This window comes from Amphritea sp. (genome assembly GCF_048266285.1).
GTDB lineage: Bacteria > Pseudomonadota > Gammaproteobacteria > Pseudomonadales > Balneatricaceae > Amphritea.
Map to the genome: position 1 here is coordinate 1 of NZ_JBLWZV010000022.1, position 57,671 is coordinate 57,671.

Consider the following 57,671-nt stretch of genomic DNA (forward strand, 5'->3'; position numbering starts at 1 on the left):
GAGCCGGATGCGGTAGTTCCGCACGTCCGGATCTGTGTGGGGGCGGTACGGGTAACTGGCCGTCCTACCACGACTACACCTTAGGGAGAGTAATATGGGTTGGAATGAGACTGATGAATACTCTGCGATGATAGGTGGAATTTTATATAGAAATGTTCATACACCATTTCTTGTAAATAGTAAGTCATTGATGCAGTTTTCTAGAAATGTAGACTCCGGAGAGTTGGGGGTTTCATTTGAATTGAAAGACGAAAACGGTAATGTTTTTTCAAAAGTAGTAAATAATACAATTGAGGAGGTTGATGATGACTTTACGGTTTTAGAAGGTCAGAAAAGGAAATCTATTATTCATAAAGAACGAGGTCAAGTAATCTTTGATCTGCAATATGGAATAGAAAACAATGAATTTGAAATTGAAATATCAGCACTTTTTTTAGTCGGGGGCTATCCTATTATTCTACACCCAGAAAGAACAAAGTTGGGTTGTCTTAATGATAATGGGGCACCGAATATATCTAGGTTGACTTTGAGTACTGTGGAAAAGAGTGCAGCAACAGGTATAGGTATAGATAATGGAAAAATCTATTTATTAGGTATGTGTATTGAAAACTTTCGTAATGGTGTTGATTTAAAATTGGGAGCTAAAGATGGAGCTGCCTGAAAATTATAGCCAGACGTTGTCAACTATTACTGACACATTTAATGGTACATGGAATCAACTACATTCTCCCTTTCCGAATAAACTGTTTCACTATACTTCTGCTGGAGGTCTTATAGGGATCTTGTCGTCTAAAGCAATATGGTTAACCGACCTGAAGTATATGAATGATATGTCAGAGCTACAATATGCATCAAAGCTCATAGAAAGCTGCATATCTGATATCAAGACAAAACCAGACATGACAGAGATTCAACTTGAGTTTTTGTCTAGAATTTCGAAGTCATACAACCCTTTCGAAAGTGGTGCGTCTGTCTATTCCGCATCTTTTTGTGAAAACGGCAATTTGCTAAGTCAATGGCGCGCTTATCGAGGACAAGGTGGGGGGTATGCAATTGGGTTTGACTTCTTTCATACTCTTCGCCTTTTAGATAAGCAATGCGCGCTGAGAAGAGTCATTTATGATCTAGAGCAGCAAAAAGAATTGATTAATGAAGTAATTAATCTTTTTATTAGTAATATAGGGATTGCAACTGCGAGTACTGATCTAGCTAGTGTTACCGATAATTTTCTACCCGCAGCTTGCCAAAGTTTTTCATTGATTGCGGGTGAGCTCCTATTTTGTCTAAAACATCCTGAGTTTCATGAAGAAAAAGAGTGGCGTTTAGTTCATTTCTCTAAACATCTTTCTGCAGTTGATAGAGACGTTGCTCCCCTAAATTTCAGAGAATACGAGGGGAATATTATTCCTTATTACTCTGTGAGCTATGAAACTGTAATAAAAGCTGCTTGTGATGATCTTTCAGGTATTGGCTTCCCGATTCGCGAAATGATAATTGGCCCCACAGTTAGCAGTGAGTTGAATGAACAGTCACTCAAAGCTCTCATATTTGGACTGTGTAAGGATATAGAGCCAAATATAAAGAAATCGGAAATTCCGTTAAGGTGGTTATAGTTGAATAACAAGCTACTGCACTCGAAAATTTACTCGCTTCGCTCCCAAATTTCCGGTGAGTGGAGCGTTATGCATAGAGGAGAGCGGCATGGAGATAGGGCTTTCAGATTGGATAGCAATAGCCTCACTGGCTACTTCGTTCATAGCATTTATTGAAGCGAAAAAAGCAAATAGGAATAAAATTAAAGGGTCAAAGCCCTTTTTTACAGCTCGACTATCTTCGTTTTTCTGTTTTTATTGTTCAATGCTAAAATAATTCTTTATGACAGGCGATTTCAAGGATGAGAGAATGCCAAGGAAACCGAGATTTTACTTATCGGGAGTACCCGTTCATATAGTACAGCGTGGTCACTCACGTGCCCCCCGTATTTTTTGAAGCTCAGTATTATGCGACATACACATACTGGATTAAGGAAAGCAGTAAGAAATACTCTATTTCTGTCCACGCTTTTGTCATGATAACAAATCATATTCATTTATTGGTAACTCCGAGTGAAACTGAGAGCGTTAGTCTGTTTATGCAATTTATAGGAAGACGGTATGTATCCTATATTAATCATAAGTATGGCAAGAGCGGTTCAATCTAGGAGGGGCGGTATAAAGCCTGTTTAGTTCAAGATGATGCTGACGGTAATGAGGTACATTGAGCTGAATCCGGTTCGTACAGAGGTGGTTGAGTTACCTGGTCATTATCGTTGGTCGAGCTTTTGCCACAACAGCGGAATAAAAAAATATCGAGTTTCTCATACCGCACCCATCGTATGAAGCACTTGGTAAGAGTCAGGAAGAAAGGCATCGGATGTATCAGGAGCTATTCAAAGGGCGGTTGATGAGGATGCTATGAAACGTATTCGAGAAGCTTGGCAGACAGGTACCCGCTGGGTAATGATATATTTCGAGACGAGGTTGAGCGACAGCTACACTGTAAAGTAGGATATGCAAAACGAGGGCGTCCAACGAGGAAAATTGATCAAAAAGGGCTTTGACCCCTTTGCTTTGGGACTTATTCTCGGCTTCTTAATTTTAGTTTCCTTCGCTATGTGGTTGATAATACTTGCTATATTCTGTTTAATTTTGTTATGTTTGGTTGCTTGTTTTGTATCACCTATAGCATAGTAAAAATAGTTAGCACGAACAGGAAGTCTGTGCTGTAGATAGGTGTTTATATCGGATTTTTAGTTTGATGGTCTTATTTCAAAAATGGATGCATACTTATTATGGATATATTAGATGTTGAATTTTTTTTATTAGAAGGGAAGCAAGTATTTTCTCCTCAAGAGCGAAAGGGTGTTGAGCATATAATCTCAAAACTAACCTCCAGTTTTCCAGGATTTGATACATATGCTGGAGTATTGAGAGGGGCGGTTAGAGTTGTTATCTTTGGCAAGAATGGACAAAAAGGTTCTAGAAAGCCAGCTTTTGCAATATATAAACCTAATAAAAATACCGCCTGTTATTTCGGCATTAGGTTTGATGATAAGAAGCTTCAGCAGAAAGTAAAGCAAAAACTATATCATGAATATAATAAAAAATTCTCTTTAGAAGAAGTTGCTGGCTGTGCAGAAGAGTTTAATAGTTACTTAGAGTCGCTTAGCTCAATTGAGGAATTAAGGGATAGGATGAATGGTAATTCAGAGAATGAAATACCTAGAATTCCAAGAATAATTGAAGATGTCCCGCCTGTAGATGAAGATGATGTTATTGGTATTATTAAAAAGAGGCGTGGTCAATCAAAGTTTAGGAAATTACTTCTCGATATTTTTGAGAAAAAATGTGCGGTTACAGGATGTAATGTGGTTGATTTACTAGAGGCGGCTCATATTGTTCCGCATAACATCTCAGTAAATTACAAATCTTACAATGGCTTATTGTTACGAGCTGATATTCATACTTTATTTGATCTTGATTTACTGAAAATAAAATCTGATGGTGAAATAGAAATAAAAGATGAACTTTTGAAAGATAGCTATTATAAAGAACTTCAAGGCAAAGGTATTCGTTTTCCAAAGTTACAAGGAAAGGCGATAGATGAGTTTAGAATAGCCTTATCTAAGCGTTATGAGAAAATAACCCAATAAATTTATAACGATTAAATATTATTCGGAATTTAAAACTTATATGCTTTGTTGTTCAGCTACGATTTTGAATTTTGATAATTTTTACAGTTACTGTACGCCTTAATATTGCAATATACGCGGATATTCATATTTAAGCTTGCAATTAAAAATCAAAGGGATCAAAGCCCTTTTCTGCAGCGCGTTTATCTTCGTTTTTCTGTTTTTATTGATCAAAGCGAGCAGGGAGAGGTGCACCTAAAAATACCTTGATGCCGCCATAGATCGGCGCAATGGTGAATGCCTTAAAGCGTTCACGTCTTGTGGTGGAATACCATCTTTACCCTGATAAACCACTCGGTTTTCGCTAAATACGCAACCAAAACATCGCTTTGATACCGAACTTCAGCTTTTTTGTAGGCAACTGGCCTGATCCTGAGGCAATCTTCTGGTACAATGCGCGACTTTGAAATTCCGTCACTATCCTGCGGCTCTGGGATAGAGGCATTGTGACCAATTTACAGGAGTGAACATGAGTACAGAACAAGCCCTTCGGGACCGCAGCGAATCAAAATGTGAGTTATGCAGCGCAACCGATAATCTGAGTGTTTATGAAGTACCGCCGAATTCACTTGGTGGTGTTGATGACTCTGTTCTGCTGTGCAGCACTTGTAAAGGTCAGATCGAAAACCCAGAAACCACCGATGCAAACCACTGGCGTTGCCTGAATGACAGCATGTGGAGCCAGGTGCCTGCAGTGCAAGTCGTTGCTTGGCGCATGCTTAACCGTCTGCGTGGCGAAGGCTGGCCGCAAGATCTGCTGGATATGCTCTATCTGGATGATGAAACTGCACTCTGGGCAAAAGCGACTGGCGATCATCTAGACGATTCTGAGAAAGTCATTCACCGCGACAGTAACGGTGCAATCTTGACTGCTGGCGATAACGTTGTATTGATCAAAGATCTGGACGTTAAGGGTGCAGGCTTTACCGCTAAGCGTGGTACTGCAGTACGTGGTATCTCTCTGGTGCAAGAAAACGAAGAACACATTGAAGGTCGCGTTAACGGTACGCGCATCGTTATTCTGACTAAATTCGTTAAGAAATCTTAATCCGCATCTGAATGCTAAAAACGCGCCTACTTGGCGCGTTTTTTGGTTTTAGTAAGTAGAGTAAGTAGGGACAGGTTAAGTAAGGGGCAGGCACTCATCACTTGATTTAGGTGGTGATTGTCGTGGTTCAATCAACATTGTCTAGGGACAGCCATCTCTTGCTATCAGGGGTATCACAGAGATCAGGGGTAAGGTTAAGTAAGGGACAGGCACTCATCACTTGATCGAGGTGGTGATTGTCGTGGTTCAATCAACATTGTCTAGGGACAGCCATCTCTTGCCATCAGGGGTATCACAGAGATCAGGGGTAAGATTCAAGACGACAAATGGCATCGACAGTAGGTAGGGACAGGCACTCATCATTTGATCTAGGTGGTGATTGTCGTGGTTCAATCAACATTGTCTAGGGACAGCCATCTCTTGCTATCAGGGGTATCACAGAGATCAGGGGTAGATTCAAGAGGACAAATGGCATCAACTGGCAGCGTTTTCGGATGATGTTTGGGCCCCGATGATTGCCTGCACCGCGTCCTACTTTTTTAATATCCCGTGTTCTAAAGCACGTTGTTCTGTGTGATTATTGTGCTACAAAAGAGACGCCAATATTGTTTTTTCTAAATGTCTTGTCGTCTATTGAGCCGTTAGCGATAAAGGAGAGTCCTGTGGTGGGAGAAACGAATTTAACTAAGTTGCTAGAGTCGATGTCACCAAAACTAATGTCGGGCGAATATGTCTTTTGCTCAGTACAGGGTGAGTATCAAGATTTTCATCAGTTGGCTCCGTTAGCATCCTATCGCGAGGAGGAGGGTTTAACCTTGTTGCTCACTAAGGAAGCCGCTATGGCCAATAATCTGCCATTTGAATCGGTGTTTAGGGGTATCACGCTAACGGTTCATTCAAGCCTTGATGCCGTTGGTTTAACGGCGGCGGTTTCGACTAAGCTGGCAGAAAAAGGCATCAGTGCCAATGTCATCGCAGCCTATTACCATGATCATATCTTTGTTCAAACCGATAAAGCGGCATTAGCTATGGATGCATTAGGTGAGTTTCGTCGTTAACAACCGTTTTTGTGGGGCATCAACAAGGACGATACGCATCAACTGGTTGACGTTATAAATTGATAAGTGAATCGATATGGTTCATATCAGCGGACCAGTTAAGGTTCGATGCTGGCGGGGTAGTAATGAAAGGGATCCTTAGCTTTATTTTAGTCGTGATACTTACATCGCTGTCTCATTTTTCTGTCGCGACAGAGGCTGAGGTTGAGCCTCTCGCAGAGGTCATGGCGTCACTGGAAAAAGTCTATGGGCGCTATATCGATCGGCAAAGAGATCCGATATCTATACCGTCGAACATCACTCGCCGATACGAATCTCTGTTGAGTGTACAAGGTGCAACGGCTGAAGGTAGCGCAAGATTTATCAATGAGATGCAACAAAATATCGCCAATTTTGACAAGGCCCAAGCCATCAGTTTCGAGTCAAACGAGATTTATGATTGGTATAAAACGCAGTTGTTACTGCTCGGTTTGAAAGCAGACACCTCTGCCAACATGAAAGCAATAGATAGAACTTACGTTGATATAGTTGAAAGCGAGCACTTTACGGGGGCCGATATTCTCGACTTTGAACAACGTTATCAAGTGGCGCTAAACAACCATACTGACGATGCCATTGCAGTATTTGAGCCGCTCAGAGCGTTGCAGGAAATAGCCTATAAGATAGCTTTATATTCGCGCGAGTTAACCGATGATGAAAAAGCCGCGCTAGCGGCCGAGATTAACCAATTTTCCATTGTGTTCGATGAAGTTGAAGCATTGGCAACGCAACAAAAATGGACCAAGGTTAGTCACAAGATTCCACCGGGCACCTCACTTGGCAGTCAATTGACGACAAAGATGCAAGCGACCTTAGATAACCGTGAGAACATTAGGGCGGATCAGATTGTGCGATACCGTGCTTTAGATACAGAACTCAGTGGGTTAAAAGAAGAGATTGAGCAACTGGATGATAAACTTGAAGGGTATGAAGAGGAGCTTCGCGAGCCATGTCAATCGGTACGGGTCGATTATTCCTGTGCTAGTCGGTGCCCTGATAAGCGTGTGCGAGATATAGTGTTGGGTTATTACAAAAATGTCCCTGATTATAAATGTTTATCGCATTGTGATAGGGCAGAACGCCAGAAACAGGCGAGTTATGATGAGGATGAGGCTTACTGTACCGAAGAAAAAGAAGACCTAAAAGCACGTTATCTCCGATATGGTGATGACAGGAACCGCCTAGTTGATAAGTTCAACGGGCGTTTACAAGAGTTTAGAGGCCTTCATGAGACATTAAACGAAGGATTATAGTGTCTCTGTTTAATGCTCGGGTCCGTTAAGTTATAGGGTTGAGTGCGTTACTTTTCTTCGGGGCGTATGCTCGTGTTAACCCGATGGCGCATGGCTAAATCAGCACTTAAGCCAAGCGCTTCCATCAGAGCTAAATCAGCTCTTAGATAAGGTGAAAACCATGAGAATTGCTATAACCGCCGCCAGCGGTCATTTAGGCAGTGAAATTGTTAATGCTACCGTCGCTTTGTTGTCACCTGAGCAGGTCATCGGTTTAGCGCGAACACCGGCAAAAGCCAGCCACCTCGGCGTTGAAATCCGCCCCGGTGACTATGATGACAAAGACGGCTTAGAAACCTCGTTAAAAGGGATCGATACGTTGTTGCTGGTGTCCGGGATGGATGCACCAGAAAAACGTATCGAGCAGCACCGTAATGTCATTCAAGCCGCAAAAAATAGCGGGGTGAAAAAGATTGTTTATACCAGTGTTCAAGGGGCCGAAGAGAATACGGCTTTTTCGCCGGTGATACAAAGCAACCGTCAGACAGAAACGGATATTATTCATAGTGGTTTAGAGTGGGTGATCGGTCGCAATGGGATCTATATCGAACCCGACATCGACTATATCGACAGCTATAAACGCCTCGGCGGTATTACTAACTGTGCAGGGGATGGTAAATGTGGCTATACCACCCGAGCAGAACTGGCTTATGCCTATGCCCGTATGCTAACTGAGACCCAGCACAATAGGCATACCTATAATCTCCATGGCGACGCCATTAGCCAATATCAACTGGCGGAATATCTGAATCAAGCCTTCGGTACGAATTTAGTTTATACGCCGATGTCGGTGGAGGCCTATCGTCAAGATCGTGTGGCGGAATTAGGTGAGTTTATCGGTACGGTTATTTCCGGTATCTATCAGGGTATTCGGGAAGGTAAGTCGGATAATCCAAGTGATTATCAACGAGCGGCAGGCAGAGAGCATCAATCTTGGCTGGATTATTTTGCGGCGCTCAAGGCACATCAGTAATCGCGCTTTATCGTATCGAGTTGCACAAGGCTTAGGTTGTCGATTAGCTAAAGGCCGCAGTTAGGTTAGTGTTTCTGTGTGAAGGCAAAATCAACAGTAACCTGGTATTGGCCCTTCACATCTGCGATTTCATAAAACCATCCGTGACGTTTGATGATTTTTTCACTCAGTTGCAGCCCTAAGCCGTAGCCTAATGCTACTTGATTGGCTGGGGCTGCTTGTCGCGGTGTGGCGGAGTCAGTATTGTCATTACGGTTAATGATTGTCACTCGGCTACCTTGCTGGGTGATCTGCACCTGGCCATATTGTGTATGCTGATAGGCATTGCGAATCAGGTTACTAAGCACAATATGACAGGCGGTGACATCGACCTGTAGCGAATACTCAGCGCCTTGAATATCGACGGTGACGCTTTTATCGTTGAGCAGATAACGCAGCTCGTCACATAACAGGTTTATTTTTGCATACAGGTTGATGGGCGTTAGGGCGACGTCTTGATCGTCGTTACGACTCAGCCAGAGTAAGGTGTCGGTTAGATCGCTCATGGTCAGGCCAGCACGCTGAATACGTTCTAACGTCAGCTGCTGTTTATCACTCAGAGGGGATTTTTCACTCAGCCGTTGCAGCAGTTCCACATTGCTACGAATCACCGAAATCGGGGTGCGTAATTCATGACTGGCGTAACTTAAAAAGCGTTGTTCCCGTTCCAAGCCTTGATGTGCCGAGGTTAAGCTGCTCTGAATTAAAGCGGCCAAGACATTCAATTCGTTATAACTGAAATCCGGGGGGGACTTTTTAATCTTCTCTTGGTTGAGTGATTTGGCCCAGTTTTTTAATGATTCGATCGGCTTAGCAATTTTTTGCATGATCATGACTAACGCAAAGGTAAACACAGCGATGGCGATCAGTGCGGTAAAAATAGCCCAATATAAGCGGTTTTTAGGGTCTTTAGCGCCGGGATGAGCCATTCGATTTTTTTCTAGCATGACTTTGGATACAAAGCGTTGCTCGCCTGTCGGCGTGTTAACTAACACGACAAAATAGATATTTTCAGGAATTGAAAAGATCGACGATTGTTCTTTAAGCTTCTGCAATTGATTGGCCTCTGTCGGTGGCGAAACAAACTGCTGCTGAATAATCTCCGGGGTGTCCTGCCAACGACTAGCGACATTAAAACCGATCACATCAACTGGCTGGCCCTCTTTAACATCAGTGGTTTTGGCGATATCGATCATCACTCCAATGATCCCTTTATCAAGACCATTGATAAAGTAATTCACACTTAACAGCGAAAAGCCGATCGCCATCACTGAGCCAAGCAGCACGACACTGATAAAGAAATACAGCCGTAGGCTTGGCCTAATTTTCACTCTACTGCTCCTTCATGCTGTTCTTTAATGGCAAAGCCGACACCGGCGATCGTCTCTAGCTTAATGTTGCTGGTCGTTGCTTCTAGTTGTTTGCGCAAGTGATAGATATGCACTTTTAGGCTATTACTATCAGGTTGTTCATCGCCCCATACCGCTTGCATAATTTGCTGTCGATCTACCGATTGAGGACTGGCGCGCACTAACACCTCTACTAATTTAAAGGCGAGGGGGGATAGCTTTAACGGTTGTTGTTGTAACAGGGCGGTACGCTGGGTTAAATCAAGGCTTAAATCACCGAGTACCAACCGTTTAACTTCACCGCTGCGGCGTTTGGCAAGCACCTGTACCCGCGCCACCAACTCTTTCATGGCAAAGGGTTTGACCAGATAGTCATCACTGCCGGCAGCAAAGCCTTGGAGTTTATTCTCTAGGCTGTCGCGGGCGGTTAGCATGAGGACTGGGATATCCATACCTTGCTCGCGCAAGGTATTGCATAGGGTTAAACCGTCCATTTTGGGCATATTTATATCCAGCATAATCATTTGATAATGATTATGCTGGATCAGGTTTAACCCCATGACGCCATTGCTGGCGTGATCACAGTTAATGGACTCAATATCGAGGTAATCGACGATGGTGGTTGCAAGATCAATATCATCTTCAACCAGTAGTACGTTGATCATTTAACAAAGACTCCTCATTCCTCTGGGCCTTTAATCCCAAACCCAGTGTACACTGCGGCCTTGCGGTTGTTTACATGTGACACTGTTGCGCCGAGTTTAGCCCTGCGTCGTATCACTTTCTGCTAACCCGCCACCCAATACTCGATACAGTGTAATACGATTATCCAGATCGGTCTGTCGAGTGCTGATTAACGCTTGCTGGGCACTATACAGGGTACGCTGAGCCTCAAGGGTATTTTGAAAGCTATCAACGCCATTTTCATAACGCGCTAAGGATAAGGCGTAATGACGGTTGGCGGATGCCACTAGGGCTTCCTGGGCATTGAGCTGTGCCTGTATGGTGGCTCGTCGAGCGAGTGCATCGGTCACCTCTTTGAATGCCGTTTGAATGGCATATTCATAGGCCGCCAGACTTTTACGCTGTTGGGCTTCACTATAGGCGAGACCTGCATCATTGGCACCTCCATCGAAAATAGGCAGGCTGAGGCTCGGTGCGATGGTCCAGATAGATGAAGCGCCACCGCTGAACAGATCACCCAATACTGTGCTGGCGATCCCGCCGGTTGTGGTTAATGACAGGGAAGGGAAGTACGCTGCCCGAGCGACGCCAATATTGGCATTAGCCGACTTTAAACTGTGTTCGGCGGCTAACACATCCGGTCGTTGCAACAACACCGCCGATGAAAGCCCCGCAGGCACGTCCGTCACCAATGCATCACTGTCGGGTAAGGCGTGCGGCAATAAGCTGCTATCGACGTGCTCACCAACCAGCAAGCGCAATGCATTGAGGTCCTGTGCAACTTGCGTGGTATACAGGGCGATATCGGCGCGGGCGCTGTGATAAACGGTCTCGGCACTGACCATATCGATCTGTGAATCGACCCCTAGGGTTAAGCGTTGCTGGGTAATGGCCAGCGCCTGTTTTGCATTACGCTGGGTTTCGTTGGCGAGTTGCAGAGCGCTTTGATCGGCAGCCAAGGTTAACCAAGCATTGGCGATCTCACTAATCAGGGTGATCTTGGCGGCTTTCGCCGTTGCTTCACTGGCTAAGTAAGCTTCCATTTGGGCATCGCTAAGGCTGCGATTCTTACCAAATAGGTCGATCTCATAGCCGCTTAAACCCACCTCAGCTTCATAGCTTGAGCTGATCGTGCCGGACGATTCACTGCGTGTGCCACTGAGACCCGCATTGAGTTGAGGCAACAGATCGGCCCGTTGAATTCGATAGCTGGCACGGGCGGCTTCAACATCGGCCAGGGTTTGGCGCAGGCTACGGTTGTTGCTCAGTGCTAACTCGATCACCTGAGTTAAACGCGCCTCTTTAATAAAGCTTTGCCAAGGCAACTGCATCGCTTGCTGATTCGATAAGCCTTGGCTATCGGCAACCGATTGGTTTTGCAGCTCATCGGTCAAGGGTAATGTTGGGCGGGCATAATCCGGCGCCAGAGAGCTACACCCGGCCAGCAGGATGGCACCTGCTAGCGGTAGTATACGTATGCTGCGAGGAACCATTAACTTAGTCATGGGTGTTGTCCTCATGATTGATCGCGTCGGCATACACCGGACGTCTTTTCGGGAAGAGGCTGCGGATCAAGACAAAGAACATTGGTACAAAGAAGATCCCAAGTATGGTGGCGGTGAAAGTACCACCGACAATACCGGTACCAATCGAGATCCGGCTGTTAGCTCCTGCGCCAGAAGATAGTGCCAACGGCAAGGTACCAAAGATGAAGGCCAGCGAAGTCATAATGATCGGCCGTAGGCGCAGTTTGGCTGCGTGCACGGCGGCGTCGACTAACGACATGCCCCGTTGATAGGATGCTTCAGCAAACTCGACTATCAAAATGGCATTCTTAGAGGCCAGTCCGATGGTCGTCAATAGCGCGACTTGAAAGTAAATGTCGTTATCCAGTCCACGCATACTGGTCGCTAATGCTGCACCCACTACACCGAGGGGGATGACCAGAATAACCGACAGCGGCACCGACCAGCTTTCATACAGGGCGGCTAGTGCGAGGAAAACCACTAAGATCGAGATCGCATAGAGCAGAGTCGATTGGCCGCTAGAGAGTTTCTCTTGATAGGACAAACCACTCCAAGCATAGGTTAATTTACCCTGGCCCACTTCTTGGGTTAGACGCTCCATTTCGTCCATCGCCTGACCGGAGCTAACGCCACTGGCCGGTGCGCCTTGTATCTCATAGGAGGCGATACCATTGAAGCGTGACAAGCTCTGTGGCGTGCTCGACCATGAAGAGCTACTAAAGGCCGAGAAGGGAGTCATGGTGGTTTCGCCATCGGCATTTTTACCACGCACATGCCACTGATTTAGGTCTTCAGGTTTCGCCCGAAAGGCTGCATCACTGGCGACATAAACCTTCTTCACGCGACCGTCATCGATAAAGTCATTGACGTAGGTGCCTGCCCAAGCCGAGGTGAGGGTGCTGGCGACATCGGATAATGATAAGCCGAGCGCGGTCGCCTTGCCGTTATCGATATCAATTTTAAGTTGCGGTGTAACACTCAAGGCGCCCTCGCGGATAGAGGTGAGTAAACCACTCTGACGTGCCTGTGTGATGAGTTCATCTTTTAAGGCGGTTAACTCTTCACGGCTAGTCCCCGCAGCGGCTTGTAGCTCGAAGGTAAAGCCGTTGCTTTGACCTAAGCCGCGAATAACCGGTTGTGATAGGGCAAAAATATTCGCATCGCGGATGGAGGAGAGGTTCTTATTCATACGCTGAATCAACGCATCGGCGCTTTGATCCTCTTGGGTACGATCATCCCAAGGCGTTAAAGATACGAAACCTAAGCCTGCATTTTGCCCGCTACCGGAGAAGTTAAAGCCGGAAATAGAGAAGGCGCGCAGGACAATATCGGATTCATTTTCAGCCAGATATTGCTCGACCTGTTCAGCCACGGCACGGGTACGTTTGATCGATGCACCCGCCGGTAGGCTAATTTGGAACATGGTGCTGCCTTGGTCCTCTTGCGGTAAGAAACTGGTTGGCAAGCGCACGATCAGCAGACCGAGGATGACCACAATGACGCCGTACACTAGCACCCAGCGGACTTTGCGGCTGATAATGCCCTGTACATGGCCGGTATAAGAGGCGGTCAGGCGATCAAACATCCGGTTAAACGCGGCGAAAAAGCCTTTGCCGTCGCTGCTGTGTTCTGTTTTGGTGAGTAGGCTAGCGCATAGCGTTGGGCTGAGTGTCAGGGCAACAATGACCGACAGTGTCATGGAGGAGACAATGGCGATCGAGAACTGCTTATAGATCACACCGGTCGAGCCGCCAAAGAAGGCCATCGGCAAAAATACCGCTGAGAGCACCACGGCGATGCCGACCAAGGCACTGCTGATCTCTGACATCGACTCGATGGTGGCATCCCGTGGTGAGAGGTTTTTCTCGCGCATTAATCGCTCGACGTTCTCCACCACCACGATCGCGTCATCGACCAGCAAGCCAATGGACAACACAATACCAAACATCGTCAGGGTATTAATCGAGAAGCCAAACCCTGACAACACACCAAAGGTGCCTAATAACACGACTGGTACGGCAATCGCTGGGATCAGAGTTGCCCGCCAGTTTTGTAAGAACAGCCACATAACCAAGACGACCAATACGATCGCTTCCGCGAGGGTTTGTACCACCTCGCTAATGGATATTTTGATAAATTCAGTGCTGTCACGAGGGAAGGTGACGGCGTAACCATCGGGTAAATTCGCTTCTAGCTCGGCTACTTTATCTTTCACCCGGGTGGCGGTATCGAGTGCGTTGGCGCCCGGTGATAACATCACGGCAATACCGGATGCCGGGTGGCCGTTTAAGCGGGGAATTGCACTATAGCTTTCACTGCCAATTTCAACTCGAGCCACATCGCTTAAACGTACATTCGCTCCAGAAGCGTCATATTTGATGATGATATTGCGAAACTGTTCCGGCGTTGACATCATCGACTGAGCGGTCACGGTGGCATTCAGTTCTTGGTTAGCCAGTGTTGGTATCGCACCGATCTTACCGGCGGGCACTTGCACGTTCTGTGCAGCCAGTGCGCTGGTGATATCGGAGGGCATCAACTCATAGGCGGCCAGTTTAGTCGGGTCTAACCAGATACGCATGGCATATTGTGAGCCGAACACGCGAACATCACCGACACCTTGGATACGGGCGATGGAGTCTTCCATGTTGGAAGCGATGTAATCCGAGATGTCAAACGCGGATGCTTGGTCGGTGGTGTCATAGACCGCCGTAACCAGTAAGAAATCAGTGTTTGATTTGGTGACCGTAACACCTTGAGATTGCACCGATTCAGGGAAGCGAGAATTAACCTGCTGCACCTTGTTTTGCACCTGAACCTGCGCGAAGTCAGGGTCCGTACCCTGTTCAAAGGTGATATTGACCGAGGCTGAACCGTCCGAGGTGCTGGATGAGGAGAAGTACAGTAACCCATCAAGGCCGGTTAGTTGTTGTTCTAATATTTGTGTGACACTGTTTTCAACCGTGGCGGCATCTGCACCGGTATAGGTGGTTTTGACACTGATTACTGGTGGCGCAACACTGGGGTACTGCGCGACCGGTAGCGACATAATCGAGGCGATACCGGTTAGCATAATGACGATGGAGATAACCCAGGCGAACACGGGCCGGTCAATAAAGAAGCGAGCAAACATGGTTACGCTCCCCCTTGGATGGCGGCGGTGTCAGTGTTTGGTTTTACCACGGTGACCATCGAGCCATTGCTATTCATTTCGACTTGAATCGGTTTTACTTCGCTACCCGGACGGACTTTGCCTGAGCCTTCCACTAACAGTTTGTCATTTACCGCTAAACCACTGGCGATTAACCAGGTGTTATCGACCGCGTTAACGGTCTGTACGATACGTTTTTCGATGTGGTTGTCATCACTAATAACATAAGCATAAGCGGTGCCATCGGCGCTGTGATAGATCCCTTGCTGGGGCACTAGAATGGCATTTTCATCTACCGCTTCATTGACTTGAGTACGGACAAACATTCCCGGCAACAATAAACCATCCGGGTTAGGGAACTCGGCTCGCAGGGTAACGGTTCCGGTGGAGGCGTCCACCGATACTTCCTGCATTTTGAGTTGGCCTTGATGATCATACTCACTGCCGTCTTCTAGCTTCAGGGTCACGGCGGTGGTGCCCTGGGTGACGTCTTTCTCACGAACCAGTTGGCGCAGTTTTAACAGTTCAGCGCTGCTCTTGGTCATATCGACATAGATTGGGTCCAAGGTGCGGATGGTCGCCAAAGCTGAGGCTTGTTGTGCGGTAACTAACGCCCCTTTGGTGACGCTAGAGATACCGATATGTCCTGAAATAGAGGCTTTGACCTTGGTGTGTTCAAGGTTGATCGCTGCAGTTTCCAGAGCCGCTTGATATTTCTCGATGTTAGCCTTGGCTTCTAAGTAGGCGGCGTGAGCATCATCGGCATCCTGTTGCGAAATACCCTGCAGTTTGATCAATTTGGCATAGCGCTGGTCTTTGAGTTTGGCCGTGTGCAGTGCCGCTTTAGCGCTATTTAAATTGGCTTTAGCTTCATTATAAGCCGATTGATAACTGGCCGGATCAATTTGATACAGCAGTTGCCCCTGTTCGACTAAGTTACCCTCTTCAAATTGACGTTGTTGAATAATGCCGCTCACCTGTGGGCGTACTTCAGCAACCTGTGATGCGACCACCCGTGCTTGCATCTGTGTGTCAATGTTGTGGCTACTGCTGGTCACCGTAATATAGGACACGGCGGGAACGGTTGGGCCTCTCATTGCCGGCGTCTCTTGCTGGCAACCACTGATTAAAGCGGTGATAAGTACTAGCCCCCCGATATAGCGCGAGTATTTCATGATGGAATGTTCCTTAAATAAGTCGATAAAAAGATGAGGCTTCAGACAGCAGAGTATTCACGCTATGCATAGGAGAATACGGGTATACGTCTATTAAGATGGCAAGCATAACAAGGTCAAGGTTAAAGCAGGGTTAATGATCTTAGGTTGTAATACCTATGATGTTAAAAAGTGTTGTTGGTTTTAATCTAGTCGGCGTGTTTGAGTATCGGCTATTCCTATATGTTGGATGAAAACGGACTTTAGCATCGTTATAATCCCGTTTTGGAGGCGCAGGATTAGCGTCTTATCGCTTATTTTGATGTGGGGACGACCTCACCGCTCTTGTCATATTTGGGGACGACCCCGTTGTCAGAGAGGTGTTTATGAATTGGCTTATTTTAGTGCTGGCTGGATTGCTGGAGATTGGTTGGGCTATCGGCCTGAAATATAGTGAAGGCTTTACCAAGTTTTGGCCGACCGTCGGCACTATTATGTCGCTGGTGGCGAGCTTCCTCTTATTGGGAGTGGCGATGCGAACTCTGCCGGTGGGTACTGCCTACGCGGTATGGGTGGGTATCGGTGCCGTCGGTACGGCGACATTGGGTATTATGTTGTTTGATGAATCAGCTGACATACTCAAAATTGTTAGTCTCGGCTTTATTTGCGCGGGGATTGTGGGGTTGAAACTGGCCCATAGTTAACGCAAGCAGGCTAACCCTTAGGCTAGAAGTGACGCCCAAAACGACAGCGATGTGGTTTTGGGCATTTTTATGGCTATTCATTAGATCGCTATGGGGCATCGGCTTGCTAGGGCGGGTCGCCTAGGCAGAACTTTCAGATTAAAATAGGTGGTCTACATAGCGACGCCGAGGCCCCGAATGAGTGAGATTAAATTTACCAAAGATGAGACCGACCGTATTGTCAGCAAGGTAAAGCGATACTTTGAAGATGAATTGGACCAAGAGATCGGCGGCTTTGAGGCTGAATTTTTACTCGAGTTCTTTGCTAAGGAAATAGGGCCTTATTTTTATAACCGTGGTTTGCTTGATGCTCAGGGGGTTTTTGCTGAGAAAGCAGTCGAGGCGGGTTATCTTGTCGATGAGCTGGAAAAGCAGCTGGGCTAAGGGTTTGCGCCTAAGCAGTCACTTTAGATCGAGCCAAAGAGGCCGATGAGCATAAATAAATAACACTTCTGTTTTATAAAACTCTTATAATGTGCGAAATCAGAAAGCCTGAACGATATAGGCCGGAATGTTCGTGCTATTCGAGCAAACGAATGACCGCCAATCGAGGCCTTTCTTAGGTGTTGAGGAGAGTATAGTGACCTACTGTGTGGGTATCAGAACAAGCGAAGCGACCATAATGATTTCCGATTCCCGCACCAGTGCCGGCGTCGATAACATTAGCAGCTATAGCAAAATGTGGCGTTACGGTGTGCCCGGTGAGCGGCAGTTTGTATTGTGCAGCGCGGGTAATTTGGCTACTACACAGGCGGTGATCGCTAATATCGAGCGGGATATCAATAACGGTGCTGAGCCAAGCTTGCTCACGGTCGTCGATATGCATCAAGCCGCTGAGTATATTGGCAGCATTAGCTTGGAAGTGCAGGAAAAAGCCGGTGGTGGTTCGGTGTTTGAATCGACCTTCCTTTTATCAGGTGAGATTCGTGGCACGCAAAGCGCCCTGTATTTGATCTATGCCCAAGGGAATTTTATCGTCAGCTCCTCACAGGTGCCTTTTTTACAGATCGGTGAGACTAAATACGGTAAGCCAATTTTAGATCGGGTCATTCAGGAAAGTACGTCGATTGATCGCGCTGTGGTCTGCGGACTTATCTCGATGGATGCAACCCTGAAGAGTAACCTCACCGTAGGGCCGCCGATTGAGCTCTATATTCTCCAACATGGCAGTTTGACCCTCGGGCGTTATCGTTCGTTTGGTGAAGATGATGACTATATGCGAGATCTGCGTAAGCAGTGGAATGTCGCTATGGAAAACGCAGTGGATGCGATGCCACGTTTACAGCTCGGTTGATATAACATCAATCGAGGGGCGCTTGAACACAATATTTTAATAATAACTCAATAAAAACGACCACTTTTTGCCTAAAAACGCAAAAACTGCCCGAAGTCAGGGTTTTCAGTGGTCAGTTATGTAAACTGGCGCACATTGTTAATGCGCGTTAGTTACCAATTATCAGAAAAATTCAGTAAGTGGATTGAGGTATTCAGATGAAAATAGCAGTAGCCAGCCGAGATGGTGTTACGGTAGCCGAACATGTCGGTAAGTGTAAAAACTGGATTGTGTTTAAGGCTGATATGACGGGGGCCTCCCCGTTGGGAAAGCCACATCTGAAAATGTTGGAACTGATATCGCTACCGAAAGCGTTGGTGTTTCATCATTATAAAAATGATATGCCTCATCCATTAGCTGATTGTGCCGCTTTGATTGGCGCCAGCGCGGGTGAAGGCTTTATCGGTAAGACCGCCCTGATGGGTATTGAAGCGGTGATTACCGATGAAACCGACCCGGCACAAGCCGTTAAAGAGTATTTAAACCATCAAACAGTACCCCTTGAACCTCATCTCATCGATGGGCTAACTAGCAATGGCGGTGGTTTGTTTACCTCAGAGCATTAATCTTCGTTTGTTTCGGCAGTGCGAAACGCCGCGCTGCCCTCTATCTTTTCCCTCCCTGTTAGTCCCTTTATTTTTATTTCGTCTTAGTGACAGCTTTTTGTTGTTGGAGGCGCTGTCTTCTGAATGTCGAGTCGTCTCCGCTAGCAGTAGTTTCTTCCGGCTTATCGCCCCGAGACGGGCTCCTATAAGGGGATGGTTTGTTGTCTGTCGGTGGGAGCTGCCTGTGGCGGCGATGATTTTATCTGGGCTTATCGCCCCGAGACGGGGCTCCTACAAGGTGATGGTTTGTTATCTGTCGGTGGGAGCGCCTCTGGCGGCGATGATTTTATTGAGTCTTATCGCCCCGAGACGGGGCACCTACAGGGTGATGGTTTGTTATCTGTCGGTAGGAGTTGCCTCTGGCGGCGATGATTTTATCTGGGCTTATCGCCCCGAGACCGGGCGCCTACAGGGTGATGGTTTGTTATCTGTCGGTGGGAGCTGCCTGTGGCGGCGATGATTTTATGGTTTTATCGCCTCGAGACGGGGCGCCTACAAGGGATAGGCGTGTTATATGTCTATGGGAGCTTTTAGCAGCGATGATTTTATCTGGGTTTATCGCCCCGTGACGGGGCTCCTACAAGAGGGTGGTTTGTTATCTGTCAGTGGGAGCAGCCTCTGGCGGCGATGATTTTATCTGGGTTTATCGTCCCGAGACGGGGCGCCTACAGGGTGATGGTTTGTTATCTGTCGGTGGGAGCAGCCTCTGGCGGCGATGATTTTATCTGGGCTTATCGCCCCGAGACGGGGCTCCTACAGGGTGATGGTTTGTTCTCTGTCGGTGGGAGCTGCCTGTGGCGGCGATGATTTTATTGAGTGTTATCGTCCTGAGATAGGGCGCCTATAGGGTGATGGTTTGTTATCTGTCGGTGGGAGCAGCCTCTGGCGGCGATGATTTTTGATGCGCTTTTTCACTCGCCAATAGGCTAGAATGATCATTCATTATCGGGTGAACGTAGCGATAGATTCTTGGGTTTTAAGGGGGTTGTGACATATGCGGGATAATCTTTGCGTGGGTATTATTGGTGGCTCCGGTCAGTTGGGGGGCGCTATCGCCCAAGGGTTATTACGCAGCGGTGTGGCACCCGAGCGTCTATGGTTGTCTAGTCGACGTCTTCCTGCTGATCATGAAGCCGTTGACCCTAAGATAAATCGTACCACCCGTAACCAAGACGTTATTGAGCAGTGCGATGTCGTTATCGTGGCGGTGCCGCCGCATCTGTCCGGTAATATAGACATTGATGCGACAAAGAGGGATTGTTTGATCATCTCGGTGATGGCTGGCGTCACGCTGGCACAACTGCAACAGCTATCTAGCAGTCGTCGGGTAATACGGGCGATGTCGAGTCCTGCCGCTGAAAAAGGCTTGGCATATTCACCTTGGTTTGCCAGCGAGGCGATAACCGATACAGACCGACTTGCAGTGAGCCATGTTTTTGAGGCGATTGGTCAGACCGATGAAGTGTTTGACGAGTCGCACATTGATCAGTTCACCGCTTTAATCGGCCCAGTGCCCGGATTTGTGGCTTACTATGCTGATTGTATGGTGAACTATGCGGTCGATCAGGGTATTAACGCCAAGGTTGCTGAACGAGCGATACGGCAGCTCTTTCATGCCAGTGGCGTGATGCTGGCAGATTCCGAGGCTTCTCCTCGAGCCCATGTGGATGCCATGATTGATTATGATGGCACTACGGCTGCGGGGCTAAAATGTATGCAGGCTTCTACATTATCCGCGTCGATTGATGCAGGACTGGCCGCCGCCGTTGAAAAAGCGCGGCAGATTGGATAACCCTTGATGGGCTGAATAGCACAAGCAGATTTAACCAGAGTGATATTAAACGGGAAGGTGGATCATGGCAGGTGGCTGGGCACGTGATGGTGCGGTACAGGATCAAATTGATGCAAGCGTTGACGACGCTGTGCAATTGGCCCGCAGTCGTTTAAATTCGGGTGAAAGTTTAGCCGAATGTGAAGAGTGCGATGGGGTCATTCCCGAGAAACGTCGCTTAGCTATCCCCGGTATACGTTTGTGTATTCAATGTCAGACTAAGCTGGAACAGCAAGAGGTCAGTGCGGGGGGTATCAACCGCCGAGGCAGTAAAGACAGTCAGTTAAGATAGTTAAAAGAGTTAAAAGGTTAATAAAGATAAGCGGTCAGGTTAATCCGGTTGGAATAACCTGACACGCGGGCCTGTGTTAGAGGTCTTTCACGAGTCGCAGCGCATCGTAAATGGCTGCGTGGGTGTTACGGGCCGAAATGGCATCGCCGATACGGAACAGTTGGAACTGCCCCTCACTGTTGTTGGTGAGTGTCTGCGGTTGGCCATTGATGAGGTCGTTATAGTTCACTTCCCCTTCGTTGGATGACAGGGCGCGCAAGTCCAAGTAGAGATCATCGAAGGGCAGAGTGCCGTGGTTGACGATCACCTGATCAACGCGACGGGTCTGGGTGAAGTCGCGGCTGCCATCATCGTAGTCACTACCGATAGTGGCAAGCAGTTGATCGCCATCGCGGCTCACGGATTTCAGACGGTAGGTAACGGTAAAGGTGACATCCTGTTGCTGCAGTGTGCGCATATAGGGTACTAGGTTCATCGCCATTACTTCCGGGGCGAAGCTACGGTCTGGGGTAATGATTTCGAGTTTAGCACCACTGTTAGCAACCACTTCTGCCGCTTGTAAGGCTGCGTGATCCCCCGCATCGTCAAACAGTAGAACATTGCTGCCGGGTTTAATGCTGCGGGAGAGTATATCCCAGCTAGAAACCACCCATTCGTTGCCGCTGTCGAGCACTTCAGTATCGGGTAAACCACCGGTTGCGATAATCACGACATCGGGATTTTCTGCCTGAATCTGCTCCACTTCAGCGTAGCTGTTGAAATGGAAGGTGACTCCTAGCTGTTCGCATTGACTCATACGCCAGTCGATAATACCCATCATCTCGTGACGACGGGGGCTTTGGGCGGTCAATCGGATCTGTCCACCGGCATCGTTTAGGGCTTCGTAAACCACCACTTCATGGCCGCGTTCTGCCGCCACCCGTGCCGCTTCTAATCCGCCTGGGCCAGCACCGACGATCACTATCTTCTTGCGTACCTCGGCTTTAGGTATATCGTGAGGCATGGTTAGTTCACGACCGGTGGCCGCGTTATGAATACAGAAGGCGGCACCGCCTTGGTAGATTCTATCGAGACAGTAATTCGCACCAACACAGGGGCGAATATTGTCTTCATCACCGGCAATAATTTTGCGGATGATATGGGGGTCGGTCATATGGGCGCGGGTCATGCCGACCATATCGACCTTGCCGCTGGCGATAGCATAACGGGCGGTGGCGACATCGGGGATTTTGGCGGCGTGGAAAGTCGGGAATTCAGTGGCCGCACGAATCTCACCGGCGAAATCTAGATGGGGAGAGTTACGCATTCCCTGAATCGGAATAAGATCTGTTAAGCCCGCATCGGTATCGATGTGACCACGGACGATATTCAGGAAGTCGACCATGCCGCTTTCTTTAAGGCGCTGGGAAATCGATAAACCATCATCAGGGGTTAGCCCGCCGGAGAGCATCTCATCACCGGTGTAACGTAAACCAACGATAAATTCATTGCCGACCCGCTGGCGAATCGATTTGAGTAGATCAAAGGTAAAGCGCAGACGGTTATCGAGATCGCCACCATAGGGGCCGTCAAGGGTGTTGGTCAATGGTGACCAGAACTGATCCATCAAGTGGCCATAGGCCTGTAGTTCGATACCGTCAAGTCCTGCTGCCACCATCCGTTCAGCCGCATCGGTATAGTCTTTGATGATCCGCTGGATATCCCAGTCTTCCATTTTCTTTGGGAATGCCCGGTGTGATGCTTCCCGTTTATGGGAGGGGGAAACGGCTGGTAGCCATTCGCCTTTATCCCAACGGGTGCGTCGCCCGAGGTGTGTTAATTGGATCATTACCGCGGCACCGTGTTCGTGACACTCGTCGGTAAGCTGTTTCATCCACGGCACAATTTCATCTTTATAGACCAGCAGGTTATCGAATACCGGCGGGCTGTCCAATGAAACGGCGGCGGAACCGGCGGTCATGGTTAAGGCGACCCCGGCTTTAGCACGTTCGACATGATAGGCACGATAGCGGTCGGTGGGCATACCGTTTTCGGAATAAGCAGGCTCATGAGCGGTGACCATAATGCGGTTGCGTAAGCGTAAATGTTTCAGTTGATAGGGTTGCAGCAATGGATCATTGGACATCTTGAGTCCTCCGTAGCGGTTATCAATATGATGATGGAATATTCAATTTAGACTAAAATGTACACTCTCGTCAATTTAATGTTCAATGGTGTTTGGATTTTATTTCAACGATCCGCTCAAGGTATACTAGGATCAAATTGTTAAGTGGATTCTAGCGAGTCGGTTGTTACTAGCCTCATCTGAAGCAGACGTTGGCTAAGCCACGCTGCCGCTGTTATGAAAGCACTGGTAAAAATACTGATATAAAAAGCACTGAAAAAAAGCAGTGAGACAAATAGTCCCGAGGGGAACCAACTGAATAATATGAACAGTAAACGCAACTCCGACAGCGCAACAACTCCCGACAGCGGTTGGCGAGGATCAGCGGATGTCTGGTTGCAGGCCGCTTACGATACCTTGATAGAATCAGGCGTGGAGGCTGTGCGCATTCAATCACTGGCGCAAAAACTGAAACTCTCGCGTACTAGCTTCTACTGGTTTTTTAAGGACCGTAAACAACTGCTCGATGCGCTGATGAACCAATGGCGTAATAAGAATACCGGTAATCTAGTGGCGCAGACCGAGGTCTATTCAGAGAGTATTGCCGAGGCGATACTTAATCTGTTTGATTGCTGGTTAAAGCCGGAACTGTTTGATTCTCAATTTGAATTCGCGGTGCGCAGTTGGGCATTACAATCTCCGGCGGTGGCCGAGCAGATCAGTGAGGCGGATAACGCCCGGTTGTCTGCCTTGAGTCAGATGTTTATTCGCTTCGGCTATTCTGAGGATAAAGCGGATGTGCGCGCGCGGACCATCTATCTCACCCAGATTGGCTACATCTCGATGAAGGCGGATGAAGATCTTGAAATCCGCTTGCAGCGCATCCCCGGTTATGTAGAGATTTTTACCGGTCAGGCCCCAGAGCCGCGAGAGCTTAAACGTTTCTATGCTCGCTATGAGGCCGTCACGTAAAACTAAGCTCGGGATCGTCTATAGATCCGTTGGACTATCATGATAGACCGCGCTTTTCTCCACCAGATGACTACGCTTCCATAGTTGTTGCGCCAGCAGTGCGATGGTGATGATGAGACTTAGCACCAAGGCATAGAGCATGGCGCTACCAAGACAGTAGATAAACACCGCACAGACAATTAGCCCGGTTATAATAGCCGGCTTATGGCGATGGGATAGCAGTTTCCAGGCTGCCAACATGGCTGCGCTATAGATCAGGATGAATGAGCCATTGACCCAGTGGGCCATCACGGCGAAATCCATTTTTTCCAGATAGCTGATGATCAGTATCACCGCCGAGAGGGTGATAAAGGTGATCAGTGATGTCGCCGGTATTTGATGACGGTTTAGGGTCTGTAATGGCCGGGGTAAAATGCCCTCCCGACTGAAGCTCCAAGCTAAGCGGGACAGGCTGGCGAAATAGATATTGATCGTGGCAATGCCGCTAACAAAACCCAATACACCAATGACCCAGCGGCCACTATGACCAAAAAGCATCTCAAACACGGCGACCATTGCTAATGGATGTTCTGGCGCCATCATTGATAGCCAGGTACAACCGATAAAAATCAGTCCGACGAGGGTAATGCCAAATAGGGTGGCAGGAATAAAGTCCCGTTGTACATCTTTAAACTCATCCGCGAGGTGGGTGATCGCCTCGATACCGAGAAAGCTCCAAATTGCTAGGCTGATCGCCTGCATGATATGGCTATAATCATGAGGCGTGGCTGGACTGACGGCTGCGGTTGAGGTTAATACCGGAGGCTGGATAAAAACCGCGGCCATCATGGCTAACACCACCCCTAAGATCAGTAGGGTGAGCGCCATTTGTATCCGCCCCGATAACTGTAAGCCGCGCCGGTTAACAAAAAATATCAGCAGTAAAACAAGTAGTTCGGCGGTGAGGGTTTGGCTGTCGCTTAGGGTGACAATGGGTTGTAAAAACTTAAAGGTCATCATCAGTGCTGCCGCGACCCCGGGGGGGACGGTAAACACAAATAAGAGGCCGATAATACGACCCGGAAGTTGACCAAAAGCACGCTCAACAAAGTAAGCTGGCCCGGCAGAATGGGTAAAGCGGCGTCCGAGTTCGGCAAAAATATAGGCCAGCGGCAGAATGCCCAAGAGTAGAATAACCCAAGCCCAGATGGCTTTATCGCCAGCGGCAGCAATCGTAAGTTGCGGCAGAATAAACACGCCGGTGCCTAAAAGAGTTGTTGCAATGAGTCCCACCCCTTGCCAGCGGGTGATTGTTTGATTTAGCCTAGGCATCTTTTTTCCAGATCGATATATCTTGTCAGTAGAGTGTACGCTGAGTGCGGGAAATATTACGTCGTGGTTTACCGTCGATCTGCAGCATTTTTCAAATTGCTACTGACGATTTGAATAGCCGAGTTTACGCATGGATAGTTTTGATCAGAAAATAATCGCCGCGCTGCGGGATAATGCCCGTCAGAGTGTTTCGGCGATTGCCGCACAGGTGAACCTGTCGCGACCCGCTGTCTCTGAACGGATGAAGCGGATGGAGGAGCAAGGGGATATTCTCGGATATCGGGTGATCACTTCGACGAAGCTGGATCAACAAGGCCCGCTCAAGGCACATTTTGAGATTAAACATGGTGGTTTTAAGTGTCGTCCATTGGTGCAGTTTCTCTTGCAGTATCCCGAGGTGAAATATTGTCACGGGATTAGTGGCGAAGTGGATCTGCTGGTGTACTTAGAGTTTGCCTCGATGCAGCGTTTGCATGACATTCTTGAAGAGGTGGATGAAGAGCTGCCCAGTGGAGTGAAAATTGTCACCCATGTGGTGATGCAGGAGTGGGAGTGACTAAGCAGCGGCTTGTTCACCCGTGAAAGCCTAAAAAGCCAGACGTTACTGTCTGGCTTTTTATTGGTTGTTATTAAGGGTTAGCTCGCTTAAAAAGCGATCATCAACAGATAGAAGGTGATGGCCGACATAAGTGCGGCGGCGGGAAGGGTGATCACCCAAGCCATGCCGATAGGCTTCATCAGAGACCAGTTAGCATTGCTGTTGACCATGCCGACACCAAGCACGGCGCCGATGAGTATATGGGTGCTCGAAACCGGCAGGCCCATGACGGAGGCGAGCATCACTACACCCGCTGCTGATAATTCCGCCGCAAAGCCGGATGCAGGATGCATCTTCGTGAGGTTGTGGCCGACGGTTTGAATCACCTCTTTACCAATAAACCAAAGCCCTACGATGAGGGCGATACCAAAGGTCAGCATAGCGACAGTTGGTACGGCTGCTTGGGAGCCCATTTCACCGGTACGTAGTACGTCCAGAATGGCAGCAAAGGGGCCGATCGCATTGGCGATATCGTTGGCGCCGTGGCTGAAGGCAAAACCGGAGGCGGTAAATACCTGCATCCAACTGAACATCAAAAAGGTCGATTTATCGAGGTCTTTGCCTTTCAGTGTTTTGGCAAATATCGCCATCACCAACCAGACCGCTGCACCAATCATGCCGATAATCAGGTAGTTATCTAGGCTACTTAAACCCAGTTGCATATGCTTTAACCCTTTGAACAGCAGCATGCCGGCAATCAGCATACTACCTAGGGCGGCAAAGATCGGCACATAGGTTTCTAAAGCATGGGTGGCGTTAAGCTCACTTTTCTTTTGTTCGATCTTATGCAGTTCTTTATAGTAATCTGACTCCAGCTCTTCGGGGTCAAAATCACCATCGCGCACGGTGTGCGCATCCCGCGCCATCGCCGAGGTGTAGGCGATTTTTTGCAGTTCAGCTAAATGCTCAAACGCTTTTTTGTGCTGCACCTTATGTTGTTTCTTTTCCTGCTTAATGGTCACCAACTCTTCAGCGGTGGCTTCGTTATAGCGCAGTACATATTTCTTAATTTGATAGAACAGGGTGTAAGACACCAGTCCACCGAGTACCGGTGAGAGTACCCATGAAACCGCAATGGTGCCGATTTTATCCCACTTAATCAGGGCGAGTGCGGTATCAGGGCCATCGACAAAAAAACCTAAGGCGATGGAGCTGCCAACAATGCCACCGATAATGGAGTGGGTGGTGGAAACAGGCCAGCCCCGTTTTGTGGCGATTAATAACCACAAGGCGGCCGCAAGTAAGGCCGCCATCATGATATAGACGAACTGCATGGGATCGACATTGATGGTGGATAGGTCAACGATCCCTTTACGAATCGTCTTCGTCACCTCGCCGCCGGCGATAACCGCACCGCTGACCTCAAAAATGGCAGCCACTAACAGTGCTTGTTTAATCGTCAGAGTGCCAGCGCCTACGCTGGTGCCGAAGGAGTTGGCGACATCATTGCCGCCGATATTGAAGGCCATGAAGACCCCGAAGGCGGTAGCCAGCATAAAGATCATGACATGGTTGTGTTGGGTGTAATCCAGCCCCCATGCTAAAAAGTAGCCAATCATGGCGATAAAACCGATGGCGAAAAATAGGCTTAACTTACTATCGCCTGACATGGGTGATCGAGCGGGATACGTCGTGGATGTTGCCATTTGAGTCTCCTGAAACGTCTTGCAGGCAAAATTAAGGTGGGTCAAGCGCTTAGGCTTGAACCATCCCGAGAGGTTGAAAGTGCTTCAGGAGGTATGCGAACGATCCCAAAGTGCTTATCAAAGAGCTCAATAAGTTAAGGCGAATGGGTTGCAGTTTAGTGACAGTATTTTGTTTTTTTCGTTGTGCATCAGCCCTGATGAGCGCTGGGCATAGCATGGGATGCTGTTAGTTTTCTTGTTTAAAACTCTTATAGGACCAAGCACCGACTTGTAGTTTTCGATATTGGGTTGGCGAGATGCCCATCACTTTCTTAAAGATACGGGAAAAATAGTAGGCATCTTCATAGCCCACCATAAAGGCCACTTCGGCAATGGTGCGGGTGCTGATATCCAGCAGGTGGCAAGCCCGTTGGGTTTTGAGCTGGATAAAGTGATTGATCGGTGTAGTGCCGGTGGCATCTTTATAGCGTTTGATAAAGTGAAATTTCGATAGATTGACGCTGTTCGCCAAAGTATCGATATCCAGTTGTTCATGGATATGCGCCTGCATCAGGCTGTGGATTTTTTCTAGGTCGAAGCTATCGGCGTCTTGGCTGCGCACCAGTGGTTGCAGTAGCGCGATATGGGTGAGAATCTGCCGCAATTGGTTGGCGGCATTAATAAAGGCATTTAGGTGATAGCTGCTATGGCGGGCTTCAAGTAGCGCCTCGAATTCACCCACTAGATTGCTGTGCAGCCCCAGATGAACCACCGGTTTGTGGCTGGGAATCTCTAGGTGAGCGATAAAATCATCGGCCAGCCCGCCTTCAAAATGGCACCAGTAGATCGTCCAAGGAAAGTTAGGGCTGGAGGCATATTGGTGTGCAGCGCCGCGTGGAAGAACCACTAAATCACCGCTATTTACCGCAATATTCTTCTGGTTTACACGGATTTTACCTTTACCTTCAAGGCAATATATCAATAAGTGGTCATCATGTTTTAGGCGTTCCATGCGGTGCCCAACCGCGTGTTTATAGTAGCCGGCCCCTAATGGGTAAAGATCCCTGGAAAGCCTATTATCACTGAGTTTTTGGATAATTTTATGGGGCAAAACAAAGCGAATGCTCTGGGGGGGCAGGGGCCAGTTTGATGGGGTGCTCACAGTGGCTACTCGACTAAGGTATAAAGGGTTAATTAGGGTATTCATGTATTCAATAGCAATATAGTCCATTAATATAGCAACATTATCAATCATGTGCAGCTGCAAGCTATGCTTTAATGTGACCCCATACACACAGCGTGATCCGGTTTTTAACGGGGTCTGCCAACAACAATAATCAGAACGTTACAATAAATACGAAGGTGCAAAACATGACGCAACAAGTTCCTTTACTGATCAACGGTGAGCTGGTTCAGAGCCGCAGTGATAACTGGATTCCGGTGACTAACCCTGCCACTCAAGAAGTGATTGCACAGGTGCCTTGCGCAACCGCTGATGAAGTAGAGCTGGCCGTCGAGAGCGCGAAAACCGCGTTTGAAACATGGAAAGAGATGCCGGTTGGCGAACGTGCTCGTTTGATGCTGCGTTATCAGGCATTGCTAAAAGAAAACCATGATGAGATTGCTGAGCTGCTATCTCAAGAAACCGGCAAAACCTTTGATGATGCTAAGGGCGATGTATGGCGCGGTATCGAAGTGGTTGAACATGCGGCCAATATCGCTTCCCTGAGCATGGGTGAAACGGTTGAAAACGTTGCCCGTAAAATCGATTGCTACAGCATTACTCAGCCTCTGGGTGTGTGTGTCGGTATTACCCCATTTAACTTCCCCGCGATGATTCCGCTGTGGATGTTCCCAATGGCGATCGCTTGCGGTAACACCTTTGTATTGAAACCTTCTGAGCAGGATCCACTGACGCCGATGCGTCTGGCGGCACTGTTTCAAGAAGCCGGCGCACCTGCAGGTTTGCTGCAAGTTGTGCATGGCGCGAAAGATGTCGTTGATCAGCTGTTAACGCATAAAGATACCCCAGCGATCTCCTTTGTGGGTTCGGTTGCGGTCGGTGAGCATATCTATCGTACCGGTACTGACCATATGAAACGGGTACAGGCGTTTGCCGGTGCTAAAAACCATATGGTCATTATGCCGGATGCGGCTAAGAATCAGGTTGTTAACAGTATTGCCGGTGCTTCTGTCGGTGCTGCTGGTCAGCGCTGTATGGCAATTTCGGTGGCTGTGTTTGTTGGTAAATCCCGTGAGTGGATTCCTGAAGTACGTGATGCACTGGCTAAAGTACGCCCAGGTGCATGGAACGATCCAGAAGCCGGTTATGGTCCGCAGATCAATCCGCAGGCTAAAGCGAAGGTACTTAACTTTATTCAAGAGGGTAAAGATGCCGGTGCTGATTGTATCCTTGATGGTTCTGAATGTGTGGTCGAAGGTTATCCTGATGGTAACTGGATTGGGCCAACCATGTTCCGCAACGTCACCCGCGATATGTCGATCTATCAAGAAGAGATCTTCGGACCGGTTCTGATTACCCTCGAAGTGGATACGATTGAAGAAGCGATTCAGCTGATCAATGAAAACCCATACGGTAACGGTACCTCTATTTTCACCTCTTCGGGTGCCGCGGCGCGTAAGTATCAGCATGAGATTAAGGTCGGTCAGGTCGGTATCAACGTACCTGTACCCGTGCCTCTGCCAATGTTCTCTTTCACCGGTTGGAGAAAGTCGTTCTACGGCGATCAGCATGCTTATGGTAAGCAGGCGGTTAAGTTCTACACCGAAACTAAGACAGTGACTGCCCGCTGGTTTGAGGATGATATTGATAATGGTGTGAACACCACGATCACCCTTAAGTAACGCTAATCGTTTAGCGTCTGATAATCAGGCGCTTACGATTTATTATGCCTGCTAAGTCGGACGCGAGTCTGCTTGGCGGGCTTCGTCAGTAGACGCACAACGAAAAAGATTCAGCTGTTATAAAAATAAGAATCTACCTGTTTGTTAAGTACGGAGTATCTATGGATTTTGAACTGAACGAAGAGCAGATAGCGTTTGCCGATATGGCCCGCGCGTTCGCTCAGAATGAGCTGGCCCCGAATGCCGGTGAATGGGATCTGCACCAAACGTTTCCTGTCGAGGTATTAAAAGCGGCAGGTGAGCTGGGATTCTGCGGTTTGTACTCCCATGAGGATGTCGGAGGCTTAGGGCTGAGCCGGTTAGACGCCAGTATTATCTTTGAACAGCTCGCAATGGGCTGCACTTCAACCACGGCTTTTATCACCATTCACAATATGGCTACCTGGATGATCTCTGAATTTGGCGCTGAGTCTGTGCGTCAGCAGTGGTGTCCTGAATTGACCGCCGGTGAGAAGTTAGCCTCTTACTGTTTGACCGAGCCGAATGCCGGTTCCGATGCGGGGGCGCTGAAAACCACCGCTCGTCGTGATGGCGATGACTACCTACTCAATGGTAGCAAAATCTTTATTTCAGGTGCCGGTGCGACTGACTGCTTGGTGGTGATGGCGCGTACCGGTCAAGATGGCCCGAAAGGTATCTCCGCTTTTGCCGTAGATGCGAAACTACCCGGCATTACCTATGGCCGTAAAGAGGAAAAAATGGGTTGGAACAGTCAGCCGACCCGCATGATTACCTTTGAAGATGTGCGGGTTCCTGCCTCGGCAATCCTAGGTCAGGAAGGGGACGGCTTTAAGATCGCCATGCGCGGTCTTGATGGTGGACGTATTAATATCGCCACCTGTTCGGTTGGCACCGCCCAGCAAGCATTAAATAATGCCACCGAGTATATGCACGAACGCAAACAGTTCGGCCAAAGTTTGGCTAACTTTCAAGCACTACAGTTTAAATTAGCCACCGCTGCCACCGAGTTAGTGGCTGCCCGTCAAATGGTGCGTATGGCGGCCTCCCGCTTAGACAATAATCATCCGGATAAAACCACTTACTGTGCCATGGCTAAACGCTTTGCCACCGATGTCGGTTTCAGCGTGGCCGATGAAGCGCTGCAAATTTTTGGCGGCAATGGTTATATCAAAGAGTATCCAATGGAACGCTTCCTGAGAGATAACCGGGTACACCGGATTCTGGAAGGCACCAACGAAATTATGAATGTTATTATTGCCCGTCGACTGTTACTGGAAAATGCTGCTGAACTGCTATAACGGGGGCATGAACGGATAAGCATAAACCGCTTAGATAAATATAAAAGGTGTGACAAGCACCCGCTAAGACTGCAAAGGAAGATCAATATGACTGACAAGCTGATCGTTGAGAAACGGGGCAATATTGCCCTGCTGACCATGAACAACCCGCCAGCCAACACCTGGACTGAAGAGAGCCTAAAAGGGCTGAAGGCGTTAGTTGAAGAGCTGAATGCTGATCGTACAATCTATAGCCTGGTGATTACCGGCCAAGGCGAAAAATTTTTCTCCGCCGGTGCTGACTTGAACCTATTTGCCGATGGTGATCGTAGCGTCGCCCGGGATATGGCGCGTTATTTTGGTGAAGCATTTGAGGCCTTGAGTCAGTTCCGCGGTGTCTCTATCGCGGCGATTAATGGTTTTGCCATGGGGGGCGGTTTGGAAGTGGCGTTGGCCTGCGATATTCGCATCGCGGAAGAACAGTCGCAGATGGCCTTGCCAGAAGCGAAGGTCGGCTTGTTGCCCTGCGCGGGTGGGACACAGAATTTGACCATGCTGGTGGGTGAAGGTTGGACGAAACGCATGATCCTCTGCGGTGAGCGTATCAAAGCCGCCAAAGCGCAGGAGATTGGTTTAGTGGAAGAGGTTGTTCCCCAGGGGCAAGCACTAGAGAAAGCGCTTGAACTCGCTGCCAATGTTGCACAGCAGAGTCCGACCTCGGTAGCTTCTTGTAAGCAGCTGATTCAGAATAATCGTACCCATCACTGGGATGCGGGTTATATTCTGGAACGTGAACTGTTTGTTGATCTGTTCTTTACCGAAGATCAAAAAGAGGGTGTAAACGCCTTTCTTGGTAAGCGTGCCCCCGAATGGAAAAACCGCTAAGCGGTATACAGGAGAATAAAAATGAGCTGTGTACTGTTTAATGAATATCCGACCCAAGATGGCAAAAAGATTGTTGAGATTCAGCTAAATGCTGAACGTACCCTCAATGCCCTAACACTCGAGATGATCGATCTGATTCAACCGAAGCTCGATAGCTGGAAAGACGATGATTCTGTTGTTGCCGTTCTATTTGATAGCGCAGGTGAGAAAGCCTTTTGCGCCGGCGGCGATGTGGTCAATCTATACAAATCGATGACCGGCGATGCCGATCCTGATTTCCCTACCGATTTCTTCACCCGAGAATATATCCTCGATTACAGCATCCATACCTACCCTAAGCCAATTATCTGTTGGGGCCACGGTATCGTCATGGGCGGCGGTATGGGCCTGATGAACGGTTGTAGCCATCGGGTTGTAACCGAGCGTACTCATATGGCGATGCCAGAGGTGACGATTGGGCTTTATCCGGACGTCGGTGGTAGCTGGTTTTTGAATCATATGCCGGGCCGTACGGGGCTGTTCTTAGGGCTGACCGGTAATCCGATGAATGCTGCTGATGCGCTGTTCTTAGGACTGGCGGATCGATTTATTGCCTCAGATCGCCGCGCTGATTTGGTTGAAAAGCTGCAATCTGAACAATGGGAAGGTTGCGCCTATAGTGCGACTAATCGGGTGTTACGGCAACTAGAAACCGAGTCTCAAGACGCCTTTAGTTCTGACTCGCCGGTACAGAATCATTACCGCTTTATTCAACAGGTCACCGATACCGATTCGTTATCCGACTTGGTCGAGGGACTGATGGCTGTTGAAAGCGACGATAAATGGATCTCACGGGCGAAAAAAGCGATCAGTCATGGTAGCCCATTGGCGGTTCACCTGATTAAGAAACAGCTTGAAGTGACTCAGCATATGTCTCTTAAAGAGGTGTTTGAGAGCGAACTGGTGCTGTCAGTACAGAGCTGTAAACACCGTGAGTTCCCGGAAGGTGTGCGGGCGTTGTTGGTTGATAAAGACGGCGCACCTCAATGGACCTACAAAACGGTACAAGAGGTTGATCCGGCGTTTGTCGATCAGTTCTTTATCGCGCCTTGGGCGGTTAACCCTTTGGCGACGCTGTAAGCTTAAATCACAGCGTGCAGGTTCCGGTTTAAAACGATTTATAACAATTTTTTGCAATCCAAGGACATCGATAAGCCCGGCTGAAGTGCGCCACTGTTACGACAACCAACGAGCGTTGTCGAGCGGCGAGTTCAGTCAGCGGCGGTTGAGGTCCAGAATAAATATAAGAGGCAAAGTGATATGGCTACGATAGGATTTATCGGACTGGGCAACATGGGTGGCCCAATGGCAATTAACCTGCTGAAAGCAGGACATGACGTTAACGCGTTTGATCTATCACAGGCAGCGCTAGATACCGTTGCGGCCGAGGGCGGGCATGCCGCGGCATCGGCAGTTGAAGCGGCGACCGGCGCTGATTTTATTGTTTCTATGTTACCGGCCGGTGTACATGTTAAAGGGTTGTATCAAACCGGTGATGCACCGTTGTTTGATGTGATCTCCAAAGATGCGCTGATCATTGATTCTTCAACCATTGATGCAGCGACGGCTCAAAGTGTATCGGCCGCAGCCAATGAGCGTGGTTTGAGCTTTATCGATGCACCGGTATCCGGTGGCGTTGGTGGTGCCGTAGCGGGAACGCTGGCCTTTATGGTGGGTGCGACAGAGGCACAGTTTGCCAAGGCAAAACCTATCTTAGACTGCATGGGTAAAAACATCTTCCATGCGGGTCAAAGCGGTGCCGGTCAGATAGCCAAAGCCTGTAATAACATGATGTTGTCGATTCTGATGGCGGGCACCAGTGAAGCGCTGAATATGGGCATGAAAAATGGCCTAGACCCCGCTGTGTTATCTGAAATTATGAAGCAAAGCTCTGGTAATAACTGGGCGCTGCAAGTGTATAACCCAGTGCCGGGTGTGATGGCGGGTGTACCTTCCTCCAATGACTATAAAGGTGGTTTCCAAGTCGACCTGATGTTTAAAGATCTTGGTTTGGCAATGGAGCTGAGTCAGCAGAGTAATTCACCGGTGCCAATGGGTTCCGCCGCCCGTTCTTTGTTTAGCCTGCACAAATCAAAAGGCAATGGCGGTCTCGATTTCTCGAGCGTCATTAAACTGTATCAAGACAGTTAATTAGCGCTGATCATCTAGCATCGCTGCCGGTTTCATCGCCGGCAGACTCCCCCTATAAAAACAATCCGGAGTCGGTAATGGGATATAACGAAGAATATCTGGCTGCGCAACAGAATCCAGAAGCCTACTGGGCTGAACAAGCAAAGCGTATTAAATGGTTTAAAGCGCCGGAAACGATTCTGAGCAAAACCGAAAATGGCACCTTTAGTTGGTATGCTGATGGCGAAATGAACAGCTGCTATCTCGCACTGGATCAACACCTCGAAACTCGAGGCGATCAGGTTGCCCTGTATTACGATTCACCCGCGACCAACAGCAAACAACAGATTACCTATAAACAGTTGCACACCAAAGTGGCTCGCTTCGCGGGCGGCTTAAAAAGGCTGGGCGTTGGCAAAGGGGATACGGTTGTTATCTATATGCCAATGATTCCCGAAGCCGCCGTAGCGATGTTGGCTTGTGCTCGCTTGGGCGCGATTCATTCGGTTGTTTTTGGTGGCTTCGCGGCTAATGAAATGGCTATTCGTATTGATGATGCCAAGCCGAAGGTCATCTTGACCGCTTCCTGCGGTATCGAATTTGATAAGACCATTGCTTATAAGCCGTTGGTCGATAAAGCGATCGATCTGGCAAGCCATAAGCCTGACCATACGATAGTCTGCCAGCGACCTATGTTGATGGCCGAGATGAATGGCGAGCAAGATCTGGACTGGTATGACTGTCAGCATGGCGCAGAGCCTGCCGATTGTGTGTCCGTTAAAGGCAGTGATCCGCTGTACATTCTTTATACCTCAGGCACCACCGGCGCACCGAAAGGCATTGTCCGTGATAATGGCGGCCATGCGGTGGCGCTGAACTACGCACTGCATAATGTCTATGGTATGAACCCCGGTGATGTGTGGTGGGGTGCATCCGATATTGGTTGGGTTGTGGGCCACTCCTTTATCGTCTATGGGCCGCTGATGGGGGGCTGCAGTGCGATCTTCTTCGAAGGTAAGCCGATTAGAACCCCTGATGCGGGCACCTTCTGGCGTGTGATTGATGAATATAAAGTCAATTCGATGTTCTGTGCGCCCACGGCGTTTAGAGCAATACGCAAAGAAGACCCTGAAGGGGGGCTGGCGAAGAAATATGATCTATCCAGCCTGAATTGGGTGTTCGTCGCCGGTGAAAAACTCGATTCGTCCACCTATCAATGGCTCGATACTTTGCTTCAAGTGCCGGTGATCGATCACTGGTGGCAAACGGAAACCGGTTGGCCAATGACCTCGCCGATGATGGGCTGGGACAATCCATCTGAAGCGCGCTTGGGTTCCACCAATAAAGCGATTCCGGGTTATGATATCCGCGTTGTCGATGGCGAAGGGCAGCCGGTTGAAGCGAACGAAACCGGTAATATTGTCGTTACTCTGCCGATGCCGCCGGGTGTCGCTTGGGATATCTGGAATCAACCTCAGCGGTTTACCGACTCCTACCTGACTGCTTTCCCCGGGTATTACCACACCGGAGATGGTGGCTTTATCGATGACGATGGCTATGTCTACATTACTGGCCGCACCGACGATGTGATCAATGTTTCCGGGCATCGTCTTTCAACCGGCGAGATGGAAGAGGTGGTTTCCTCCCATCCGGCGGTCGCTGAATGTGCAGTCATCGGTGCCAATGATGCTATGAAAGGGCAGGTGCCAGTGGGACTTATCGTGTTAAAAGCGGGCGAAGAGGTGGATGAAGCTCAGCTCGAAGCCGAGTTGGTGCAGATGGTGCGTGATCAAGTCGGAGCGCTGGCGTGCTTCCGTCGTGCCATTATCGTGCAGCGTTTACCGAAGACCCGTTCCGGTAAAATTTTGCGGGCGATTTTGCGTAAAATTGCTGCCAATGATGAATATAAAATGCCGTCGACAATCGATGACGAAAGTATTTTGGCGGAAATAACCGAACTCATGGATCGTGCAGGTATGCGCTGATAGCCGTCTGCGGTGATGGCTGAAGCTGCGAGTTGTTTGCCTGTCATTAATCGTATATGACATTGGTGACGGGCAGCCGCAGTTTTAGTGGGCGATCATCGAATAACCGACTAAAGTGGGTGTAGGCTTTAGCACGGCATCCTGAGAGTGCCTTGTCATTGCTGACCCCCCTGATCGGGTTGTTGCGTAATAGCCTTTGGGCTGTAGAATGGGCGAGAATCCAAGTGTATGTTTTCGTTGGATATAAGCATTAACACCGATCCACTTATTGATAATATAAAAGCAAAGGCGGTAGACAGATGAAAGTGCTGGTAACTGTCAAACGAGTTATCGACTACAACGTAAAAGTACGTGTTAAGTCTGATAGCAGTGACGTTGATCTGAATAATGTAAAAATGGCGATGAATCCGTTCTGTGAAATCGCCGTCGAAGAAGCTGTACGCCTGAAAGAGGCTGGGGTGGCATCTGAAGTCGTCGTCGTTTCGTTGGGGCCGCAGGCCGCTCAGGAACAAATTAGAACCGCGTTGGCACTGGGGGCTGACCGGGGCATACTGATTCAGTCCGATGACAATTTGGAATCTTTAACCGTGGCTAAGTTACTCGCTAAAGTGGTTGAAGAAGAACAGCCAGGGCTGGTGATTATGGGTAAGCAGGCTATCGATACCGATAATAATCAGACCGGTCAGATGTTGGCTGCGTTGACCAATATGCCGCAGGGGACTTTCGCCTCTGAAGTTAAAGTGGCAGGAGATAAGGTCCAGGTTATCCGTGAGGTTGATGGTGGCCTGCAAACTGTTGAGCTGGCGATGCCGGCCATTGTGACCACCGATCTTCGCTTGAATGAACCGCGTTATGCGTCACTGCCGAATATCATGAAAGCGAAGCGCAAACCATTGGACACTAAAACACCAGCCGATTTAGGTGTTGAGGTTAAAGCCCATACGCAACTGTTGAAAGTGGCCCCGCCAGCTGATCGTCAAGCCGGTATTAAGGTGACCTCGGTTGAGGAGTTGGTGGATAAACTGAAGAATGAAGCGAAGGTGATCTGATGGCTATTTTGATTATTGCAGAACACGATAACCAATCTCTTAAAGGCGCAACTTTAAACGCCGTTACCGCGGCCGCTGAAATTTCAACGGATATCCATGTGTTAGTCGCCGGTGGTGGCTGTCAGGCTGCGGCCGATGAAGCTGCCGCTGTTGCCGGTGTCACCAAGGTGTTGTTGGCAGATAACGCAGCCTATGAACATCAACTAGCCGAAAACATGAGTTTGTTGGTAGCAGAGTTGGGTGCGGGCTATAGCCATATTATCGCTCCATCTACGACGGGCGGTAAAAACCTGATGCCTCGGGTGGCCGCCTTGCTTGATGTCGTGCAGCTATCGGATGTTATTGCGGTAGAGAGTGAAGATACCTTTGCCCGTCCTATCTATGCGGGCAACGCGATTGCGACGGTTAAATCTCTTGATGCAATCAAGGTCATTACCGTGCGTACTACTGGGTTTGATGCGGCAGCCGCTGAAGGCGGAAGTGCTCCGATCGAGGCTGTTGCGGCGGTCCATGATGCCGGCATCTCAAGCTTTATCGGTGAAACGATGGCCAAGAGCGATCGCCCTGAGTTGACCGCTGCAAGTGTTATCGTCTCCGGTGGTCGAGGCATGGGCAATGGCGATAACTTTGCATTGCTTGAGTCAGTGGCTGATAAGCTCGGAGCTGCGGTTGGCGCATCTCGTGCAGCGGTGGATGCGGGTTTTGTACCTAACGATATGCAGGTTGGTCAGACCGGTAAAATTGTTGCCCCGGATCTCTATATTGCGGTGGGTATCTCCGGTGCGATTCAGCATTTGGCGGGTATGAAAGACTCTAAAGTGATTGTTGCGATCAATAAAGATGAAGAGGCTCCCATCTTCTCCGTGGCCGATTATGGCTTGGTTGCTGATCTGTTTGAAGCAGTGCCTGAGCTGGACGCTAAGCTATAAACATCGTCTTAGATGAGGGTGGAAAATGGCTCGTGGGATGATATATCCGCACTGATTACAGTTTAAAACCCGATAAAAGCTCGCTTTTTTCACTAAAAGCGGGCTTTTTTTATGTCCGTTTGTTCGGCTTTAACTGTATTAGAGGGCTAAAATCGGTTATCTTAACCGGCTGTTTCAGATGCCGATTTAAACAACGATTTCAAAACATCTCGTCCGGATGCGATGACTGCATCCACCAGAGAGAATGACAAGTAAAGTGGATCCATAATGATTATCAAACCGAAGATTCGTGGCTTTATCTGTACCACAACCCATCCAGTAGGGTGTGAACGTAATATTCAGGAGCAGATCGATTACACCAAGGCGCAGGGACCGATCGAAAATGGCCCTAAGCGTGTGTTGGTGATCGGTTCGTCTAGCGGTTACGGTATGTCGTCACGTATCTCCGCAGCATTTGGTTGTGGTGCCGCGACCATCGGTGTGTTTTTTGAAAAGCCAGCGACGGAAAGAAAGACGGGTACAGCCGGTTGGTACAATGCTGCCGCCTTTGATAAGAAAGCCCATGAAGCGGGTCTGTATGCGAAAAGCCTGAATGGCGATGCGTTCTCCAATGAAGCGAAACAAAAAACCATTGATCTGATTAAAGAAGATTTAGGTCAGATTGATCTGGTGGTTTACTCCCTCGCATCTCCGGTCCGTAAGATGCCGGATACCGGTGAAGTCATTCGTTCATGCTTAAAGCCTATCGGTGAAACGTATCGTTCAACGGCGATTGATACCAATAAAGATATTATTATCGAAGCGGAAGTTGAACCTGCGACCGAGCAGGAGATCGCCGATACAGTCACCGTGATGGGCGGTCAAGATTGGGAGTTGTGGGTCAATATGCTGGATGAGGCCGGTGTGCTGGCCGAAGGCTGTAAGTCGGTTGCTTATAGCTATATTGGTACTGATATTACTTGGCCGATTTACTGGGACGGTGCACTGGGTCAGGCGAAGAAAGATGTTGATCGTGCGGCGGGCGAGCTAAATACTAAGTTGGCTGCCAAAGGCGGTAGTGCGAATGTTGCAGTATTGAAATCAGTCGTTACTCAGGCCAGTTCAGCCATTCCGGTGATGCCATTATATCTTTCGATGGTATTCAAGATCATGCGCGCCGAAGGTGTTCATGAGGGCTGTATGGAGCAGGTGTTCCGTTTATTCAGCACTGGTATTGCGGGCAATACTGGCAAGGTGGATGACGATAACCGACTGCGCATGGATGACTGGGAACTGCGCGACGATATTCAGCAAAAATGTAGCGAGCTATGGCCGCAAGTCACCAGCGAGAATCTCTTTGAATTGACTGATTATCAACTCTATAAAGATGAGTTTTTGAAACTCTTTGGTTTCGGTCTTGATGATGTCGACTATGATGAAGATGTCAGCCCGCTGGTTGAGTTTGATGTGATTGATATTTAATCTCGCCGACAGTGCGAAAAAGCGGCGCAGGCCGCTTTTTTTGTACCCCCAATTTACCCACGTGCATTTTGAATGCACCCCTCGAAATGGGGACTTTTAGTTTGAAAAAAGAGTGGGTTGTGTATGTAATGAATAGTAACCAACCATAAGAGACTCAGCATAATGGCCCTATCCATCAGTAAGCGCCTCACCATCATGAGCGCTGCCCCGGTTATTTTGTTATCCATCACCCTATTTATGCTGACATTTTTTGAGAGTGAGCAACTACGTCAACATCAGCTAGAACTGACACAAGAAAAATTTCTTGAGACCAAGCGTGAGCAACTTAAATTTATGAATGAGATGGCCTACAGTGCTATTAGTCATATATATGAAGCGGGCGGATCGCTAGAAGAGGCGTTGCCAACCTTACGAAATTTAAAGTTTGGTGATAACGGTTACTTTTTTGGCTATACCAGTAACGGCGATCGGGTGTTTCTGGGTAGTGTCGATAAAGGTATCGGCAAAAACTTTTGGGATCTACAGGATGCGAATGGCGTCTACCTGATTCGCGAGCTGGTTAAGGCGGGTAAAAATGGTGGCGGTATTGTTAGTTATCATTTCCCTAAACCTAATCAGAAAATCGCCGAAGAGAAGCTTTCTTATGCTCTCTATCTAGAACGCTGGGATTTGATGATTGGTGCAGGCTTCTATCTGGATGATGTTCACGCTGTTATCAATGAGATGAAGCAGGGGTCCGCTGACAGTCAATCTATGCTGTTAATTTATTTCGGTATTATCAGTGCGGTGTTGTTGATCTTGGCGATTATCTTTAGTTCGCTGGTTAAGCGATCCGTGATGATGCCACTACAGCGTCTTTCTGGGTCAATGAAAGAGTTGGTGTCCGGTGATGCTGACCTTAGTGCCCGGTTGCAGGTAGATGGTGACCACGAGCTTGGAGAGTTGGCGCAAAACTTCAATAGTTTCCTCGAAACGTTACAAAATATGATCAGTGATCTGGTGAAGTTGTCGGCCACTGTAACCCAACGAGCGGCCTCTATCAGTGATCGTATTCATGCCGTTGGTGAGCAGCAGGCTAAATTGCAGGTGCATATTGAGCATTCAGCATCGGCGATGTCTGAGATGTCTGCCACTGCGGCTGATATTGCGCACAATACGGCTGAGACAGCGACCTCAACCAATGAGTCACGGGATAATATTGGTCGGGCTGGGGCGAGTGTTACCGAGCTGACCTCAGCGGTGAAAGTATTGGCGGAAGATGTCTCCGGATCGAACAAAGCGATCTCAACACTGGAGAATAATGTTCAAGATATTATCTCGGTGGTCAGTGTGATTCAGGAAATTGCAGAGCAGACTAACCTGTTAGCCCTGAATGCCGCGATTGAAGCGGCCCGTGCCGGTGAGCAGGGGCGTGGTTTCGCGGTGGTTGCCGATGAAGTACGTACCCTGGCAACGCGGACTCAGACCAGCACACTGCAAGTACATGAGAGTATTGAACAGCTGAAAAAAGCGTCTGGGGAAGCCGTACGCAGTATGCAACATAGTTTTCAGCAGACCGATTTGGCGGTTCATCAGTCCGAGAAGGGCATGTGTGAACTGAATAAGGTGGTCGAACATATGAATCAGATTCAGGATATGTCGGTCGTGATCGCCACGGCAGCAGAAGAGCAGAGCCAAGTGTGCGATAACCTCAATCAAACGGTCACCGAGATCGCTGGTTTTTCTGAGAACTCATCTATTATTGCTGGTGAAAATAAAGTGGAAGTTAAGAAGTTGGCCGACGATGCAGCTAAGCTGCAAAGCTTAGTGGGCAGGTTTAAGATTTCTTAACCCTCTGAGGGGTGAAAAAGGGCTGCGGCCCTTTTTTTGTGCCTACTGCTTCAGGGCTGTTTGGTCTGTCTGGTCTGTCTATCGAAGAAGAGGGCGTAGCGAGCTTTTTAATCATTGTTGGGGGAGGTGCTAGCATGGCTGATACGCTGATGATTGGGCTGTTAAGTGGATCAGTGGTCCTGTTTAGTGTTAGTTAGCTTTGCCCATAGGCGGCGATAAGCCCTTAGTTCAAAATTGAGTGTTTGGCAATTTCTCTTTGGTTAAAAAAAGAGGGAATAATTACTACTTTAGGATGACAATAAGCCTAAGGGATGATGACATTTTACCGCGTTGCACAAGATTTTTTCAGAGGAATGCGTATAATCAGCGGCACAGCATAAGCCTGAGGTATTATTGACTGCTTATTAGTACGAGTAAGTCGAGTATCGATCGGGCTGCCGGAGATTGTTTCAGTTATATCAAGCGGTTATATCATTATTTTTCTTGTTGGTATTCACTTGTTTAGCCAAAAGCTTTCTTTCTGAAAGGGTCTCTGCATCCATTATCTATAGTTAAGTGGCGAAGTTTGTATGACCTCAAAATCTGTTGATGTACTGCTGGTTGGTGCAGGTGCGATGAGCACCACATTGGGGGTTCTGCTTAAGCAGTTGGATCCCACCCTGACAATTGCAATGGTCGAACGCCTTGACCATGTCGCTGAAGAAAGTACCGATGCAATGAATAACGCTGGTACCGGACACGCGGCTTATTGCGAGCTCAATTATACCTCTCAGAATGAAGACGGCAGTATCAATACCGACAAGGCATTTGATATTAACGCCGCGTTTGAAAAAAGTTTGCAGTTTTGGTCCTATCTCGTCGAGCAAAAATATCTGCCTGAGCCGCATAACTTTATCAATAATGTACCTCACCAGAGCTTTGTTATGGGCGAAGAGAATGTGGCCTTTCTGCGTGCCCGCTATGAAACACTGAGCGCAACACCGCAATTTGCTGAGATGGAGTACTCTGAAGATCCTGAGGTCTTACGGCAATGGATGCCGCTGATTATGCAAAACCGTGATACGTCCGAGCCGGTTGCTGCAACCCGGGTGCGTCATGGCTCGGATGTTAACTTTGGTGCGTTGGCGCGTAACATGGTTAACTATCTTGAACAGCAGGATGGCTTTGAATTGTTATTGAGCCATTCCGTTGAAGATATGTCGCAGTACAGTGATGGTGATTGGCGCGTTGAAGTTAAGAACGGCCATACCGGTGAAGCAGAACATATCCGCACTAAGTTTCTCTTTTTCGGGGCGGGTGGTGGCGCATTACCGCTGTTGCAGATGTCTGGTATTCCCGAAGGTGACGGTTATGGTGGTTTTCCTGTCAGTGGTCAATGGTTGGTGTGTAAGAAGCCTGAGATCGTTGAACAGCATATGTCGAAAGTTTACGGTCAAGCGCCTATTGGTGCGCCACCGATGTCGGTTCCCCATTTAGATAGCCGTATTATCGATGGCAAACGTGCTTTGCTGTTTGGTCCATTTGCGGGTTTCACCACCAAGTTCCTGAAAAAGGGCTCGGCGTTGGATATGCCGTTGAGTATGCGTCTGAATAACCTCAAGCCGATTATGCAGGTTGGGGTTAAAAATATGGACCTTACCCGCTACCTGATCAGCGAAGTGATGCAATCCCATGGTGATCGCGTTGATTCTCTGCGTCGCTTTTTCCCCGATGCGAAGGATGAAGACTGGGAACTGTCTTATGCGGGGCAGCGAGTACAGATCATCAAGAAGAACGAACAGGGCAAGGGTAAGCTTGAGTTTGGTACCGAGGTTATCTCCTCTGAAGACAAACGTCTGGCGGCGCTGCTAGGTGCATCACCGGGTGCATCGACTGCTACACCGACCATGATCAATGTGATCGAGCGTTGTTTTCCTGAGCGCATGGCCAGCCCCGAGTGGCAAGCGAAGATGAAGGAGATGGTGCCATCTTATGGTCAGTCTTTAATCGATAATGGCGAATTGCTGCGCAGTATCCGTCAGCGTACCTTATCGACGCTTGATCTTTCTCAGGATTACCAAGCGTAAGCGTATTTAGGCTACTTGTTTAGCTGGCTCGATACGATTTAAGACCACTCTTCGGAGTGGTTTTTTTATGCCCTAAATTTGGGTAAAGATAATTAAGACTTTTATTTATTAGAATATTCTAATATAGTGGTTTTCACCAATAGGATAGACCGGTGGAGACCGATTATGAGAAAAACTTTAATTGCCGCTAGCTTGTTAAGTTGCTTCATAGCGATGCCCTCATTCGCGGCCGATAAGCCTGAAAAAGCGTCTGCGCAAACCACCCTCGATCTTTATGCGACTGCCACTGAAGCTTGGGACATATTGCAGCAGGATAGCAGCGCCATTCTGATCGACGTACGTGATCCTATCGAAATTAAATTTACCGGATTTGCTTCGCCGACCCGCATTCATGTGCCTTGGATGATTGCCGATGCCCGTGTCTGGAATGATAAGCAGGGTTGGGGGATGGTAAAAAACCCTCAATTTGTTCAGCAGGTAACCGAGCAGCTTAAGCAGCTCGGTGCAACAGCAGAAACCCCCATTATTATGATGTGCCGCTCAGGTTCAACACGCAGTGCACCGGCAGTAAATGTCTTGGCCGAGCAGGGCTATAAAAACGTTTGGACGGTGGTCGATGGTTTTGAAGGCGGCAAGCTGAAAGAGGGCGACTCTAAAGGCGTGCGGGCGGCAAATGGTTGGCGTAATTCGGGTCTGCCTTGGAGTTACAAAGTTGATCCTGCGGTTGCATGGCACCCCGCTAAGTAACCTCTATTGATGTTTATGTGATCAAAGAGACGAACGAGTCTCTTTGTATTTTGGAGATACATGATGAAAAAAGTAATAACCTCTGCTGTGATGGCGGCTTCATTAATGACGCCGGTTGTCGCCACTGCCGATGACAGTGTTGATCAAGTGGTTATCACCCTCACCAGTGCGGAACAACAAACCCGTGGTATGGCGATGGTGCTAGGTAATGCGATGCAGGCGAAAGGCGCGCAAGTGAGCGTGCTGTTATGTGATAGTGCCGGAGATATGGCCTTGAAAGGGCATCAATCAGCACCTTTGAAGCCTAAGAATGTAACACCCGAGCAGCTGCTGCAAAAGTTGATGTCGGGTGGCGCTAAAGTGGATGTTTGCGCGCTGTACCTGCCGAACAAGGGGATGGGTATGGATGCGTTGCTAGAGGGTGTCGGTGCGGCTAAACCGGCGGCTATGGCTGACGCATTGATGAACGAAGAGGCGCGGGTGTTTAACTTTTAACACCTTATCTCAAAGAAAAAACGCATTGTTGCTGTGATGGCCAATGCGTTTTTTTTGGCGCAAGGGCATTTGTCAGCCGTTATTCGGTTCGCTATCACCATTAAGCCGTTACGCTCTATAATGAGCGAATGAAAAAATTACCCTTATTTCCTCTGCCTGTGGTGTTGTTTCCGGGCACAGTGTTACCGCTGCAGATTTTTGAGCTGCGCTATCGGCGTATGGTTAAAGAATGCTTGGCTGATAATAGCCCCTTTGTTGTACTTCAGACGCGGGATGCGACGTCTCCCGACAGTGATTTTTATCCTCTAGGCACCCGTGCCATAATTAGTGATTGGCAGCCGTTAGCTAACCAGATGATCGGCATTCAGGTGCAAGGCCAGCAGCGGGTCAGAGTGACTGATATCGACCAGGCTACGGATGGCTTATTGCAAGGTTACATTGAGATCTTAGCGGATAATTCATCGATTAACCTCGAAGAACAATCTGCCAAGCTTGAGATGATTTGCGCGCATCTTCAGCAGCATTCTCTGTTATCATTCGACGCATCCCGGATTAATGTCGACACGGCTGAGCTATTTAGTTTTCAGTTAGCATCGCTATTACCCTTTTCTGGCGCTGATAAACAGCGCTTACTGGAGATTACTAGCCCCCTCGAACGGCTGGAATTGATGGCTACTCTGCTTAAGGAATTTTGATGTTTGATCTGATCCAAGTGGCGCTGACGAATCGCAGTGCGTTATTGGCAACGTTGCACGCTGAGAATAGCGACTGCTATCGCTTGTTTCATGGTGTCAATGAAGGCCGACCTGGTTTAACCGTCGATCGTTATGGCCCGCAGTTATTAATACAGACTTTCCATGAATCGATTAGTGAGGCTCAGGCTGCGGCTATTCATACGCAGGTGGAAGCCTTTTTAGGCTGCGCTTTAACCTGCGTGTATAACGACCGGAGTTCGGCTAATTCCCGCCGGAGTGATGATTTTCGCGTGGATAATTGGGAGGGCGAGGCCCGTGAGTTGGGTGTGCGCTACCGGGTTAAAGGTAAGCATGAAGGGCAAGATCCTCTGCTGTTTTTAGATATGCGAGCAGGACGTCGCTGGATACAGCAACATGCGGCGGGTAAGTCGGTATTGAATCTTTTCTCCTATACCTGTGGTGTGGGTGTGGTGGCTGCGGTTGCGGGTGCCAGTCGTGTGTTGAATGTGGATTTCTCCACGCGATCGTTGGATATTGGCCGGCAGAATGCGGAACTTAACGATCTTAAAGCGTCACAGATCAGCTTTTTTCAGAGTGACTTTTTTACTGCCGCCAAACAGTTAGCAGGCATCCCGATTAAACAGCGAGTGGGCCGTGGTCGCAAACCCAAACCTTTTCCTAAAATTGGGGAGGAGAAGTTTGACCTAGTGTTTCTCGACCCTCCTCGGTGGGCGAAAAGTGCGTTTGGTACCGTGGATTTGATCCGCGATTATCCCAGCGTTTTGAAACCCGCTTTATTAGCGACGAAGCCAGGTGGGCAATTGGTCTGTGCCAACAATGTGGCCAGTGTTAGTTATGCTGAATGGCTGGATACCGTGCAACGCTGTGCCGAAAAGGCAGGCTGTCCAGTGAAAAGCATCACGCGGCTTGAACCCGAGACGGATTTCCCCTCGCCTGATGGCCAGTTCCCTCTTAAGTTAGTGGTGTTACAGCTTTGATGCAGTGCTGATAGCAGGGCTTAGACCGGCGCTTGTTAGATGCGATGTGCTTCCAGCGTGATGCCGGTTACCTGTGCGCCGAGTAGGGCGATACGGCCCTTTGCTCGATCATCCCCGGTGGCGGTGAAGTCAAATAGGTAGGAACGCCAAATTTTAATCTTGCCCTGGTCATTGCGTTTTAGCCAGATTCCACGCAGGTAGACGCTCTGATCCAATAACTGCAGATCAAGCTCTTCGCAATGCCGGCTAGCGGCTTTTAGTGCGACCTCTTTTATCTTGAGTGATTGCCACCAGTGCAGTAGCAATAACACAATCAGCGTTAACCAAAATAGATCAGACAGTGCTAGATACATCAATTTTTCTCCCGTCCCAGCCAAACTGAGCCTATACCGCCGCCGATTATCAGCATCGCCCCCATGACGGACATCATATCAGGAACTTGCTGCCAAAAAAGCCAGCCGAGTAAACTGGCAAACAACACGCCAAAATAACTGATCGGTGCAATCACCGTGGCCTTGGCATAGCTATAGGCCTTAGTGTAGAGCCACATCACGACCCAGATCGATAAACTGATCGCCAGCATTAACGGTACGCTTACCCATGCAACGGGTTGCCAGTCGGCTAACGCTAGCGGTAAAGAGAACAGTGCTGACAGTCCGAAATAGTAAAAAAGAATGCGGTTGGTCGGTTCGGTTAGCGTGAGTTCACGAGTGGTGACAATAGATACCGACAGCAAAATAGCAGAGGCAACCCCGACCAGGTGCCAAGGGTTAAATTCGTTACCTTCGGGTTTAAGTACCAATGCAATGCCGATAAAACCGATGATGACCGGTAGCCAGTTTATCAGCGGCATACGCTCTTTTAACCAGACCAGCACCAGTAAGGGCACCACTAAGGGAGCAGCGTTACGCAGTAAAGAGGCTTCACCGAGGGGGATCTCATTGAGGGCTAAATAGTAGCTGTAAAAACATAGCCAGCCTGATAATCCTCTAATGAGGTGTAGTCCCAGCTTATCAGTTTTAAGTGCTTTTACGCCGTGGCGGCCAAGCCAGGGCAGCATAATTAAGGTGCAAAGTAGGTACTGGACTAATACGATCTGCTCAATGGACACGAACGCGGCGGTATATTTTGTGGCAGCGGCGGCCAGACTCATCACCAAGGTGGTGGCGAGGGCAAAAGAGGCGCCTAAGAGAAGCTTAGAATATTGGCTGAGCAAGGTTGTCTATCCTGTTGTTTTATTTACAATGTCACTACGTTTTAATTTCCGGGAATACATATGGAACCGCTGCTAGGCTTTCTCTATTCGAACTGGCTTAACCTGCTGGCATTGGGCTGGTTTCTACTCTGTTTTAAAGGCTATAACACCTATTCCCGGCGCCGAGCCCGAGACAGTCACTGTCTGGCGAGCGTGATGCATAATTATCGTCTGGAATGGATGACCCGCATGTTGCATCGTGAGGTGCGTATTGCGGATACCGCCGCCGTGGCTAATTTGGAGCGTAGCGTATCATTTTTTGCATCCTCCACCATGCTTATTTTAGCGGGCTTGATGACGGTATTAGGTTCAACCGATAAGGCGATTGATGTTGTCGGTGATTTTCCGCTGGCCATGCATGCCACTAAAGCGGAGTGGGAACTTAAGCTGTTGGTCTTGATCGGTATGTTTGTCTATGCTTTTTTGAAGTTTACGTGGAGCCTGCGGCAGTATGGCTTTACCTCGGTGATGATCGGTGGTGCACCGCAGCCAAGTGACGCTGAAGAGCCCGAGATGATCGCCCATGCCACACGCTTAGCTATTATGAGTTCGATGGCGGCGAATAATTTTAATCTAGGATTACGCACCTATTATTTCAGTTTGTCGGTGTTGGCCTGGTTTATTAATCCCTGGCTGTTCATGCTGATGGCCAGCGGAGTGGTGGTTATCCTCTATCGTCGGGAATTTAATTCCAGCACCTTGCGTCAGTTGGTGATCAGTCGGACCGAATAATTTGTACCCCATTTCACTTTCGGCCCCTTGAAAAGAAAGGGGCCGGCCCCATCTTTAGGTTCAACGGTTTTCGTTTTAACAGTAAATCTTTGTAACAGTAAGATTGGGAATTGATAGATGAGCACAGAAACTCAGCAGGAAACACTAGGCTTTCAAACTGAAGTGAAGCAACTGCTTCACCTGATGATTCATTCTTTGTATTCAAACAAAGAGATCTTTCTTCGTGAGTTGATCTCGAATGCTTCGGATGCCGCAGATAAGCTGCGCTTTGAAGCGTTATCAAATAATGATTTGTACGAAGGCGATGGCGATCTGCGTATTCGTGTCGAATTCGATAAAGAAGCTAACACCGTTACTATCGATGATAACGGTTTGGGTATGAACCGCCAGGATGTCATCGAGCACCTGGGGACGATTGCTAAATCAGGTACGTCTCAGTTCTTGTCTGAATTGAGCGGCGACCAAAAGAAAGATTCTCAACTGATTGGTCAGTTTGGTGTGGGCTTCTACTCAGCGTTCATCGTTGCTAAAGAAGTCGAAGTGATTACCCGTAAAGCGGGTGAACCTGCAGGCAATGGTGTGCGTTGGGTTTCTCAAGGTGAAGGTGATTTTACCGTTGAAACCGTTGAAAAAGCACCGCGCGGTACCACCATTATTCTGCACCTGAAAGATGAAGAGTCAGAATTTGCGGATGGCTTCCGTCTGCGTACGTTAGTGCGTAAATATTCCGATCATATTTCACTGCCAGTGATTATGCAGAAAGAACCTGAACCGGTTGAAGAGGGTGAAGAGCCTAAGGCACCGGAAGATGAAACCGTTAACTCTGCTACTGCGCTTTGGACTCGTTCTAAAAGCGATATCAGCGATGACGAGTTTAAAGAGTTCTACAAACATATCTCCCATGACTTTCAAGACCCTATGAAGTGGAGCCATAACCGGGTTGAAGGTAAGTTGGATTACACCAGCTTGCTCTATGTCCCGGCTCATGCCCCTTATGACTTGTGGAATCGTGATACTCCGCGTGGCTTGAAACTCTACGTTCAGCGGGTCTTTATTATGGATCAGGCAGACCAGTTCCTGCCGATGTATCTGCGCTTTATTAAAGGTGTGGTTGATACGAGTGATCTGTCACTCAACGTATCCCGTGAAATCCTGCAGAAAGATCCGGTGGTTGATAAGCTGAAAACTCAGCTGACAAAACGTTCACTGGATATGCTGGGTAAACTGGCTAAAAACGACCCTGAGCAATACGCTAAGTTCTGGACCGAGTTCGGCGAAGTGCTGAAAGAAGGTCCGGCTGAAGATCACGCTAACCGCGAAACCGTGTTGAAGCTGCTGCGGTTTGCATCGACCCATAACGATTCGTCTGAGCAGAGTGTTTCGCTGGAAGATTACGTTTCTCGGATGCAGGAAGGTCAGGACAAGATCTACTACGCCGTCGCTGAGAACTACAATACCGCTAAGCATAGCCCACACCTCGAAATCTTCCGTAAGAAAGGTATCGAAGTGTTGCTGATGTCTGATCGAGTTGATGAGTGGCTGATGAGCCAGTTGTTCGACTTCGACGGTAAGTCATTCCAGGATGTCAGCAAGGGCGAACTGGACCTAGGCGAAACCGAGAACGAGGAAGAGAAAAAAGCGCAGGAAGAGACTGCAAAAGAGATGGAAGGTCTGACCGAACGTCTTAAAAACAGTCTAGAACAGCAAGTCAGTGAAGTACGTGTAACTCACCGTCTGACTGACTCACCTGCCTGTGTTGTACTGGGGGCTTATGATATGGGTCTGCAGATGCGTAAGATCATGGAAGCGGCGGGTCAGGCTGTGCCTGAGAGCAAGCCCATCTTTGAAATTAACCCAGAGCATCCGCTGATCAGCAAGCTGGATAACGAAGCCGATGAAGATCGTTTTGCTGAGCTGGCACTGGTCGTGTTTGAACAAGCACAACTGGCCGCCGGTGGTCAGTTGGATGATCCTGCAGCCTATGTTAATCGTCTGAATAAGCTGTTGCTTAACCTGATTAACTAAGCGGTTATTCTCGCTATGACTAAAGGCGGCCTTCGGGTCGCCTTTTTTATGTCTGTAACACTGATATAATCACCGACTATGTGTGCATGATAAGATGTAAAACGATAATAAAATGAGTGGCTTATCTGCCTTGATCAGGAACCGACATGAGTGATGATATCGCTAACCTGCGTAAGTTTGTGGCACCTGAAATTGTCTTTGGCGCGGGTGCTCGCAAAACAGTCGCTAATTTTGCCCGTTCATTCGGCGCCCGTAAAATTTTATTAGTTTCCGACCCCGGGGTTGTCGCCGCGGGTTGGGTTGATGAAGTAGCCCAGGACCTGAGGCTGGCAGGCTTTGACTACGAGCTCTTTACCGCGGTGTCACCAAACCCACGCGCTGAAGAGGTGATGAAAGGCGCTGAGATCTACAGTCAACAAGGTTGTAACCTGATTGTTGCGGTGGGGGGTGGCAGCCCTATGGATTGCGCTAAAGGGATCGGTATCGTCGCCACTCATCATCGCCATATTCTCGAGTTTGAAGGGGTGGACACGATCGAGGTGGCTATTCCACCACTGATTTTTATTCCTACTACTGCTGGCACTTCCGCCGATGTCTCCCAGTTTGCCATCATCTCTGATCAACAAGAGAAGATGAAAATCTCTATTGTCAGTAAAGCAGTAGTCCCCGACGTCTCGTTGATCGACCCTGAAACCACCATTACGATGGATCCCTTTCTCACCGCCTGTACGGGGGTTGATGCGCTGGTGCATGCGATCGAAGCCTTTGTCTCGACCGGCTCAGGCCCACTCACCGATATGCATGCCTTGGATGCGATCAAACTGGTGAACGAAAACCTGGTGGCATTAGTGAAAGACCCCACCGATCTCAAATTACGCGAGCAGGTAATGCTCGGCAGTATGAAAGCGGGATTGGCTTTTTCTAATGCGATTTTGGGTGCGGTTCATGCCATGTCCCATAGCTTAGGAGGCTTTCTCGATCTGCCCCATGGGATGTGTAACGCTATGCTGCTGGAACATGTTATCGGTTTTAATTTTCGGTCGGCGGAAGATAAGTTTCGCGTCGTCGCTGAAACCATGGGTATTGACACCCGAGGGATGAGCAATGCGATGGTGCATAAACGTCTGCAGGAAAAAGTGATTAAGCTGAAGCAGGATGTTGGGTTAGTCGAAGGGCTGGCGGCTCGGGGCGTTAATCTTAGTGATATTCCTATTTTGTCGGCTAAAGCGATTCAGGACCCCTGTATTTTGACCAATCCGCGTAAATCCAATAAGCGGGATGTCGAGGTGGTCTATGAAGAAGCGCTCTGAGGTGAGCTATTCGCCCAGTGACCGGCTCACGGTAGAACGCTTAATGGGGCTGGGTGGTCAGTCCGCACGAAAGAGCCACTACCCTGAGTTGGTGGCCAAAATTGAAGAGTTGGAGGCCGAACGCAACCGCTATAAGTTGATCTTTGAGCATGCCCAACACGGAATATTTCAGGCACGTCTCAATGAAGGGCTGATTACCGCTAATCCTGCGCTAGCGCGAATCTGTGGCTATACCGACCCGGACCAATTGTGTAATCGGGTCGATTCGTTTGCGGGGGATCTCTTGTTTGATGCCGATGAGTATCCGTTGTTTCTCGGTAAATTGCAGCTGCACGGTAAGTTGTTTGGCTATGAAACTCAGCTAAAGCGGCAAGATGGTAGCGCGGTAGATGTTTCGTTAAACGTGTTGTTAAAACAAGATGACAGAGGGGATCTACTGGAAGCCTTTGTAGCGGACATCACTGAACGTAGGAAAGCGCAGAATAAACTCAAAAAGCTTAACGAAGAGTTGGAACAGCGCGTCGATGACCGTACCGAAGAGTTGGTTGCGGTGAACGATAAGTTGCTGAGTGAGATAAGCGAACGTAACGTGATCGAACAAGCGTTAAAGGTTGCGCGGGATGCTGCCGAACAGGCGAATAAGAGTAAAGACAAATACCTCGCAGCGGCCAGTCATGACCTATTACAGCCATTGAATGCGGCCCGCTTGCTGGTGTCTACTCTGCAAGAGCGGGAGCTCGCTCAGGATAATAATCATCTGGTTGAGCGGATTCATATCGCGCTGGAAGGGGCTGAAGAGCTACTCAGCGATCTATTGGATATCTCTCGGCTGGATCAAAATGCGGTGCAGCCGGATCTGATCAGTATTCCCGTCGATTATCTGTTTCGGATGTTGCAGGTGGAGTTTCAGCCGGTGGCCGAGCAGCGCGAAATACAACTCAAGGTATGTGGTAACCGTCTGAATGTGCAGAGCGATACCCGTTTGTTGATGCGCGTATTGCGTAATTTTCTGAGTAATGCGTTTCGTTATACCCCCGAGGGCAAGGTGTTATTGGGGGCGCGCCGGCGTGCAGATCGGCTCGAAATTCAGGTCTGGGATACCGGTCCTGGTATTCCCGATGATCGTCTCGACGATATTTTTAGAGAGTTTCAGCAGATCGATCATCAATATCAAACCGGCCGTAAAGGGGTCGGGTTGGGGTTGGCTATTGTTGAACGAATAGCGGGGATGTTGGATCACCCCATCGGAGTGCGTTCACAGTTGGGTCAAGGCACTATGTTCAGTGTATCTGTGCCAATTAGCGGTGAGGTGGTTGAACCGATTCTCCAGCCACAACAACTGCCGCAACACGACCTCAGCGGCCGCGCTATTTTAGTGATCGATAACGAAAACGATATTTTGGTCAGCATGAAGGCGCTGTTAGAGCAGTGGAACTGTCAGGTTTATGTGGCGATAGATGCCAACGAGGCGATTGATAGCTATCTTAGTGAAGGGTTAATGCCCGAACTGATTCTGGCCGACTTTCACCTTAATCATGATACGACCGGTGTTGCCGCCGTGGCTCAGGTGCGTGAGTTTGCGGGGGCGGCTATCCCGGCGGCCATGATTACCGCTGATCGATCACCCGAGGGGCGTAAACTGTTTCGCGCCCACGGTTTGCCGGTGTTAAATAAACCAGTAAAAGCGGGTAAGTTACGGGCCTTGGTAAGCCATTTGTTGCAGCAAGGGGGAAATGTCGATGGATGATCAGCCGCAGGCACAATGCCAGGCCGCCTTGCAGGCACTGAAGGCTGAGCTCAACGAAGAGATTATCAACTTAGAACTCAGTGCTCAGCCGGTGATTTTAGATCAGCAGGCGGTTGGGCGGGTTTCCCGAGGGGATGCGCTGCAACAACAAAATATGGCGCTGGCAAATCTCGAACAGTGTCGCCGCCGGTTGCATGAAGTGCTGCATGCCGAATTGAAATTTAGCGAAGCTGAATACGGCTATTGTGAAGGGTGCGATAAGCTTATCAGCCTCGCACGGTTGCTAGCCCGCCCCGATAGTCGTTTCTGCCTTGATTGCCAGTCAGCGGCAGAGCAGACACACTGATGTGTGGCTTACTCCGTGGTGGGCTTTGCACTTGTGCTGTTGGCAGAGTAATCTGGATCGATCCGTTATTGAATTTAACCGCCGCCGATGACCGATAAAAAACCACAGGATAGTGTCGAGCAGGACCGTATCGAACAAGACAGTATCGATAAGAGTGAACTGGCTGATGAAGCGTGGGTCAGTGTTATCCAGAAAATGGATGAGACCTATGCTGACCTAGTGCATTATCAAGTTGAGATTGAGCAAAAGAATCTAGAGCTGGAACAAACTCAAGGCTTTCTCGACAGTGTGCAAAGCGCTATGAGTGATGTACTGATCGTCTGTGATAAACAGGGGGTGATTCAGCAGCTGAACAGTGCCTTTGAGCAACTGACCGGCGTGGCTGCCGATGAACTGATTGGTAAACACTTTATTGAGTTGGTGGCGCCGGCTTACCAAAATAAATTCACCGATATTGAAAATCAGCTGCGGGTGCAACCGGTACGAGATTGTGAAGTCGAGTTAGCTGGCCGCAAAGGCTGGGTACCGCTGGCAATGAACTGCAGTCCCCGCCGAGACCGGCGTGGTCGTATGGCTGGCATGGTGATGATCGGGCGTCCTCTAGGCGAGCTACAGAAAGCCTATAAAGAGCTGAATCATGCCCATGCTGAGCTTAAGCTGGCGCAGGAGCGGCTGGTGCAATCTGAAAAGATGGCGTCGCTCGGTCGGCTAGTGGCAGGTGTTGCCCATGAACTTAATAATCCGATCAGCTTCGTTTATGGCAATATGCATGCCCTGCGTCGTTACACCGACAAACTGGTGACCTATTTTAATGCGGTGAGTGAAAATCGCAGCCGCGCCGAACTGCGAGAATTACGCGAAACCTTGCGGTTGGATAAAGCGATTCGTGATCTTAATTCACTGGTCGAAGGGACGATGGAAGGGGCTGACCGGGTGCGGGATATCGTCCGCGATCTGCGTCAATTTTCTTCCTGTCAGGAAGCCGAGAAAACCCGGTTCGACTTTAGCCATGTAATTAAAACCGCTCTACATTGGATCATCAAAGAGAGTCATCGCCCTGTTGCAGTCGAGCTTAATCTACCCGATAAAATACAGGCATTGGGCCATGCCGGACAGATTCATCAGGTGATTGTTAACCTGATTCAAAACGCTGTAGACGCTATGAAACATCAGCCCGATGCCCGCTTAGAACTGCACGCTGGCGAGACCGATACACAGGTATGGTTTACCTTACGCGATAGTGGACCGGGTCTCGCTGAAGAGCATCTGTCGCGGGTGTTCGATCCTTTTTTTACCACTAAACCGGTTGGCGAAGGCACCGGCTTGGGCTTGTCTATTAGTTATGGTATCGTCTTAGAACATGGCGGTAAGTTATTGATTAATAATCATCCTGAAGGTGGGGCTTTCGCAAGACTCGAACTGCCTAAACAAGTTTTTGCTGCTCGCATTGATGAAACGGGTGAGCATCCCGAGATGGGATCAGGAGCTGCGTAATGGTTAATCTTCTCTGGTTACAGTCCGGTGGTTGTGGTGGTTGCAGTATGTCGATGTTGAATGCTGAAGCGCCAGACCTGTTTACCCGTTTTGAAGCTGCGGGCATTAATTTACTCTGGCATCCCTCGTTGAGTGAGCGAAGTGGTACCGAAGTGATTGAGCTACTGCAGCAGTTAGTCGATGGTCAGGTGCTATTAGATATTCTCTGTATCGAAGGATCGATGTTGATGGGGCCGATGGGCAGTGGTCGGTTTCATCTGATGGGCGGCACCGGCGTACCGATGATTGATTGGGTGCGACAGTTGGCGGGGCGGGCGAAACAGACGGTAGCGGTGGGTAGTTGTGCTGCTTATGGAGGCATCAGTGCCGCCGGAGACAATGTTACCGAGGCAACGGGGCTCCAATTTGATGGTGAATTAGCCGGCGGCTTACTGGGTGCTAATTATCGCTCTGGTAGTGGTCAGCCGGTGGTTAATATTGCCGGTTGCCCGACTCATCCAAACTGGATTACTGAAACACTATTACAGATTGCACTGGGTGAGTTTGGTGCTGATCAGGTCGACCATTTAGGCCGTCCACGTAGTTATGCCGATCATCTGGTGCATCATGGTTGTTCACGAAATGAATACTATGAATATAAAGCCAGTGCCGAACAGCCGGGTGATCAGGGTTGCATGATGGAGAATATGGGCTGTTTGGGGACGCAAGCCCATGCAGATTGTAATATCCGCCCGTGGAATGGTGAAGGTTCTTGCACCCGTGGCGGTTATGCCTGTATTAATTGCACCGCACCGGAGTTTGAAGAACCCACTTATGCCTTTACCAAAACGCGCAAAATTGCGGGCATCCCTGTAGGCCTGCCAACCGATATGCCCAAAGCTTGGTTTGTGGCATTGGCCTCTCTGTCAAAGGCGGCAACACCGGAGCGGCTCAAGCGAAATGCCACCTCTGAACGGATTATCTACCCGCCGAGCCGAGCGAAAATCGATAAATAACACCGGGCTGGCTAGCACCACTAAGTTGTCAGGATCAGACAGTAACAGACAATAAGAAGAGACTATGAGCCGAATGTTGGTAGGCCCGTTTAATCGGGTGGAAGGGGACCTTGAAATTGCATTGGAGATTGATGCCGGTCGGGTGACAAGTGCTAATGTCAACTCGACTATGTATCGCGGTTTTGAGCAGATTCTAAAGGGTAAGCAGCCGATGGATGCACTGGTATATACCCCACGTATCTGTGGTATCTGTTCGGTGAGTCAATCGGTGGCCTCGGCCTATGCGCTGGCGGATGCCATGCAGTTAGGTATGACGCCCAATGGTGAGCGTTGTATTAATCTGATTCTGGCCAATGAAAATATGGCCGACCTGCTGACCCATTTCTATCTGTTTTTTATGCCGGATTTTGCGCGGCCCAGTTATGCGGTGCAATCTTGGTATGAGCCGGTGCAAGCTCGTTTTCGGGCGGTCAGTGGCGAAGCTTATCGTGAAGTGTTGCCCGCCAGAGCGGAATTTCTTCATCTGATGGGGTTGCTCGCCGGTAAATGGCCGCACAGTTTAAGCATTCAGCCCGGCGGCACCGCCAAGGCGGTTGATGGGCACGACCGCTTACAGATGATGTCTATTTTGGCAGGCTTTCGGCGTTTTCTTGAACGTCGCCTGTTCGGTGATTCATTAGAGCTGATTGGTCAGTTAACCTCAGTGGCGGAATTACAGCAGTGGGCGATAGAGAAAGATTGGCACTCCTCTGACCTACGCACTTTTATACATCTTTCACAGCAGTTACAGCTCGACCAGCTAGGCCGGGCGACCGATCAGTTTATGAGTTATGGTAAT

At 48.7% G+C, this 57,671-nt stretch carries 50 protein-coding genes (1 of these 50 running past the window's edge); 39 read left to right on the forward strand and 11 right to left on the reverse strand.

What is annotated here, in order from left to right:
• Positions 1–94: 94 nt before the first annotated feature.
• The 8 genes from ACN0T0_RS17125 (at position 95) to ACN0T0_RS17160 (ending at position 8,140) form a co-directional block, all read left to right on the forward strand.
• A complete protein-coding gene (locus ACN0T0_RS17125; protein WP_417227949.1) occupies positions 95–661 on the forward strand; it encodes a hypothetical protein in 567 nt (188 codons plus the stop codon).
• A complete protein-coding gene (locus ACN0T0_RS17130; protein WP_417227950.1) occupies positions 648–1,613 on the forward strand; it encodes a DUF2971 domain-containing protein in 966 nt (321 codons plus the stop codon). Before ACN0T0_RS17125 ends, ACN0T0_RS17130 begins: the two co-directional genes overlap by 14 nt.
• 356 nt (positions 1,614–1,969) lie before the next feature.
• Positions 1,970–2,200: a transposase gene (locus ACN0T0_RS17135; protein WP_417227951.1), complete on the forward strand. Its 231-nt coding sequence runs from the start codon at positions 1,970–1,972 to the stop codon at positions 2,198–2,200.
• Between the two features lie 630 nt (positions 2,201–2,830).
• Positions 2,831–3,691, forward strand: a complete 861-nt coding sequence (locus tag ACN0T0_RS17140; protein ID WP_417227952.1) for an HNH endonuclease — start codon at positions 2,831–2,833, stop codon at positions 3,689–3,691.
• Between the two features lie 508 nt (positions 3,692–4,199).
• The gene (locus ACN0T0_RS17145; protein ID WP_417227953.1) at positions 4,200–4,778 is read left to right on the forward strand and encodes a PhnA domain-containing protein; all 579 of its coding nucleotides are present in this window, start codon (positions 4,200–4,202) and stop codon (positions 4,776–4,778) included.
• Positions 4,779–5,440: 662 nt separating this feature from the next.
• Entirely contained in the window at positions 5,441–5,836 is a 396-nt protein-coding gene (locus ACN0T0_RS17150; RefSeq protein WP_417227954.1) for an ACT domain-containing protein, read from the forward strand.
• Between the two features lie 224 nt (positions 5,837–6,060).
• Positions 6,061–7,128 (forward strand): hypothetical protein, encoded by a 1,068-nt coding sequence (locus ACN0T0_RS17155; protein WP_417227955.1) that lies wholly within the window; start codon positions 6,061–6,063, stop codon positions 7,126–7,128.
• Between the two features lie 160 nt (positions 7,129–7,288).
• On the forward strand, positions 7,289–8,140 hold the full coding sequence (locus ACN0T0_RS17160; RefSeq protein ID WP_417227956.1) for an SDR family oxidoreductase: 852 nt from the start codon (positions 7,289–7,291) through the stop codon (positions 8,138–8,140).
• 65 nt (positions 8,141–8,205) lie between these two features.
• Here ACN0T0_RS17160 and ACN0T0_RS17165 read toward each other — a convergent pair whose 3' ends face one another.
• The 5 genes from ACN0T0_RS17165 to ACN0T0_RS17185 form a co-directional block, all read right to left on the reverse strand.
• A complete protein-coding gene (locus ACN0T0_RS17165; protein WP_417227957.1) occupies positions 8,206–9,510 on the reverse strand; it encodes a sensor histidine kinase in 1,305 nt (434 codons plus the stop codon).
• On the reverse strand, positions 9,507–10,193 hold the full coding sequence (locus tag ACN0T0_RS17170) for a response regulator transcription factor (protein ID WP_417227958.1): 687 nt from the start codon (positions 10,191–10,193) through the stop codon (positions 9,507–9,509). The genes ACN0T0_RS17165 and ACN0T0_RS17170 overlap by 4 nt, the downstream gene beginning before the upstream one ends.
• Positions 10,194–10,289: 96 nt before the next feature.
• Positions 10,290–11,717, reverse strand: coding sequence for an efflux transporter outer membrane subunit (locus tag ACN0T0_RS17175; RefSeq protein ID WP_417227959.1), 1,428 nt, complete (start codon positions 11,715–11,717; stop codon positions 10,290–10,292).
• Positions 11,710–14,871: an efflux RND transporter permease subunit gene (locus ACN0T0_RS17180; protein WP_417227960.1), complete on the reverse strand. Its 3,162-nt coding sequence runs from the start codon at positions 14,869–14,871 to the stop codon at positions 11,710–11,712. The genes ACN0T0_RS17175 and ACN0T0_RS17180 overlap by 8 nt, the downstream gene beginning before the upstream one ends.
• Positions 14,872–14,873: 2 nt before the next feature.
• Positions 14,874–16,064: an efflux RND transporter periplasmic adaptor subunit gene (locus ACN0T0_RS17185; protein ID WP_417227961.1), complete on the reverse strand. Its 1,191-nt coding sequence runs from the start codon at positions 16,062–16,064 to the stop codon at positions 14,874–14,876.
• A 365-nt stretch (positions 16,065–16,429) separates the two neighbouring features.
• On the opposite strand from ACN0T0_RS17185, the gene sugE reads away from it, so the two are divergent.
• The 6 genes from sugE (at position 16,430) to ACN0T0_RS17215 (ending at position 20,847) form a co-directional block, all read left to right on the forward strand.
• Positions 16,430–16,747 carry a quaternary ammonium compound efflux SMR transporter SugE gene (sugE, locus tag ACN0T0_RS17190; RefSeq protein WP_417227962.1) on the forward strand — a complete coding sequence of 106 codons (318 nt, stop codon included), beginning with the start codon at positions 16,430–16,432 and terminating at the stop codon, positions 16,745–16,747.
• Between the two features lie 177 nt (positions 16,748–16,924).
• Positions 16,925–17,170 (forward strand): DUF2164 domain-containing protein, encoded by a 246-nt coding sequence (locus ACN0T0_RS17195; RefSeq protein ID WP_417227963.1) that lies wholly within the window; start codon positions 16,925–16,927, stop codon positions 17,168–17,170.
• A gap of 196 nt (positions 17,171–17,366) precedes the next feature.
• Complete coding sequence (locus tag ACN0T0_RS17200; protein ID WP_417227964.1) at positions 17,367–18,080, forward strand: peptidase; 714 nt, start codon at positions 17,367–17,369, stop codon at positions 18,078–18,080.
• Between the two features lie 197 nt (positions 18,081–18,277).
• Positions 18,278–18,685, forward strand: a complete 408-nt coding sequence (locus tag ACN0T0_RS17205) for a NifB/NifX family molybdenum-iron cluster-binding protein (protein ID WP_417227965.1) — start codon at positions 18,278–18,280, stop codon at positions 18,683–18,685.
• 1,033 nt (positions 18,686–19,718) lie between these two features.
• Positions 19,719–20,516 (forward strand): pyrroline-5-carboxylate reductase family protein, encoded by a 798-nt coding sequence (locus ACN0T0_RS17210; protein ID WP_417227966.1) that lies wholly within the window; start codon positions 19,719–19,721, stop codon positions 20,514–20,516.
• Positions 20,517–20,580: 64 nt separating this feature from the next.
• A complete protein-coding gene (locus ACN0T0_RS17215; protein ID WP_417227967.1) occupies positions 20,581–20,847 on the forward strand; it encodes a DksA/TraR family C4-type zinc finger protein in 267 nt (88 codons plus the stop codon).
• Between the two features lie 76 nt (positions 20,848–20,923).
• Here the strand turns inward: ACN0T0_RS17215 and ACN0T0_RS17220 are convergent, their stop codons facing one another.
• Positions 20,924–22,972, reverse strand: a complete 2,049-nt coding sequence (locus ACN0T0_RS17220; RefSeq protein ID WP_417227968.1) for an FAD-dependent oxidoreductase — start codon at positions 22,970–22,972, stop codon at positions 20,924–20,926.
• 303 nt (positions 22,973–23,275) lie between these two features.
• Here ACN0T0_RS17220 and ACN0T0_RS17225 point away from each other — a divergent pair, with 303 nt between their 5' ends.
• Positions 23,276–23,923 (forward strand): TetR/AcrR family transcriptional regulator, encoded by a 648-nt coding sequence (locus ACN0T0_RS17225; protein WP_417227969.1) that lies wholly within the window; start codon positions 23,276–23,278, stop codon positions 23,921–23,923.
• Between the two features lie 18 nt (positions 23,924–23,941).
• On the opposite strand, the gene yjeH is transcribed toward ACN0T0_RS17225, so the two are convergent.
• Positions 23,942–25,234: an L-methionine/branched-chain amino acid transporter gene (gene yjeH / locus ACN0T0_RS17230; protein ID WP_417227970.1), complete on the reverse strand. Its 1,293-nt coding sequence runs from the start codon at positions 25,232–25,234 to the stop codon at positions 23,942–23,944.
• A gap of 130 nt (positions 25,235–25,364) precedes the next feature.
• Between yjeH and ACN0T0_RS17235 the strand changes: the two genes are divergently transcribed.
• Positions 25,365–25,790, forward strand: coding sequence for an Lrp/AsnC family transcriptional regulator (locus ACN0T0_RS17235; protein WP_320135265.1), 426 nt, complete (start codon positions 25,365–25,367; stop codon positions 25,788–25,790).
• 89 nt (positions 25,791–25,879) lie between these two features.
• On the opposite strand, the gene ACN0T0_RS17240 is transcribed toward ACN0T0_RS17235, so the two are convergent.
• A complete protein-coding gene (locus tag ACN0T0_RS17240) occupies positions 25,880–27,478 on the reverse strand; it encodes an inorganic phosphate transporter (protein WP_417227971.1) in 1,599 nt (532 codons plus the stop codon).
• Between the two features lie 226 nt (positions 27,479–27,704).
• On the reverse strand, positions 27,705–28,664 hold the full coding sequence (locus ACN0T0_RS17245; RefSeq protein WP_417228004.1) for an AraC family transcriptional regulator: 960 nt from the start codon (positions 28,662–28,664) through the stop codon (positions 27,705–27,707).
• 164 nt (positions 28,665–28,828) lie between these two features.
• Here ACN0T0_RS17245 and ACN0T0_RS17250 point away from each other — a divergent pair, with 164 nt between their 5' ends.
• From ACN0T0_RS17250 to ACN0T0_RS17320, 15 genes are all read left to right on the forward strand, one after another.
• Positions 28,829–30,322: a CoA-acylating methylmalonate-semialdehyde dehydrogenase gene (locus ACN0T0_RS17250; RefSeq protein WP_417227972.1), complete on the forward strand. Its 1,494-nt coding sequence runs from the start codon at positions 28,829–28,831 to the stop codon at positions 30,320–30,322.
• A gap of 161 nt (positions 30,323–30,483) precedes the next feature.
• Positions 30,484–31,641: an acyl-CoA dehydrogenase family protein gene (locus ACN0T0_RS17255; protein ID WP_417227973.1), complete on the forward strand. Its 1,158-nt coding sequence runs from the start codon at positions 30,484–30,486 to the stop codon at positions 31,639–31,641.
• Positions 31,642–31,728: 87 nt separating this feature from the next.
• Positions 31,729–32,505 carry an enoyl-CoA hydratase gene (locus ACN0T0_RS17260; protein ID WP_417227974.1) on the forward strand — a complete coding sequence of 259 codons (777 nt, stop codon included), beginning with the start codon at positions 31,729–31,731 and terminating at the stop codon, positions 32,503–32,505.
• Positions 32,506–32,526: 21 nt separating this feature from the next.
• Complete coding sequence (locus ACN0T0_RS17265) at positions 32,527–33,624, forward strand: enoyl-CoA hydratase/isomerase family protein (protein WP_417227975.1); 1,098 nt, start codon at positions 32,527–32,529, stop codon at positions 33,622–33,624.
• Positions 33,625–33,804: 180 nt separating this feature from the next.
• Positions 33,805–34,695 (forward strand): 3-hydroxyisobutyrate dehydrogenase, encoded by an 891-nt coding sequence (gene mmsB / locus ACN0T0_RS17270; RefSeq protein ID WP_417227976.1) that lies wholly within the window; start codon positions 33,805–33,807, stop codon positions 34,693–34,695.
• Between the two features lie 77 nt (positions 34,696–34,772).
• Positions 34,773–36,659 (forward strand): AMP-binding protein, encoded by a 1,887-nt coding sequence (locus ACN0T0_RS17275; RefSeq protein WP_417227977.1) that lies wholly within the window; start codon positions 34,773–34,775, stop codon positions 36,657–36,659.
• 299 nt (positions 36,660–36,958) lie between these two features.
• A complete protein-coding gene (locus ACN0T0_RS17280; protein ID WP_417227978.1) occupies positions 36,959–37,708 on the forward strand; it encodes an electron transfer flavoprotein subunit beta/FixA family protein in 750 nt (249 codons plus the stop codon).
• The gene (locus ACN0T0_RS17285; RefSeq protein ID WP_417227979.1) at positions 37,708–38,637 is read left to right on the forward strand and encodes an electron transfer flavoprotein subunit alpha/FixB family protein; all 930 of its coding nucleotides are present in this window, start codon (positions 37,708–37,710) and stop codon (positions 38,635–38,637) included. The genes ACN0T0_RS17280 and ACN0T0_RS17285 overlap by 1 nt, the downstream gene beginning before the upstream one ends.
• A gap of 267 nt (positions 38,638–38,904) precedes the next feature.
• Entirely contained in the window at positions 38,905–40,098 is a 1,194-nt protein-coding gene (gene fabV / locus ACN0T0_RS17290; protein WP_417227980.1) for an enoyl-ACP reductase FabV, read from the forward strand.
• A 162-nt stretch (positions 40,099–40,260) separates the two neighbouring features.
• Positions 40,261–41,928 (forward strand): methyl-accepting chemotaxis protein, encoded by a 1,668-nt coding sequence (locus tag ACN0T0_RS17295; RefSeq protein ID WP_417227981.1) that lies wholly within the window; start codon positions 40,261–40,263, stop codon positions 41,926–41,928.
• 569 nt (positions 41,929–42,497) lie between these two features.
• Positions 42,498–43,994 carry a malate dehydrogenase (quinone) gene (mqo, locus tag ACN0T0_RS17300; RefSeq protein WP_417227982.1) on the forward strand — a complete coding sequence of 499 codons (1,497 nt, stop codon included), beginning with the start codon at positions 42,498–42,500 and terminating at the stop codon, positions 43,992–43,994.
• Positions 43,995–44,159: 165 nt separating this feature from the next.
• Complete coding sequence (locus ACN0T0_RS17305) at positions 44,160–44,741, forward strand: rhodanese-like domain-containing protein (protein WP_417227983.1); 582 nt, start codon at positions 44,160–44,162, stop codon at positions 44,739–44,741.
• 63 nt (positions 44,742–44,804) lie between these two features.
• Positions 44,805–45,236 (forward strand): hypothetical protein, encoded by a 432-nt coding sequence (locus ACN0T0_RS17310; protein ID WP_417227984.1) that lies wholly within the window; start codon positions 44,805–44,807, stop codon positions 45,234–45,236.
• A 128-nt stretch (positions 45,237–45,364) separates the two neighbouring features.
• Positions 45,365–45,931, forward strand: coding sequence for an LON peptidase substrate-binding domain-containing protein (locus ACN0T0_RS17315; protein WP_417227985.1), 567 nt, complete (start codon positions 45,365–45,367; stop codon positions 45,929–45,931).
• The gene (locus tag ACN0T0_RS17320) at positions 45,931–46,929 is read left to right on the forward strand and encodes a class I SAM-dependent rRNA methyltransferase (RefSeq protein ID WP_417227986.1); all 999 of its coding nucleotides are present in this window, start codon (positions 45,931–45,933) and stop codon (positions 46,927–46,929) included. The genes ACN0T0_RS17315 and ACN0T0_RS17320 overlap by 1 nt, the downstream gene beginning before the upstream one ends.
• A gap of 35 nt (positions 46,930–46,964) precedes the next feature.
• Here ACN0T0_RS17320 and ACN0T0_RS17325 read toward each other — a convergent pair whose 3' ends face one another.
• Together ACN0T0_RS17325 and ACN0T0_RS17330 are read right to left on the reverse strand one after the other, a co-directional pair.
• Positions 46,965–47,282, reverse strand: coding sequence for a DUF3301 domain-containing protein (locus ACN0T0_RS17325; RefSeq protein WP_417227987.1), 318 nt, complete (start codon positions 47,280–47,282; stop codon positions 46,965–46,967).
• The gene (locus ACN0T0_RS17330; RefSeq protein ID WP_417227988.1) at positions 47,282–48,145 is read right to left on the reverse strand and encodes a DMT family transporter; all 864 of its coding nucleotides are present in this window, start codon (positions 48,143–48,145) and stop codon (positions 47,282–47,284) included. The genes ACN0T0_RS17325 and ACN0T0_RS17330 overlap by 1 nt, the downstream gene beginning before the upstream one ends.
• Positions 48,146–48,205: 60 nt before the next feature.
• Between ACN0T0_RS17330 and ACN0T0_RS17335 the strand changes: the two genes are divergently transcribed.
• From ACN0T0_RS17335 to ACN0T0_RS17370, 8 genes are all read left to right on the forward strand, one after another.
• Positions 48,206–48,916: a DUF599 domain-containing protein gene (locus ACN0T0_RS17335; protein ID WP_417227989.1), complete on the forward strand. Its 711-nt coding sequence runs from the start codon at positions 48,206–48,208 to the stop codon at positions 48,914–48,916.
• Positions 48,917–49,033: 117 nt separating this feature from the next.
• The gene (htpG, locus tag ACN0T0_RS17340; RefSeq protein WP_417227990.1) at positions 49,034–50,941 is read left to right on the forward strand and encodes a molecular chaperone HtpG; all 1,908 of its coding nucleotides are present in this window, start codon (positions 49,034–49,036) and stop codon (positions 50,939–50,941) included.
• A 146-nt stretch (positions 50,942–51,087) separates the two neighbouring features.
• On the forward strand, positions 51,088–52,251 hold the full coding sequence (gene ercA, locus ACN0T0_RS17345) for an alcohol dehydrogenase-like regulatory protein ErcA (RefSeq protein ID WP_417227991.1): 1,164 nt from the start codon (positions 51,088–51,090) through the stop codon (positions 52,249–52,251).
• Positions 52,235–53,998, forward strand: coding sequence for a NahK/ErcS family hybrid sensor histidine kinase/response regulator (locus ACN0T0_RS17350; protein ID WP_417227992.1), 1,764 nt, complete (start codon positions 52,235–52,237; stop codon positions 53,996–53,998). Before ercA ends, ACN0T0_RS17350 begins: the two co-directional genes overlap by 17 nt.
• Positions 53,991–54,344 (forward strand): TraR/DksA family transcriptional regulator, encoded by a 354-nt coding sequence (locus ACN0T0_RS17355; protein WP_417227993.1) that lies wholly within the window; start codon positions 53,991–53,993, stop codon positions 54,342–54,344. Before ACN0T0_RS17350 ends, ACN0T0_RS17355 begins: the two co-directional genes overlap by 8 nt.
• Before the next feature lie 87 nt (positions 54,345–54,431).
• Positions 54,432–55,838 carry an ATP-binding protein gene (locus ACN0T0_RS17360; RefSeq protein ID WP_417227994.1) on the forward strand — a complete coding sequence of 469 codons (1,407 nt, stop codon included), beginning with the start codon at positions 54,432–54,434 and terminating at the stop codon, positions 55,836–55,838.
• Positions 55,838–56,833, forward strand: coding sequence for a HupU protein (locus tag ACN0T0_RS17365; protein ID WP_417227995.1), 996 nt, complete (start codon positions 55,838–55,840; stop codon positions 56,831–56,833). The genes ACN0T0_RS17360 and ACN0T0_RS17365 overlap by 1 nt, the downstream gene beginning before the upstream one ends.
• Before the next feature lie 64 nt (positions 56,834–56,897).
• Positions 56,898–57,671 carry the 5' portion of a nickel-dependent hydrogenase large subunit gene (locus ACN0T0_RS17370; protein WP_417227996.1) on the forward strand. Its footprint extends 681 nt past the window's final position, so only the first 774 of its 1,455 coding nucleotides appear in the window; it begins with the start codon at positions 56,898–56,900; its stop codon lies off the right edge, out of view.

Coding starts and splice junctions, on each gene's coding strand:
- ACN0T0_RS17125 (WP_417227949.1), top strand. CDS start 95: ATGGGTTGGAATGAGACTGATGAATACTCTGCGATGATAGGTGGAATT.
- ACN0T0_RS17130 (WP_417227950.1), top strand. CDS start 648: ATGGAGCTGCCTGAAAATTATAGCCAGACGTTGTCAACTATTACTGAC.
- ACN0T0_RS17140 (WP_417227952.1), top strand. CDS start 2,831: ATGGATATATTAGATGTTGAATTTTTTTTATTAGAAGGGAAGCAAGTA.
- ACN0T0_RS17145 (WP_417227953.1), top strand. CDS start 4,200: ATGAGTACAGAACAAGCCCTTCGGGACCGCAGCGAATCAAAATGTGAG.
- ACN0T0_RS17155 (WP_417227955.1), top strand. CDS start 6,061: ATGGCGTCACTGGAAAAAGTCTATGGGCGCTATATCGATCGGCAAAGA.
- ACN0T0_RS17160 (WP_417227956.1), top strand. CDS start 7,289: ATGAGAATTGCTATAACCGCCGCCAGCGGTCATTTAGGCAGTGAAATT.
- ACN0T0_RS17170 (WP_417227958.1), bottom strand. CDS start 10,193: ATGATCAACGTACTACTGGTTGAAGATGATATTGATCTTGCAACCACC.
- ACN0T0_RS17175 (WP_417227959.1), bottom strand. CDS start 11,717: ATGACTAAGTTAATGGTTCCTCGCAGCATACGTATACTACCGCTAGCA.
- ACN0T0_RS17180 (WP_417227960.1), bottom strand. CDS start 14,871: ATGTTTGCTCGCTTCTTTATTGACCGGCCCGTGTTCGCCTGGGTTATC.
- ACN0T0_RS17185 (WP_417227961.1), bottom strand. CDS start 16,064: ATGAAATACTCGCGCTATATCGGGGGGCTAGTACTTATCACCGCTTTA.
- sugE (WP_417227962.1), top strand. CDS start 16,430: ATGAATTGGCTTATTTTAGTGCTGGCTGGATTGCTGGAGATTGGTTGG.
- ACN0T0_RS17195 (WP_417227963.1), top strand. CDS start 16,925: ATGAGTGAGATTAAATTTACCAAAGATGAGACCGACCGTATTGTCAGC.
- ACN0T0_RS17205 (WP_417227965.1), top strand. CDS start 18,278: ATGAAAATAGCAGTAGCCAGCCGAGATGGTGTTACGGTAGCCGAACAT.
- ACN0T0_RS17210 (WP_417227966.1), top strand. CDS start 19,719: ATGCGGGATAATCTTTGCGTGGGTATTATTGGTGGCTCCGGTCAGTTG.
- ACN0T0_RS17215 (WP_417227967.1), top strand. CDS start 20,581: ATGGCAGGTGGCTGGGCACGTGATGGTGCGGTACAGGATCAAATTGAT.
- ACN0T0_RS17220 (WP_417227968.1), bottom strand. CDS start 22,972: ATGTCCAATGATCCATTGCTGCAACCCTATCAACTGAAACATTTACGC.
- ACN0T0_RS17225 (WP_417227969.1), top strand. CDS start 23,276: ATGAACAGTAAACGCAACTCCGACAGCGCAACAACTCCCGACAGCGGT.
- yjeH (WP_417227970.1), bottom strand. CDS start 25,234: ATGCCTAGGCTAAATCAAACAATCACCCGCTGGCAAGGGGTGGGACTC.
- ACN0T0_RS17235 (WP_320135265.1), top strand. CDS start 25,365: ATGGATAGTTTTGATCAGAAAATAATCGCCGCGCTGCGGGATAATGCC.
- ACN0T0_RS17240 (WP_417227971.1), bottom strand. CDS start 27,478: ATGGCAACATCCACGACGTATCCCGCTCGATCACCCATGTCAGGCGAT.
- ACN0T0_RS17245 (WP_417228004.1), bottom strand. CDS start 28,664: ATGAATACCCTAATTAACCCTTTATACCTTAGTCGAGTAGCCACTGTG.
- ACN0T0_RS17250 (WP_417227972.1), top strand. CDS start 28,829: ATGACGCAACAAGTTCCTTTACTGATCAACGGTGAGCTGGTTCAGAGC.
- ACN0T0_RS17255 (WP_417227973.1), top strand. CDS start 30,484: ATGGATTTTGAACTGAACGAAGAGCAGATAGCGTTTGCCGATATGGCC.
- ACN0T0_RS17260 (WP_417227974.1), top strand. CDS start 31,729: ATGACTGACAAGCTGATCGTTGAGAAACGGGGCAATATTGCCCTGCTG.
- ACN0T0_RS17265 (WP_417227975.1), top strand. CDS start 32,527: ATGAGCTGTGTACTGTTTAATGAATATCCGACCCAAGATGGCAAAAAG.
- mmsB (WP_417227976.1), top strand. CDS start 33,805: ATGGCTACGATAGGATTTATCGGACTGGGCAACATGGGTGGCCCAATG.
- ACN0T0_RS17275 (WP_417227977.1), top strand. CDS start 34,773: ATGGGATATAACGAAGAATATCTGGCTGCGCAACAGAATCCAGAAGCC.
- ACN0T0_RS17280 (WP_417227978.1), top strand. CDS start 36,959: ATGAAAGTGCTGGTAACTGTCAAACGAGTTATCGACTACAACGTAAAA.
- ACN0T0_RS17285 (WP_417227979.1), top strand. CDS start 37,708: ATGGCTATTTTGATTATTGCAGAACACGATAACCAATCTCTTAAAGGC.
- fabV (WP_417227980.1), top strand. CDS start 38,905: ATGATTATCAAACCGAAGATTCGTGGCTTTATCTGTACCACAACCCAT.
- ACN0T0_RS17295 (WP_417227981.1), top strand. CDS start 40,261: ATGGCCCTATCCATCAGTAAGCGCCTCACCATCATGAGCGCTGCCCCG.
- mqo (WP_417227982.1), top strand. CDS start 42,498: ATGACCTCAAAATCTGTTGATGTACTGCTGGTTGGTGCAGGTGCGATG.
- ACN0T0_RS17305 (WP_417227983.1), top strand. CDS start 44,160: ATGAGAAAAACTTTAATTGCCGCTAGCTTGTTAAGTTGCTTCATAGCG.
- ACN0T0_RS17310 (WP_417227984.1), top strand. CDS start 44,805: ATGAAAAAAGTAATAACCTCTGCTGTGATGGCGGCTTCATTAATGACG.
- ACN0T0_RS17315 (WP_417227985.1), top strand. CDS start 45,365: ATGAAAAAATTACCCTTATTTCCTCTGCCTGTGGTGTTGTTTCCGGGC.
- ACN0T0_RS17320 (WP_417227986.1), top strand. CDS start 45,931: ATGTTTGATCTGATCCAAGTGGCGCTGACGAATCGCAGTGCGTTATTG.
- ACN0T0_RS17325 (WP_417227987.1), bottom strand. CDS start 47,282: ATGTATCTAGCACTGTCTGATCTATTTTGGTTAACGCTGATTGTGTTA.
- ACN0T0_RS17335 (WP_417227989.1), top strand. CDS start 48,206: ATGGAACCGCTGCTAGGCTTTCTCTATTCGAACTGGCTTAACCTGCTG.
- htpG (WP_417227990.1), top strand. CDS start 49,034: ATGAGCACAGAAACTCAGCAGGAAACACTAGGCTTTCAAACTGAAGTG.
- ercA (WP_417227991.1), top strand. CDS start 51,088: ATGAGTGATGATATCGCTAACCTGCGTAAGTTTGTGGCACCTGAAATT.
- ACN0T0_RS17350 (WP_417227992.1), top strand. CDS start 52,235: ATGAAGAAGCGCTCTGAGGTGAGCTATTCGCCCAGTGACCGGCTCACG.
- ACN0T0_RS17355 (WP_417227993.1), top strand. CDS start 53,991: ATGGATGATCAGCCGCAGGCACAATGCCAGGCCGCCTTGCAGGCACTG.
- ACN0T0_RS17360 (WP_417227994.1), top strand. CDS start 54,432: ATGACCGATAAAAAACCACAGGATAGTGTCGAGCAGGACCGTATCGAA.
- ACN0T0_RS17365 (WP_417227995.1), top strand. CDS start 55,838: ATGGTTAATCTTCTCTGGTTACAGTCCGGTGGTTGTGGTGGTTGCAGT.